Here is a 55,833-nt window from a genome sequence, read left to right as displayed (position 1 = left end):
AATCGTCCCATGCGGCGCACCGCCGATCATCGATCCGGCGTACCCTCCAACCGGGACCGACACAGGCCGCCCCCCGTCGAGGAAGGTCACGCCGATGACCGTTCTGCACGAGAGCGCCACCCACTCCGCACTCACCGGCTGGCACGTCGCCCTAGAGCTGACCGGCCGCTGCCAGCTCGCCTGCGTTCACTGCTACGCCGACTCGGGGCCGACCGTCTCCCACGGCTCCATGACCGGCGACGATTGGTGTCACCTGATCAGCGACGCCGCGGCGCTGGGTGCCCGCGTCCAGTTCATCGGCGGCGAACCCACCCTGCACCCCGAGTTCGCACGGATCCTCGCCCACACCGTCGAGGTCGGCGTGCCCGTCGAGGTGTTCACGAACCTGTACCGGATCCGCGAGCCCTGGTGGGACGTGCTTGCGCGGCCGGGTGTATCCCTGGCCACCAGCTACTACTCAGACGACGCCAGCGAGCATGCGCGGATCACCGGCCGGGCCGACGGCTACGCGCGGACCCGCGCCAACATCATCAGGGCGGTCGGGCTCGGCATTCCCGTACGGGCATCTGTCGTGCACGTTCTACCGGGCCAGCGGGTCGAGCAGGCGCGGGCCGAGCTCGACGCGCTCGGTGTGACCGGGATCCGCGTCGACCAGCTGCGCGGCATCGGGCGCGGACGTCCGGGAGGTCGGGCGGACCCGTCGCAGCTGTGCGGACGGTGCGGCGACCACCGCGTGGCGGTTTCCCCGACGGGCCAGATCACCCCATGCGTGATGGCCCACTGGATGGTCGCCGGCGACGTCCGGGCCGAACCGCTGAGCCGCATCGTGGCCGGACTGACGTGGCGTGAATGGCTGGCCCACGTCCCCGCCCAAGCCAGGGTATGCGGCCCGGAATGTGCCCCCGCCAGCGATGGCAACGACTGCGCCCCTGCCCAGCAGGTCGACGGAGAATAGGGCCCATGGACTGGGCATCGCACGCGCAACGCCTCGCAGAGCAGGTCACCCACCCCCGCTCCCGATGGCGCGAACCCGTCGCCTCGACGCCCCGTCACCTTCTCGTGCCCCGCTGGTGGGCACCCGGGCCGGGCGGCCGCACCGTCCAGGACGGCCCGGCTGACCCGGGCTCGTGGGTGCGCGCCGCCTACTCCGATCGAACATTGGTGACCCAGATCGGCACCCTGCACGCCGACCACGCCACGCCCGAGGACCGCGCCCGTGGCTACCCGACTTCGTCCTCGACCTTGCCGTCCCTGGTCCTGACCATGTTCGGGCACGCCAACATCCATCCAGGACTGGACGTGCTCGATGTCGGCACCGGTTCCGGGTACGGCGCCGGGCTGCTGGCCCGCCTGCTCGGCGCCGAGCGGGTCACGAGCGTGGACGTCGACCCCTACCTGTTCAAGGCGGCCGGCGAACGGCTCGCCGCAGTCGGCCTGCTTCCCGCCCTCATGGCCGTGGACGCGACAGGGCCTCTCCCAGGGGAGCACGACCGGATCGTGGCCACCGTGTCCGTGAAGCCCATCCCTGCCTCCTGGCTGGATGCGCTGCGCCCCGGCGGGCGGTTCGTCACCACCATCGCCGGCACGTCGCTGATCGTCGTGGCCGACAAGACCGAAGACGGTGGGGCAGCCGGGCAAGTCGCCCGGGACTGGGCGATGTTCATGTCCAGCCGCGAGGGCGCCGACTACCCGCCCGGACTCGACGATCTGGTGTCCACCGCACAGACCGCCGAGGGCGACAGCGTGGAGCCGTCCCGGTTCCCGGTGCTGGACATGGTCAACGGCGACACCTGGGAAATCCGCTCGATGCTGGAGATCGCAGCGCCGGGCATCGAGCACTCCTACGAGGAGAACGGCGACGCCCGTACGGCCGTCATGGTCCACGAGGACGGGTCATGGGCCCGCGCCGAGTCGACCGGGGAAGACCTGCCGACCGTCCACCAGGGCGGTCCACGCCGCCTCTGGGACGAACTGGACCGGGTTCGGGACTACTGGCTACAGCACGGCGCGCTGCCGCTGTACGGCGCCCGGGTCCGGGTCTCGCCCGATGGGTCGATCCGCCTGCAGCGTGGACGCTGGTCGGCCACCATCGACTGACCATAGCGGAGTGGACGGCAACAACGGGCCGCGAAGGCTACCGATTGGGGGCCGCCGGTCGCGCTGGGCCGTCTGTGGGCCGTCAGATAGCCACCATTGGCCACCGACGGCAACCGGCGGCCACTGACGCCTTTACAGGTCAACGGCCTGACACTCCGTAGAGCGGCAGGCCGAAATGTCCCAGTTTGGGGCTAGATGCGGAAGAAGAGGTTGAGGAAGCGGTTGGCGGTGTCGAGGTTGCCGCGGACGGTGCCGAAGTTGCCGCGGCCGAAGGTGGTGAGGACCATGCTGGCGGCGTCGAACTCGATGACGGCGGGGAGGTCGCCGACGTCGCCGGGGGCGTACGCCATGCCTTCGGGGGTGACGTCGACGCGGAAGTCGCCGCCGTTGCGGCCGCCGATGCGGAGGCCCACGGAGAAGGGGGTGAGGTCGGCGCCCGCCTTGATGGTGTACTGCCAGAGGACCAGCATGAACGGGACCAGGAGGTCGGCGGCGTCGCCGGACATGGCGTGGTTGCGGCCGGTGCCCTCGCGGATGTCCCAGGAGTGCACGCCGAAGTCCATGAGCTGGCCGGCGGCGTAGAAGTACGCGGGGACGGGGCCCATGTAGGGGTGGGTGACCAGGAAGCCGGTCCATTCCTCGGGGGTGAGGTCGGTCAGGATGCCCTGCATCTTCTCGAAGTCGGCGCGGGCCCGGTCCAGGAGTTCCTTCTGGGTGGTGTCGCGGAAGGAGATGGCCTGTTCGTTGACGCGGGCGCCCATGGCGGGCAGGCCGTACGGGTCGGCGGCCTGGGAGCCGGCGCGGGCCACGTCGAAGGCGGCGAAGTAGCCCTCGGTGGTGTCGACGATGTGCGCGACGACGTCTCGGACGTGCCAGCCCGCGCAGGCGGTGGGGGCCTCCCAGGCGTCCTCGGGTTCCGCGAGGGCGAAGAAGCGCTCGGCCTCCTCGCGTACCACCCGCAGGATGGTGTCTTTGCCTTCGACGCTGGTGGCGTCCCATTCGCTCATGTCAGGTCTCCTTGCTGATCGCCGCGCCTCCGGTGCCGCGCGCAAATTGAAGATTCAACCAGATGGCGGAGCCTGTCAAGGATCATCTGGAGTGCGCGGGACGGGCGTCCTGGTCGCCGCCGACGGTCTCGGTGGCGAGGCGGGTGAGCAGGTCGGTGAGCTCGGGATTGGCGGCCGGGTCCCAGCCGTCGAGGTGGCGGGCGAGGGCGGCTCGCCGGATCCGGATGATGCGCTGGGCCGCCTGGAGGCCGGCGCCGGTGATGGCCAGCTGGGAGCCGTCGCGTTCGATCAGGCCGCGTCTGACCAGCGGGTCCACGTAGGGGGTGTCCTCCTCGGCGGTGTAGCCGGCGCGTTCGGCCAGGGCGGCGCGGCCGATCCTGCCCTCGCGGGCGACGCGGCAGAGCACCCAGGTGGTGCCGGCGGAGAAGGAGTATCCGGCGCGGCGGGCCAGGTCGGTGTAGAGGGAGACGGCGGCCGGGTCCTTGCGCATCAGGTTGCTGAGGCAGCGTTCGATCTCGGCCTGGGAGGAGTCGGCGCGGGGCCTGCCGTACCCGTCGCCGAGGTCGCAGGCGGCGGTGCCGATGGTGGTGCGGAGCGGGACCTGGCGCAGGAGCCAGGCGAGGGCGAAGCCGAGCAGGGTGATGGGCGCCGCGTAGAGGAAGATCGTGGTGAGCGACTCGGAGAAGGCGTGCAGGAGACGGGCGGCGAGCTCCGGCGGCAGCTGGTCGAGGACTTTGGGGTCGCCCTGGATGCGCGTGGGGTCGAAGGCGACCGGCGGGTCCTGGCCGCGCAGGGCGGCCGTGACGTTGTCGGCCAGCCGGCTCGCGAAGATCGAGCCGAAGACGGAGACGCCGAAGGAGCCGCCGATGGAGCGGAAGAAGACGACGGAGGAGGTCGCCACGCCCAGGTTGCGGTAGTCGACCACGTTCTGGACGGCGATCACCAGGACCTGCATGACCAGGCCGAGGCCCGCGCCGAGCACGAAGAAGTAGACGCCGCAGAGCGCCAGCGGGGTGTGCTCGTCCACGGTGTGCAGCAGCAGCATGCCGGCGGTGGCGACGGCCATGCCGAGGATGGGGAAGCCGCGGTAGTAGCCGGTCCTGCTGATCAGCTGGCCGGTGGTGATGGACATGCCGAGCATGCCGACCATGAGGGGCAGCAGGTAGAGGCCCGAGATGGTGGCCGAGACGCCGTGCGCGACCTGGAGGAAGAGCGGCAGGTAGGCCAGCGACCCCATCATGGCGAACCCGGCGATGAAACCGAGCAGGGCGCAGACGGTGAAGACGCCGTCGCGGAACAGGTGCGGCGGCAGCACCGGCTCGGCGGCCCGGTGCTCGACCTGGACGAACAGGGCCACCAGCCCGGCCGCGACGGCCGCCAGCACGACGATCACCGGCGAGTCCCAGGCGTGTACGGCGCCGCCCCAGGCGGTGAGCATCACGACGCAGGTGACCGCGGCGGTGAGCACGGCGGCGCCGCGGTAGTCGATCCGGTGCGAGGTCCGCTCGGTACGGCCCGGCAGGGCCGAAGTGATCGCCACCAGCGCGACCAGCCCGATGGGCAGGTTGACGTAGAACACCCAGCGCCAGCTGAGATGGTCCACGAACAGGCCGCCGATGAGCGGGCCGACCACGCTGGCGAAGGCGAAGACCCCGCCGAAGAAGCCCTGGTAGCGGCCGCGGTCGCGGGGCGAGACCACGTCGCCGATGATGGCCATGGCCAGCGCCATGAGGCCGCCGCCGCCCAGGCCCTGGAGCGCCCTGAAGAAGATCAGCTGCGGCAGGCCGAGGGCCAGCCCGCAGAGCGCGGAGGCGACCAGGAAGACCGTGATGGCGAGCTGGAAGAGGCGCTTGCGGCCGTACTGGTCGCCGAGTTTGCCCCAGAGGGGGGCGGAGACGGTGGAGGCGAGCAGGTAGGCGGTGACCACCCAGGAGAGGTGGTTGAGGCCGCCGAAGTCGCTGACGATGGTGGGCAGGGCGGTGGAGACGATGGTCTGGTCGAGCGCGGCGAGCAGGAGGGCGAGCATGAGCGCCCCGATGATCACCCAGATACCGCGATCAGCCCTTTCCTCCATAGATCACAATGTCCCCCCACGACCTTGTTTCATACTCGATGTCCACTTTATCTGGATACTGGCAGCGAAGGCCGCCAGGCCGGTCAGGAACAGGATCGAGATCAGCAGTAACGCCAGCCACACCAGCACGAATACCGTCGCCAGTGATAACAGCGTCCCCGCGAGCTCGGCCATCCGCCCTCCAAGATCTAGTTCCTAGGAGCGCTTGCCCGCTGTCACCGGATAAATGCCTTACCTACCGGCCAGGTCACCAGGTGCCTCCAGCGTGGATACCCCGTTCTCCAGGGAAACGCGGAACAGCGCCGCACTGTGGTCTCCGAGTTCTGTCAGTGGCGGCCGGTAAAACTTTGTCCGTGTCCCGCTACCGGCTTGCTCCGACTCCCGCCCAGGAGGCGGTGTTGCTGGAGCATTGCCGGCATGCGCGGTATGTGTGGAATCTCGCCGTCGAACAGCACGGCTTCTGGAAGCCGGGCAGGAAATCCGCGCCCGGATTCGCTGAACAATGCCGTCAGCTGACCGAGGCGCGCGCTGAATTCGCGTGGCTGCGGGCGGGCTCCATCGTCGTCCAGCAGCAGGCGCTCAAGGACTTCGCGCAAGCCATGGCGAACTTCTACAGCGGGAGCCACCGCAAGCCGGTGTGGCGGAAACGCGGGCGGGGTGAAGGGTTCCGCGTCGTCGCGGTCGGGGCGGGCGATGTGCGCCGCCTGTCGCGCAACCTCGGCGAGGTGAGGGTCCCCAAGGTCGGCTGGGTGCGCTTCCGCTGGTCCCGTGCCGTACCGGAGGGGGTGAAGTCGTTCCGCGTCACCCGTGACCGGGCCGGACGCTGGCATGTCGCGTTCGCGGTGATCCCCGAACCGGTTCCCGCGCCGGGAACCGGCGAAGTGGCCGGCGTGGACCGGGGTGTCGCGGTGTCGGCTGCCGTCTCGACCGGCGAACTGCTGAACGCGCCTGCCTTGCGGGACGCCGAGAAGGTCCGCCTGCTGCGGCTTGCCCGCAAACTCGCCCGCGCCAAGCGCGGATCGAACCGGCGCGGCAAGGTGAAGGCTGCCATGGCGAAACTGAAAGCCCGCGAGGCCGACCGGCGCAACGACTGGGTCGAGAAGACCAGCACCGATCTTGCTCGCCGTTTCGATGTGATCGCCGTCGAAGACCTGAAGATCGGGAACATGACCCGATCGGCGAGAGGCATCGTGGCGGCGCCCGGAACGAACGTCCGCGCCAAGGCCGGGCTCAACCGCTCCATCCTGTCTGCCGGTTGGGGCCGGCTCGTGGAGCGTCTGGAGCACAAGGCGCCGGGCCGGATCGTCAAAGTCAATCCCGCGTTCACGTCGCAGACCTGCAACGCCTGCGGGCATCGCGCATCGGGGTCGAGACAGAGCCAATCTCGATTCCGCTGCGTCGCCTGCGGGCATCAGGAGAACGCGGACGTGAACGCGGCGCGCAACATCCGGGATATCGCCGCAGGGCATGCGGTGAACGCGCGTGGAGGCGACCGGGATGCCGGGCCTGCGAAACGCGAACCTCAACGAGTCCTCCCTTCAGGATGAGACGAGTTGGAATCCCCCACATCCAAGCGGGGGAGGATGTCAAAGCCTTACCCCCGATCCGGACGGGAGTACGTCCAGGCGGCGCAGGATGACGCCCTCGCGCAGCGCCCAGGGGCAGAGCTCTAAGGCGGGCAGCTCGAACAGGTCCATGGTGGCGTCGGCCACCAGGGCGCCCGCCAGGAGCTGCGGGGCGCGGCCGATGGAGACGCCGGGGAGGGTGTTGCGCTGGGCGGCGCTCATCTCGGCCAGGCGGGTGGTCCAGCCGGTGACGGCCTCGTGGGTGAGGGAGCGCTTGGCGTACGCGCCTTCGCTGGAGGGGGCGGCGCCGGCGATCCTGGCCAGCTGGCGGAAGGTCTTGGAGGTGGCCACGGTGTGGTCGGGCCTGCCGTACCGGACGACGCCGCCGACGGTGCGGCCGATCTCGGTGCGGATGTGGCGGCGCAGGGCGCGTACCTCCTCGGCGGGAGGCGGGTCGGCGGTGAACCAGTCGCGGGTGAGGCGGCCCGCGCCGAGCGGGAGCGAGACGGCCGTGTCGGGCTGCTCGTCGATGCCGGAGGCGATCTCCAGGGAGCCGCCGCCGATGTCGAGCACCAGCAGGCGGCCGGAGGACCAGCCGAACCAGCGGCGTACGGCCAGGAAGGTCAGGCGGGCCTCGTCGGCGCCGGACAGGACCTGGATGTCCACCCGGGTGTCGTCCTTGATCCGGTCGAGCACCTCCACGCCGTTGACCGCGTCCCTGACGGCGGAGGTGGCGAAGGCGACGAGGTCCTCCACGCCCTTGTCCTCGGCGATGCGCAGCGCCTCCCGGACGAAGTTGTGCAGCTGCTCGGCGCCGTGCTCCGACATGCGGTCGCCGTCGAGGTGCTCGGCCAGCCGCAGCTCCACCTTGTGGGAGTACGCGGGCAGCGGCCGGGCCCCCTGGTGCGCGTCCATCACCAGCAGGTGCACCGTGTTGGAACCGACATCGAGGACACCAAGTCGCATGACTGCGACGCTACCGCCTGCGCATAACCGTTCATCCCGCTGTTATCGCTCCTTGACAGGGGCGCGATCTCACCCGCGGGCCCGGAAGGCGGCGCTCTTCACCCGGTTCTGGCACGCGGTGGAGCAGAACCGGCGCGTTCCGTTGCGGGAGACGTCCACGTAGACGCGGTCGCAGCGGTCCGCCGTGCAGACGCCGAGGCGGTCGTGCAGGTCGCCGCCGACCACGATGGCCAGGGCGGTCGCGCAGGAGGCTGCCCAGTCGCCGCCGTAGGTGCCGTCCGTGCCGTGGAAGTGCACGTGCCAGGGTTCGCCGTCGTGCCGGGACAGGTGCGGCCTGGCCCCGGTCTCGGCGAGCAGCCGGTTGAGCGTGCCCGCGGCGTGATCCAAATCACCCCGGGCCACCGCCTCGAAGACCGCGCGCAGCTCTGCCGCGCACCCCACGAGCTCGCCGGCCTCGGCGTCGGTGACCTCCCGCCGCGCCCGCACCGCCTCGGCGACGGCCGCGCGCCGCTCCTCCCCCGCCGGCACCGGGTACGGCCTGCCGCGCCGTTCGCCGGGGGTGAGCGCGTTCACCAGGGCCACGGCGATGGCCACCACCGTGTCCGAGTGACTGTTGAAGTTCACTTGACCAGTTACATCCTTTCCGTCTAGCTTGGTGACTGCCGAAATGATAGACGACAGTGACGAACGAGGGGTCGCCCGATGTTGAGCCATGACCACGCCCACGCCTGGATCGAACGCTGGGACCGCCAGCAGGAGGGCTACCTGCCCGACCGGGAGGAGCGTTTCACCGCTCTCGTCGACGCCGTCGAGACCGGCCGCCCCGACCCCGTCGTGATCGACCTCGGCTGCGGCCCCGGCTCGCTCAGCGCCCGCCTGCTCCGCCGCCTGCCCGCGGCCACCGTGATCGCCGTGGACACCGATCCGCTGCTGCTGGCGCTGGGCCGGGCCGAGTACGGGAGCCTCCCCGGCCTCCGCTTCGTGGACCGGGACCTGCGCGAGCCCGGCTGGACGGAGGCGCTCGACCTGCCCCGCCCGGCCGACGTGGCCGTGAGCACCACCGCCCTGCACTGGCTCCCCGAACCTGTGCTGAAGAACGTCTACGCAGAGCTGGCGGGGGCGCTGGGCCCGGGCGGCATGTACCTCAACGGCGACCATTTCGCGGTGCCCGACACCGCGCCTCGGCTGGACGCGCTGGAGGCGGCCCTCGGCGCCCGGGCCGCGGAGCGGCTGTTCGCCGGCGGCCGGCCGGAGGACTGGCAGTCCTGGTGGGCCGCCGCGTCCGCCGACCCCGAGCTGGAGGCCCTCAACCTGGACCGGGAGCGGCGCAGGGCCTCGGCCGCGCACCACGGCTCGGAGTCCGGCCGCCTCTCCACCCACGTGGACGCCCTTCGGGCCGCCGGTTTCACCGAGATCGGCACGCTCTGGCAGCGCGGCAACGACCGCATCCTGTGCGCGCTCCTGCCGGAGAAGCCCGAATAGCCCGAATAGCCCGAGTAGCCCGAGTAGTCAGCGCACGCCGGCGTAGTTCTCGGCCAGTTCCGCGGCGGCGTGCCGCGAGTCCGCGATCCGGTGCAGCTGGGAGAGCTGGAGCCGGGTGTCGAACGGCGTCTGGCCGGGGGCGCGGTGCAGCAGGGTGGTCATGAAGTAGGAGAAGTGCTCCGCCCGCCACACCCGGCGCAGGCACGTGTCCGAGTACGCGTCGAGCAGCTCCGCCGACCCCGTCTGGAACCAGCTCGTCAGCGCCTCCGCCAGCACGACCACGTCGGAGATGGCCAGGTTGAGCCCTTTGGCGCCGGTGGGCGGCACGATGTGGGCCGCGTCCCCGGCCAGGAACAGCCGCCCGTGCCGCATGGGCTCGGTGACGAAGCTCCGCATGGGCGTCACCGCCTTCTGGAAGATCGGGCCGCGCATGAGCTTCCAGTCGGCGTCCACGGCGAAACGCGCGTCCAGCTCGTCCCAGATGCGGTCGTCGGGCCAGTCGTCGGTGTCGGTGTCGTTGGGCACCTGGAGGTAGAGGCGGCTGACCGTCGGCGACCGCATGCTGTGCAGGGCGAAACCGCGCTCGGAGTGGGCGTAGATGAGCTCCTCGCAGGAGGGCGCCACGTCGGCGAGGATGCCCAGCCAGGAGTAGGGGTACTCCCGCTCGTACGTGCGGGCGTCGGGGATGGCGGCGCGGGAGATGCCGTGGAAGCCGTCGCAGCCGACCACGAAGTCGAAGCCCAGCTTCTCCTCGACGCCGTCCTTGACGAAGGTGACCACGCCGGGCTCGATGCCGACGGCCTGCGCCTCGAAGATCAGCGGCCCGCCCTCGGCCAGCTGGAGCTCGACCAGGTCCTTCACGATCTCGGTCTGCGCGTAGATCATCACGCTGCGCCCGCCGGTCAGGTCCGGGAAGTCCAGGTGGTGGCTCCGGCGGTCGAAGCGGAGCTCGATGCCGTGGTGGACCAGGCCCTCCCGGTCCAGCCGCGCCCCGGCCCCGCAGGCGCGCAGCGCGTCGACCGTGCCCTGCTCCAGCATGCCGGCGCGCTGCCGGTGCTCCACGTACGCGCGGTCGCGGTGTTCCAGCACGACCGAGTCGATCCCGGCGTTGTGCAGCATTCTGGCCAGCAGCAGCCCGGCGGGGCCGGCTCCGATGATGGCGACGGTGGCGAACATCAGGTCCTCCCAAGGGTGCGCTGCGCGACGGCGAAGGCGGCGTTGGCGGCGGGCACCCCGCAGTAGACGGCGGTCTGCAGCAGCACTTCCTTGATCTCGTCCGGGGTGAGGCCGTTGCGGACGGCGGCCCGTACGTGCATGGCCAGCTCCTCCAGGTGGCCGCCCGCGACGAGCGCGGTGAGGGTGATGCAGCTGCGGGTACGGCGGTCCAGGCCCGGCCGGGTCCAGATCTCGCCCCAGGCGTAGCGGGTGATGAAGTCCTGGAAGTCGGCGGTGAAGCCGGTGGTGGCGGCGACGGCCCGGTCCACGTGCTCGTCGCCGAGCACGGCCCGCCGTACGGTCATGCCGTCCGGGACGGGCAGGTGCCCGCGCAGGGCGGCCAGCACGGCCTCGGGGCGTTCCACGTTGGCCAGGTGGGCGGCGCGCGGGATCTCCGCCAGGGCCGCGCCGGGGATGCCGTCGGCGAGTTCGCGGGCGACGGCGGGCGGGGTGGCGGGGTCGTCCCGGCCGGCGACGACGAGGGTGGGCGCGGTGATGCGGGCGAGGTGGCCGCGCAGGTCGTAGCCGGCCAGGGCGTCGCAGCAGTCCGCGTACCCGTCGGGGTCGGCGGCGGCCAGGTCGGCGGCCAGCCGCTGGGCCGCGGGCGTACGGGCGCCCTCCTCGGTGAACCAGCGGCCGAGCGCCGCCGAGGCGAGCGGTCCGGTGCCCTCGGCGCGGACCAGGGCGGCCCGGTCCCGCCAGGCTTCCGGCTCGCCGAATCGCGCGGCCGAGCAGAGCAGGGCGAGGGACTCGATCCGGCCGGGGTGGTGGGCGGCCAGCCAGGCGCCGATCGCGCCGCCGAGGGAGATCCCGGCGTAGTGGAAGCGCTCGACGCCCAGCGCGCCGGCCAGGTCGAGCACGCGCCCGGCCAGGTCGCCCATGGAGGAGAGCGGCACGGCGGCGGACCCCCCGTGCCCGGGCAGGTCGAACCGGACGACCCGGAAATGGCGGGCCAGCGCGGCCGCCTGCGGCTCCCAGACGGCCAGCGACGTGCCGAGCGAGGGCCCGAGGATCAGCGCGGGAGCGCCGGCGGGGCCGTCGGCGACGTGGTGGAGCAGCCGTACTCCCTCAGGCATCGTGATCGCCTGCCGGTCGGCGGGTGAGCGCCTGGTCGGTCAGGGCCGCGGCGGAGCCCAGGTAGGTGGCGGGGTCGCAGAGCTCGTCCAGGTCGGTGAGGTCGAGGTCGCCGGGGCCGGTCTCCCTGAGCACGGCCTGCCGGAGGGAGATCCCGTCGGCGGCGACCCGCAGGGAGGCGCGTTCCATCAGGTGGCGGGCCTCGCGGCGGCCGATCGCCGGGGTCAGCACGGCGGTCAGCCGTTCGGCCACGATCAGGCCCCCGGTCAGGTCCAGGTTGGCGCGCATGCGCCCGGCGTCCACCCGCAGCCCTTCGGCGAGGACGGCGGCGTGGGCGGCCGAGCCGCCGGCGTGGCGGAGCAGGTCGCGCAGCGGCGACCACTCGGCGTGCCACGCGCCCGACGGGCGCTCGTCCTCGGCGGCGAGCGAGCCGAACAGGACCGCCGCCAGCGCGGGCGCGGACCTGGCGGAGGCGGCGATCAGGGTCGCGCCGACGGGGTTGCGCTTGTGCGGCAGCGCCGACGACCCGCCGCCCGTGCCCTCGGCCACTTCGGCGATCTCGGTACGGGACAGCACCAGCACGTCGGCGGCCATCTTGCCGAGCGCCCCGGTGACGAAGGCGAGCGCCGCCGCGAGGTCGGCGACGGGGGTGCGCAGGGTGTGCCAGGGCAGCCGGGGCTCGGCCAGCCCGAGCTGCGCGGCGAACCCGGCGAGCAGCCGCCGCTCGTCCACCCGCGGGACGAGGGCCTCGAACGCGGCCATGGTCCCGGCGGCCCCGCCCAGCTGGACGGGGAGGACGACCGCGTTCAGCCGGTCGCGGGCGTCCAGGACCAGCTCCCGCCAGCCCGCCGCCTTCAGCCCGAAGGTGGTCGGCACCGCGTGCTGCGTGAGGGTACGGCCCGCCATGGGCGTGTCCCGGTGGGCGGCCGCCAGCCGGGCCAGCGCGACGGCCGTACGGTCCAGGTCGGCGGTGACGACGGCCCGGGTGCGCGCGGCCACGAGCATGAACGCGGTGTCCATGATGTCCTGGCTCGTCGCGCCCAGGTGGACCTCGGGAGCGTGCTTGGTCAGGGCTTTGACCAGCGGGATCACCGGGTTGCCGCCGGACCTGGCCAGGAGCGCGAGGGTCCGGGTGCCCTCCCGGGCCAGCGCGTCGGCGGCCGTCGTGACGTCCTTGACCGCGCCGGCGGAGATCAGCCCTTCGGCCGCCTGGGCCCGCGCCAGGGCCACCTCCGCGTCGAGCATCGCGCGCAGGAACGCGAGGTCGCCGGTGGCGGCCTCGGCCGGGCTGCCCGCCCAGATCGGCGCGAGCAGCCCGGTGTCGAACGTCAGGTCATCGGAATTCAAGGAAGACCGTCTCCCGATCCCCTTGCAGGCGGATGTCGAAGCGGCGCGCGCCGCCGGGCTCGGCCCCGGCCACCAGGGTGGCGCGCCTGGCCGGGTCGAGCGACGCCAGCAGCGGGTCCGCCGCGCCGTCCTCGAAGTAGACGCGCGTGTACAGGTGCTGGAGCAGCCCGCGCGCGAACACGCACACCGCGATGTACGGCGCCCGCCCCGGCCCGGTGGCCCCCGGCGGCAGCGTACGGATCGCCCAGTGGCCGTCGGCGTCGGTCGCGACCCGGGCGAAACCGGTGAACCGTACGCCGTCCCGGCCGGGGAACGAGCCGTCCACGTGGTCGCGGCGCATCGAGCCCGGCAGCCCGTCCAGCCCGCCGTCCGGGTCGGCCTGCCAGAACTCCAGCAGCGCGTCCGGGACGGGGTCGCCGGCGCCGTCGTACACGTGGCCGTGGACGACCACGGTGTCCGGGTGCCCGGCGGGGGCGAGGTCTCCCCCGCCCGCGTACGGCAGCGCGTACCCGAAGAAGGGACCGACCGTCTGCGAGGGTGTGGGCTTCACCGGCCTTCCTCCATCCAGGTCGCCGCGGGGCCGTCCAGCACGATGTCCCACCGGTAGCCGAGCGACCACTCCGGGCTGGACTGGTCGTGGTCGTACTGGGCGATCATGCGCTGCCTGGCGGCCTCGCCGGTCACCGAGTTGAAGATCGGGTCGTACCGGAAGAGCGGATCCCCGGGGAAGTACATCTGGGTGACCAGCCGCTGGGTGAAGGCGGTGCCGAAGACGGAGAAGTGGATGTGGGCGGGCCGCCAGGCGTTGGTGTGGTTGCGCCAAGGGTACGCGCCGGGCTTGATGGTGGTGAAGGAGTAGCGGCCCTCGCCGTCGGTGAGGCAGCGCCCGGTGCCGGTGAAGTTGGGGTCCAGCGGGGCGGGGTGCTGGTCGCGGTGGTGGGCGTACCGGCCGGCGGCGTTGGCCTGCCAGACCTCGACCAGCTGGCCGCGCACCGGCCTGCCGTCCCTGTCCAGCACCCGGCCGCTCACGGTGATCCGCTCGCCGAGGGGTTCGCCCAGGTGGTGGCGGGTGAGGTCGCGGTCGAGCTCGGTCACGTCGGTGACGCCGAAGACGGGGCCGCGCAGCTCGGTGTCGGCCTCCGCGGTGAGGATCAGCGGGTGGTGCGGGTGGCGGAGCACGCTGCTGCGGTAGGGCCGGTAGTCGCGCGAGACGTGCTCGGGCTCCGGCTCTCCCCCGGCGACCGCCTTCGCCACGGCGGTGGCGATGTCGGCGATCTCGCGGTCTATGTCGGCCTGGCTGTCAGGCATCTGCGGCTCCTCGATCGGATAGTTCGCGTAGGGCGGCGAGTTCGGCGGGGGCGGGCGGCCGGGTCACGCCGGGGTCGGGGGCGACCCGGAGTTTCCAGCCGGTGGCCTCGCGGGCCTGCTCCGCCGTCACGCCAGGGTGCAGCTCGGTGAGGACGAGTTCGGCCGTCTCGGGGTCCGGGCGGAGCACGCCGAGGTCGGTGATGACGGCGACCGGCCCCGCGCCGGGCAGGCCGAGCCTGGCCCGGTCCCCGGGTCCCGAGCCGTGGCCGACGGTGGTGACGAAGTCGAGGCGCTCGACCAGGTTGCGGCGGGAGTGGCGGAGCACCATGAGGACCTTGCCGCAGCTGGCCGCGATCTCGGGGGCTCCCCCGGCGCCGGGCAGCCGTCCCTCGGGGCGGCCGGGGCCGCGGTCGATCACGGTGGTGTTGATGTTGCCGTACCGGTCGACCTGGGCGGCGCCGAGGAAGCCGACGTCGATGCGCCCGGCCTGGAGCCAGTAGTTGAAGATCTCCGGGACCGAGACGACCGCGTCGGCGGTGTCGGCCAGCTCGCCGTCGCCGATGGACAGCGGCAGCCGGGCCGGCTTGGAGCCGAGCGTGCCGGACTCGTAGATCAGCACGAGCCCGGGCTCGATGGTGCGGCGGGCCAGGTTGGCGGCGGCGCTGGGCAGGCCGATCCCGACGAAGCAGGTGCGCGCCCCGGCCAGGGCCCGCGCCGCGTTGACGGTCATCAGCTCGTCGGACGTCCAGGTCACGCCGCCTCCAGCACGTGGGCGCGCATCCACGCCAGGAAGGTGTCCCGGTCCCTGGAGATGGGGTCCCAGGCTTGGTAGAAGTCGTTGTCGCGCACGCTGTACCCGGCCGTGTACGACGGGTGGGCGCCGTCGGGGGCGACCGCGACCGCGTGCACCGACCAGGACGGCAGCACGATCGCGCCCGGCCGGGGGTCGAGCTCGTCCACGACCTCCTCGACCGTCACCAGCACCCGCTCGGCGGCCAGGGCGGCCTCCTTCTGCACCCCGACCAGGCCCCACAGCTGCACGTTCCCGGCCCGGTCGGCCCGCTGGGCGTGGATCACGGTCACGTCGGGGTTGACCGCGGCCACGGCGGCCAGCTCCTCGCCGGTGAACGGGCAGCGCACGGTCGAGATCGTGTCCGAACGGGACGGCAGGTCGCTGCCCCGGTAGCCGCGCAGCACCGCGAACGGCAGCCGGGACGCCCCGGCCACGTAGCGGTTGGCCATGCCGGCGTGACTGTGCTCGTCGAGTTCGAGCGGGCGCGGCCAGCCGTTCTCGACCGCGTCGCGGAACCGGTGCAGCGAGCCGACCCCCGGGTTGCCGCCCCAGGAGAAGACCAGCTTGCGGGCCGCGCCCATCCCGATCAGCTGGTCGTAGATCACGTCGGGGGTCATCCGGACCAGGGTCAGGTCGGTCAGGCCCTGCCGGATCACCTCGTGCGCGGCGGCGAACGGGATCAGATGCGTGAACCCCTCCATCGCCACCGTGTCCCCGGGGCGGACGAGGGCGGCGACCGCCTCCCGCAGGCTCAGGATTTCCGCCATGTCCCCTCAACCCTGTTCGCCTGATGAACTTATGTTCATAATTGATGACGCACAGGAGTCTCCCCCCGGGACAGGACGGATGTCAATGACGCAGGAGGGCCGAGTCGGACCGCTGGAACGCGGCCTGGCGGTCCTGCGCGCCATGGCGGAGATGGCCGACGCCGCCGACGCGCACGACATCCGGCCCAGCGACCTGACCCGCCGTACCGGGCTGGCCCGCTCGACGGTGGACCGGGTGCTGGCCACCCTGGTCCGGCTCGGCTACGTCCGCGAGCGGGACCGGTCGGTACGGCTCGCGCCCCGCCTGATGGAGCTCGGCAACGCGTACCTGGCCGGGAGCGGCATCCCGGAGGCCCTGGGGCCGGTGGCCCGGCGCCTGGCCGACGAGTTCGACGAGTCCGTCTCGGTGGCCGTGCCGGACGGTCCCGGCGTGCGCTTCGTCACCCAGATCACCCGGCGGCGGACCATGTCCCTGGCCTTCCGCATCGGCGACCTGCTCCCGGCGGAGCGCTGCGCCCCCGGCGCCCTGTTCGCCGCGGACTGGACGGCCGGGGACTGGGCGCGCTGGCGGAACGCGAACGGCCTGGCCACCGCCGTGCCGCGGGATCCGGCGGCGGAGCAGGGCTTCCGGCGGCGGGCGCGCCTGGCGGGCGGCGGCTGGGCGGAGGACGACCAGCTCATCGAGCCCGGCCTGATCGCGGTCGCGGTCCCGGTGCCGGACGCGCGCGGGCGGCCGGTCTGCGCGGTCAGCGTGGTCAGCCACACCAGCAGGCACACGGTCGCCTCCCTCGCCGCGCGGGTGCTGCCGCGGCTGCGCGCGGAGGCGCTCGTGCTCGACGACACCCCGGAGGCGGCGTGCCCGCGCGCCGCCGCGGCCGACCCCTCCCGGCGGGTGAAGGACGAGGTGGGGGCGGAGTACCTGCAGTCGCTGGCGCGCGGGCTCGCGGTGCTGGCGAGCCTGGGGCGGGCGCGCGGCGGCCTGACCCTGTCGGAGGCGGCCGAGGCCACCGGGCTGCCCCGGGCCACCGCCCGCCGCGCCCTGCTCACCCTGGCCGACCTCGGGTACGCCGGGCAGGAGGGCAGGCGGTTCGCGGCCCGGCCCCGGGTGCTGGAGCTGGGCTACGCGCGGCTGTCGTCGATGGGCTTCGGCGAGGTGGTGCAGCCGCATCTGGCCGGGTTGATGGAGGAGATCCGGGAATCGGTGTCCATGGCCGTCCTGGACGGGACCGACATCCGGTACGTCGCCCGGGTCCCGGCGTACCGGATCATGAGCGTGGACATCACGGTGGGGAGCCGCCTGCCGGCGTACGCGACGTCGATGGGGCGGGTGCTGCTCGCCGATCTCGGCCCGGCCGAGCAGTCCGGCCTGCTCGCCCGCACGCCGCCCCGGCCGCTCACCCGGCGGACCCGTACGGACCTGGACGCGGTCCTGGCCGAGGTCGCCGCCGCCGGGTACGCGCTGGTGGACGAGGAGCTGGAGGAGGGGCTGCGCTCGATCGCGGTGCCCGTACGGGACGCGGCCGGCCGGGCGATCGCGGCGATCAACGTGGCCACCCACGTGGCCCGGCGCTCCGCGGAGGCGACCTGCGCGGTGCTGCTCCCCGCGCTGAGCGCGACGGCCGCCAGGATCGAGGCCGACCTGGCCGTCATGACGGAACGGGCGGCGCTGCGCATGCCCTGACGCGGCCGGGGTAATGAGCGGCCACCTGATCGGAGGTCGTATGGGCGTGTGGGCGAGGCTGCGGGCGGCGCGGCGGCTGCGGAAGGCGGCCAGGGAGCGGTTCGGCTGGCGGGAGCTGCGGCCCGGCCAGCGGGAGGCGATGGAGCACCTGCTGGCCGGGCGGGACGTGCTGCTGGTGATGCCCACCGGGGGCGGCAAGTCGGCCGTCTACCAGCTGCCGGCGCTGCTGCTGGACGGGCCCGCGATCGTGATCTCGCCGCTCATCGCGCTCCAGCGGGACCAGGTCGCGAGCCTGCTGAAGGCGGACGCGGGCGGGGCGGTGGCGGTCAACTCGGCCGCGCCCGCCTCCGACGGTCTGGACCGGATCACGGACGGGCGGGCCCAGTTCGTGTTCCTCTCCCCCGAGCAGCTGGACAAGCCCGAGGTGGTGGCCCGGCTGGCGGCGGCGAGACCGTCGCTCATCGCGGTGGACGAGGCGCACTGCGTCTCCTCCTGGGGTCACGACTTCCGGCCCGCCTATCTGCGCCTGGGCAAGGCCATCGAGCGGCTCGGGCACCCGCCCGTGGCGGCGCTCACGGCCACGGCGGCGCCGAACGTGCGCGAGGAGATCGTCGCGTCGCTGGGGCTGCGGCGGCCGGAGGAGATCGTCCGGGGGTTCGACCGGCCCGGCATCCACCTGGCGGTCCGCCGCTTCGCGCAGGACGCCGACAAACGCCGCGCGCTGGTCGAGGACGCCGCCACGCGGGAGGGCCTGGGGCTGGTGTACGTGGCCAGCCGCCGGGACGCCGAGGAGTACGCCGCCGCGATCGCCGGGCGGGGGCGGCGGGCGGAGCCGTACCACGCGGGGATGCGGCGGGCCGAGCGCACGCGCGTGCACGAGCTGTTCTCGGCGGGCGAGGTGGACACGGTGGTGGCCACCTCGGCGTTCGGCATGGGGATCGACCGCCACGACGTGCGCTACGTGCTGCACGCCGCCCCGCCGGAGTCGCCCGACGCCTACTACCAGGAGATCGGCCGGGCGGGCCGGGACGGCGCTCTCGCGTCGGCCGTGCTGTTCTACCGCGCGGAGGACCTCGGGCTGCGCCGGTTCCTTACCGGCGGGCGCGCCGACGCCGACCTGCTGCTGCGCGTCGCCACCCTGGTGTACGAGCACGGCGGCGCGGTCCCCGCCGGGGAGCTCCGCGCCCTGCTCGGCGTCGGCGCCTCCCGCCTGGCGGCCCTGGTCAACCTGCTCGAACGGGCAGGCGCCGTCACGCTCACCCCCTCCGGCGACCTCCGCCGTGTGCCGGGCGGGCCGCCGCCGGAGCGCGCCTGCGCCGAGGCGGTCCGGCTCGACGAGGTACGGCACCGCGTGGACGACTCCAGGATCGACATGATGCGCGGCTACGCGGAGACGACCGGCTGCCGCCGCCGCTTCCTGCTGGGCTACTTCGGCGAGCCGTATCCGGGGGCCTGCGGGCGCTGCGACACCTGCCGGGACGAACCCCGTCCCGCGCCGCACAGCGCTCGTCCCGGCGGCCCGTTCCCGGTGCACTCCGAGGTCAGGCATACGAGCTGGGGCCGCGGCGTGGTGCTGAGCCGCGAGCACGACCGGATCGTGGTGCTCTTCGACTCGGTCGGGTACAAGACGCTCGCGCTGGCCGCCGTGGACGGCGTCCTGACCCCGATTTAGAGAGTCGCTCCAAACCACCTCGCGCTCTTCCTCCTCAACCACCTGCTGGAGGACGTCCTCGGCCGCGTCGCCCAGGTCAGCGCCGGCCTGCACGCCAAGGGCAGGGCCGACCTGGCCGAGGCCGCCCGGCTGCTGCCCGACCCCATCTGGCGTTCGCTGCGGGCCGGTTATTGACGACGAAACGGCGGGCGGGTTACGTTCGCTGCAATTAAAAGGAAAGCTTCCTATTAGTTTCCTCGGATACCGCAGCTAGGAACCACGCGTCATGTCGCGATCTCCGCCTGCCCAACATGCGATCCACCCGATGCACCCCGGAGTGCCCGCCCGAGCCCGGTCGGCCGTGCACACGCGTCCCGCGACATTCCCATCCCCCCATGGACGTGGAGCAGCACACAGATGAGACTCAGGACCGTTCACACCCTGTTACTGGCAGTGGGGGCACTGCTTCTTCCTCTTCTCCTCTCCCAGAACGCCGCGTACGGCGCGGTCACCGTGCCGGTCCGGGCCAACGCCAACGGCCCGGCCCTCACCGACGGCGGCGGCAACGCGTGGCTCGCCGACAAGGCGTACACCAGCGGCACCTGGGGCTATGAGACCTCGTACGGCGCCGGCTCGACCGGCAGCGCCATCGGGGGCACCACCGACGACGCCCTCTACCAGAACTACCAGCTGTTCAGCGGCTGGGGCGGCTACAAGTTCGACGTCGCCAACGGCACGTACACGGTGACCCTGAAGATGATGGAGGACTGGGCGAACGCCGCCGGGCAGCGCCGGTTCGACATCCGGATCGAGAACACCGTGGTGGCCACGGCCTTCGACGTGTTCGCCTCCTGCGGCGCGCTCAACGCGTGTGACCGCACGTACACGGCGACGGTGAGCGACGGCCAGCTGAACGTGCAGTTCAACATGAACGGCGGGGCCAACTACGCCACGGTGTCGGCGATCGCGGTGACCGGCGGGGGTGGCGGCGGCGACACGACCGCGCCCTCCGTGCCCGGCAACCTGCAGTCCACCGGCGTGACCAGCAACAGCGTCTCGCTCTCCTGGAACGCCTCCACCGACAACGTCGGCGTCACCGGCTACCTCGTCTACCGCGGCGGCACCCTCGTCACCACCGTGACCGGCACCACGTACACCGACACCGGCCGAGCCGCCAACACCAGCTACACCTACCAGGTACGCGCCCGCGACGCCGCCAACAACCAGTCCGGCCTCAGCAACTCGGTCACCGCCACCACGACCGGCGGCGGCGGGGGCGGCGGCAAGAAGCTCCTCGGCTACTTCGTGCAGTGGGGCGTCTACCAGCGCGGCTACCACGTCAAGAACATCGTCACCAGCGGCTCCGCGGCCAAGCTGACGCACATCAACTACGCCTTCGGCAACGTGCAGAACGGCCAGTGCGTCATCGGCGACTCCTACGCCGACTACGAGAAGGCCTACACGGCGGCCGAGAGCGTGGACGGCGTCGCCGACACCTGGGACCAGCCGCTGCGCGGCAGCTTCAACCAGCTGCGCAAGCTGAAGGCGCAGTTCCCCAACATCAAGATCCTGTTCTCGTTCGGCGGCTGGACCTGGTCCGGCGGCTTCGGCCAGGCCGCGCAGAACCCGACCGCCTTCGCCAACTCCTGCTACAACCTGGTGGAGGACCCGCGCTGGGCCGACGTCTTCGACGGCATCGACATCGACTGGGAGTACCCGAACGCCTGCGGGCTGTCCTGCGACGCCAGCGGCTTCGCCTCCTTCCGCACGCTGATGCAGGCGCTGCGCAACAGGTTCGGCGCGAACAACCTGGTCACCGCCGCGATCACCGCCGACGGCACGAACGGCGGCAAGATCGACGCGGCCGACTACGGCGGCGCCGCCCAGTACCTCGACTGGTACAACGTCATGACCTACGACTACTTCGGCGCCTTCGCCCCGCAGGGCCCGACCGCGCCGCACTCGCCGCTGCACTCCTACACCGGCATCCCGCAGGCGGGCTTCTACTCCGACGCGGCCATCCAGAAGCTGAAGAGCAAGGGCATCCCGGCCAGCAAGCTGCTGCTCGGCATCGGCTTCTACGGGCGCGGCTGGACCGGCGTGACCCAGGCCACGCCGGGCGGCACGGCCACCGGACCGGCGGCCGGCACGTGGGAGGCCGGCAACGAGGACTACAAGGTCCTCAAGAACACCTGCCCGCCCACCGGGACCATCGCCGGCACCGCGTACGCCAAGTGCGGCAGCAACTGGTGGAGCTACGACACCCCCAGCACGATCACCGGGAAGATGACGTACTCCAAGGACCAGGGGCTGGGCGGGGCGTTCTTCTGGGAGCTCACCGGAGACACCTCCAACGGCGAGCTCATCACGTCCATGAAGAACGGTCTGGCATAACCGGAAACCCGGGCGGATCCCTGTGATCCGCCCGGGTCGGGCCCGCCGGAGCGCCCCCTCTCCGGCGGGCCTTTCCCGTCGCCGGGGGCCGGCGCGGGCCCGCGGTCGGGCAGAATAGCCGGGTGACGACTTCGATCAACCAGCGGATCGCCGAGGAGCTCGGTGTGCGGGAGCGGCAGGTGGCCGCGGCCGTGGAGCTGCTCGACGGCGGGGCCACGGTGCCGTTCATCGCGCGGTATCGCAAGGAAGCGACCGAGATGCTCGACGACGCGCAGCTGCGGTCGCTGGAGGAGCGGCTGCGCTACCTGCGCGAGCTGGAGGAGCGCCGGAGCGCGATCCTGGAGTCGATCGAGTCGCAGGGCAAGCTGGACGACGCGCTGCGGGCGCAGATCATGGCGGCCGACTCGAAGGCGCGGCTGGAGGACATCTACCTGCCGTACAAGCCGAAGCGGCGGACCAAGGCGCAGATCGCCCGGGAGGCCGGGCTGGAGCCGCTGGCCGACCAGCTGCTCGGCGACCCGACGCTGGACCCGGCGGCCACCGCGGCCGGTTACGTCGGCGAGGGAGTGGCCGACGCGGCGGCGGCCCTGGAGGGCGCGCGGGCGATCCTGATCGAGCGCTTCGGCGAGGACGCCGACCTGATCGGCGAGCTGCGCGAGAGCATGTGGACGCGCGGCCGGCTGCTGGCCCAGGTCAAGGAGGGCAAGGAGGAGGCCGGGGCCAAGTTCTCCGACTACTTCTCCTTCGGCGAGCCGTTCGCCAAGCTGCCCTCCCACCGCATCCTGGCCATGTTCCGGGGCGAGAAGGAGGAGATCCTCTCGCTGACCCTGGAGCCGGAGGAGCCGCAGGAGGGGCCGAGCACGTTCGAGCAGCGCATCGCCCGCCGGTTCGGCGTCGCGGACCAGGGCCGGGCGGGCGATCGCTGGCTGCTGGACACGGTGCGCTGGGCGTGGCGGACCCGGGTGCTCGTGCACCTGGGCATCGACCTGCGGACGCGCCTGTGGCAGGCGGCCGAGGACGAGGCCGTCCGGGTGTTCGCGGCCAACCTGCGCGACCTGCTGCTGGCCGCCCCCGCCGGGACCCGCCCGACGATGGGCCTCGACCCCGGCTTGCGTACGGGCGTGAAGGTGGCCGTGGTCGACGCGACCGGCAAGGTCGTCGAGACCGCCACGATCTACCCGCACGAGCCGCGGCGGCAGTGGGACCAGTCGATCGCCGTACTCGGGGCGCTGGCGCAGAAGCACGGCGTCGAGCTGATCGCCATCGGCAACGGCACCGCGTCCAGGGAGACCGACAAGCTCGCCGGCGACCTGCTGAAGCTGATGCCGGGCCTGACCAAGATCGTCGTGTCGGAGGCGGGGGCGTCGGTCTACTCCGCCTCCTCGTACGCCTCGCAGGAGCTGCCCGGGCTGGACGTGTCGCTGCGCGGCGCGGTGTCGATCGCCCGGCGGCTCCAGGATCCGCTGGCCGAGCTGGTCAAGATCGATCCCAAGTCCATCGGGGTCGGGCAGTACCAGCACGACCTGTCGGAGCTGAAGCTGTCGCGGTCGCTGGACGCGGTGGTGGAGGACTGCGTGAACGCGGTCGGCGTGGACGTGAACACGGCCTCCGCGCCGCTGCTGACCCGGGTGTCCGGGATCGGCTCCGGGCTGGCCGAGAACATCGTTCTGCACCGGGACGCGAACGGTCCCTTCCGGTCCCGGCGGGCGCTGAAGGACGTGGCGCGGCTCGGGCCGAAGGCGTTCGAGCAGTGCGCCGGGTTCCTGCGCATCCCGGGCGGGGACGATCCGCTGGACGCGTCCAGCGTGCACCCGGAGGCGTACCCGGTGGTGCGGCGGATCCTGGCGGGCGGGGACCTGAAGTCGCTGATCGGCGACACTGCGAAGCTGCGCAAGCTGAACCCGTCGGACTTCGTGGACGACACCTTCGGCCTGCCGACCGTGTCCGACATCCTCAAGGAGCTGGAGAAGCCCGGCCGTGACCCCCGGCCGGCGTTCAAGACGGCCACCTTCAAGGACGGCATCGACAAGATCAGCGACCTGAAGCCGGGGCTGATCCTGGAGGGCGTGGTCACCAACGTGGCCGCGTTCGGGGCGTTCGTGGACGTCGGCGTACACCAGGACGGGCTCGTGCACGTGTCGGCCATGTCCTCGAATTTCGTGAAGGATCCCCGGGATGTGGTGAAGCCGGGCGACATCGTCCGGGTGAAGGTGCTCGACGTGGACATCCCGCGCAAGCGCATCTCGCTGACCCTGCGCCTGGAGGACGAGGCGGCGAAGGCCGTGCCGTCCCCGCGCGGCGAGTCCCGGCAGCCCAGGCAGGGCGGCAGGCAGCAGAACCCCCGCCAGAACCGGGGCTCGGGCCGCGACTCCGCCCCGCCGCCCGGCGGGGCCATGGCCGAAGCCCTCCGCCGCGCGGGCCTCAACAACCAGGGCAAACGCGACCGCTGACCCATCCTGTGCGTTCGCCCGCCGGCCTGGCCCGATGGCCTTGGCCGGCGGATTTCGCGCATGCCGCGCCCGGCCGACCCTGCGTCGCCGCGCCAGCATCCGGCGCCGCGGAGCCGGTGCACCGTGAGGCCCTGTCAGTCGCGGTCGGTGCCCGCGATCAGGCGGCCCGCTCGTCCGCGCAGGCTTGGGCCAGGACGTCGAGCGAGATGCCCAGGGCTTGGCCGAGGGCGGCGACGGTGAAGAAGGCGGGCGTGGGCACGCGGCCGGTCTCGATCTTGCGGAGGGTCTCCGCGGAGAGCCCGGCGGCGGCGGCCACCTCCGGCATGCTGCGATCCCCCCGGGCCTGGCGGAGGAGGCGGCCGAGCCGGTGGCCGCGTTCGTGATCCAGTTCGGAGAGCGAAGGTCGCACCATGCGGAACATCGTAGCAACTGTGATAACAATACCGGTATAACTATTGGGTAGCCCGGTGGAGGAGTCATGGTCGAAATCAAGACGAGCGGCGAGCTGGACGCCATGCGGGAGGCGGGCCGCGTGGTCGGCCGCGCCCTGGCCGCCATGAAGGACGCGGTCGCCCCCGGCGTACGGCTGACCGAGCTGAACGAGATCGCGGCCACGATCCTCAAGGAGAGCAAGGCCACGTCGGCGTTCCTGAACTACCAGCCCGCCTTCGCGCCGACGCCCTTCCCCGCCGTGATCTGCGCCTCGGTGAACGACGTGATCGTCCACGGCATCCCGGACCGCTACCAGGTGCGGGACGGGGACCTGCTGACCATCGATTTCGGGGCGTACCTGGACGGATGGGCGGGTGACGCGGCGTTCAGCACGATCGTCGGCACCGGATCGGCCGAGGACCTGCGGATGATCGACGTGGCCGGGGAGGCGCTGGAGGCGGCGATCAAGGCGGCCGTGCCCGGCAACCGGCTGGGCGACGTCGAGCACGCCGTCGGCCAGGTGGGCCGCGCCGCCGGATACGGCATCATGGACGACTTCGGCGGCCACGGCATCGGCCGCCACATGCACGAGCCCCCGTTCGTCCGCAACGAGGGCCGCCCGGGCCGGGGCCTGGTGCTGCGCCCGGGTCTCACCCTGGCCATCGAGCCCATGTTCGTGTCCGGCGGCTCCGGCTCGTACTACGCGGCGGCCGACGGCTGGGGCCTGCGCAGCTCCGACGGCACCCGCGCCGTGCACGTCGAGCACACGGTCGCGATCACCGACGACGGCCCCCGGATCCTCACCCTCCCCTGACCCGTGCGGGGCGTGCGGACCCCTCCTCACCAGGTACGCTCCGTGCCGTGGGGGAGCGATCCCCCGGCCGCCGTAATCGACCTGGGGAGTAAGCCTGTCCACCCACCTGGAGACCCGGCCCGCCACCACGCGGGCCGTCCGATCGGCGCGCGAGGGCGGCCGCGATGCGTGAGCCCGTCGTCGAGGTGACCCCCGCGCGGGGCGAGGTGAAGGGTGTCGCCCTGGTCCTGCACGGCGGCCAGGAGGTCGGGCACGGCCCGACCAGCGGCAGGCAGCTCGCGGTGCTCCGCATGCTCCCGTTCGCCTGGGCGCTCACCCGGGCGGGCGCGCACCGGGGCCTGGCCGTCTGGCGGGTGCGCTACCGGGTGCGCGGCTGGAACGGCTCGGAGGCCTCGCCGGTGGCCGACGTCAACGAGATCCTGGCCCGGCTGCGGAACACGTACGACGTGCCGGTGATCCTGGTCGGGCACTCCATGGGCGGCCGTACGGCGCTGCGGGTGGCCGGGAACCCGAACGTGGCCGGGGTCGCGGCCCTCGCGCCCTGGGTCCCCGCGGGGGAACCCGTCGCCCAGCTGGCCGGGCGGCATGTGCTCTTCGTGCACGGCACCGCCGACCGGACCACGACCCTGGCCGCCACCCGCGCGTACGCGGAGCGTGCCCGCCAGGTCGCCGCCGACGTCCGCATGATCGACATCCCGGGCGAGGGCCACGCGATGCTCCGCCATCCCGGCCTCTGGCACCGCCTGACCACCGAGTTCGCCCTGTCACTGATCTAGAGGGTCGCTGATCTAGAGGGTCGCTGATCTGGAGGCGAGGAGCCGCTCGTACTGGTCGGGGCTGGTGGTCTCGCAGCCGAGGCGGTGGCCGGTCAGGCTGCCGTGGTCGTCGCTCGACCCGGTGACGATCAGGTCCAGGTCGGCCGCGAGGGCGCGGATTTCGGCGCGGGCCTCGGAGGTGTGGTCGGGGTGGTCGGCCTCGACGCCGGCGAGCCCGGCGGCGGCCATCTCGGCGATCCACGCGTCGGGCACGGTCCGGCCGCGTCTGGCGGCGCGCGGGTGCGCCAGGACGGCCGTGCCGCCGGCGGCACGGGTGAGGAGGACCGCGCGGACGGGATCCAGCGCGTAGCGGGAGACGTGGGCCCGGCCGCCGGTGCCGATCCACTCGGGCGTGAAGGCGTCCTCGACGGTCGGGACGGCGCCGGCCGCCACCACGGCGCGAGCGATGTGCGGGCGGCCGATCACGCCGCCTCCGGCGATGGCCGTGACCATGTCCAGCGTGATCGGCACGCCCAGCTCGGCGATCCTGGCCACCATCGCGGCCGCCCGGTCGTCACGGGCGGCCCTGATCAGCTCAAGCTCGGCCGCCAGCTCGGCGTTCCCCTCGTCGAACAAGTACGCCAGCAGGTGCACGCTCATCCCGTCCCTGCGGCACGACAGCTCCATGCCGGGAACCAGCGTCAGCCCTTCGGGGAGCGCCTCGATCGCCTCCCGGTGCCCTCCGACGCCGTCGTGGTCGGTGAGCGCCAGCACGTCCAGCCCGGCCGCCCGCGCCCGCCGCACCACCTCGGCGGGACGCTCGGTCCCGTCCGAGGCGGTGCTGTGGCTGTGCAGGTCGATCCGCACCGGTCAGGACTCTCCCGGCAGCGCGGCGAGGAACTTGTCGATCACCTCGTCCGGCAGCTTGCCCCGGGCGGGCACCTCGATGCCCTGCTCCCGGGCCCACTCCCGGACGTCGGTGTTGGTGTGCCCCTGGAGCCGCGTCGCCTCGGGCGCCTTGCGCGCCCTGGTCGCCTGCTTGACCTCGCGGCCCCGCTCCACCGCCAGTTCGATCAGGCCGACCGCCTCGGCCAGCCGCGCGTTGTTCGCCTCCGACAGGTCGATCGCGAACGTACGCTGCAGGAGCTGGAACTCCCGCCGGACCACGTCTTCGCCCTCGGACTGATCGAGATCATCAATCAGGATGACCTTCTCCGCCACTAAGCTCTCCCCCTACCGGACGTCATGTGCCCGGCAATCGTACTGGGGTTCTAGGCGTCCCGGGGTTCAGGCGATGGACTGCCACCATCCGTCGACCAGTGGCGGCTGGTCCACGGCGACCCGCTCCCCCGGTTTCGGCACGGCCAGCCGTACGCCCCGGGCCTTGGCCTCGCGCCACAGGCGGTCGACGGGCTCGCCCCACGGGTGGAAGGACAGGACGAAGGTGCACCAGTGCACCGGGACGAGCAGCCCGGCCCGCAGGTCGAGGTGGGCGGCGACGGCCTCCTCCGGGGTCATGTGGATGTCCGGCCAGCTCGGGCTGTACGCGCCAATCTGGATGAGGGCCAGGTCGAAGGGGCCGTGGCGTTCGCCGATGGTCGCGTAGCCGGGGAAGTAGCCGGAGTCGCCGGTGTAGAAGACGCGGCGGGAGGTGCCCGTCACCACCCAGGAGCCCCAGAGGGTGCCGTTGCGGCGCAGGCCGCGGCCGGAGAAATGGCGGGCCTCGGTGACGGTCAGGCGCAGGCCGGCGACGGTGACCGACTCGTCCCAGTCGAGCTCCACGATGCGGAACGCCGGCACGCCCCATTTCTCCAGGTGGGCGCCGACGCCGAGGGGGACCAGGAAGGGCGCGGACTGGAGGCCGACCAGGGCGCGGACGGTGGGCATGTCCAGGTGGTCGTAGTGGTCGTGGGAGATCACGATCGCGTCGACCTGGGGCAGGGTGTCGAGCGGGGCCGGGGGCTGGTGCAGGCGGCGGGGCCCGAGGTGGGCCGCCGGGGAGCAGCGGTCGCTCCACATCGGGTCGAACAGGACACGGCGGCCCTCGATCTCGACCAGGGTGGAGGCGTGGCCGTACCAGACGACGTCCAGACTGCTCAGGGGTTTGGCGGAGGGGGTCACGACGGGGATCTGGCCGTGCGGTTTACGGTGTTCGCGGCTCTCGATGAGGTCGCGCATGATGGGTTTCTTCTCGCCCGCGGGCGGGACCGTGGTGGGGTCGATGTTGCGGAACGCCGTACCGTCGAACTGGGGGGAGCGGCGGACGCGCTCGGCGCGTTTCCCGGCCGGGGCCGCGCCCAGCGCGGCCGGAATGTCCCGCATCAGCCAGGCGGCCCCCGCCGCTGCCAGACCCGCCGCCAGCCACCCCGATTTGCGCATAGAACGATGGTGTCACAAGGCGAGAGTGACGGTGATGGGGGCATGGTCCGAATCAGGCGTGTCGCGCCGCACGGCGGGGAGGTCGCCGACGGAGGGCAGGCCGTGGTCGATGACCGAGCGGACCGCCTGGACGCGGCCGAGCAGGGCACGGCTGATCAGGATGTGGTCGATCAGCTCGCGGCGGCCGTGGTAGACCCGGGAGAACCGTTCGTCCTCGGGGATGCGCGGGGCGAGATTCCACAGCCGCCAGCCGTCGCCCTTGTCGGGCACCCGCTCGCCCGGCGTGCCGATCTCGGAGCCGGGCGGGCCCACCAGGAGCTGGGTGGTGGCCGCCGCGACCTCGTCGTTCAGGTCGCCGAGCACGATCAGCGCGCGGCTCGCGCCCTGGCCGTCCAGGATGTCGTCGGCCAGGCCGCGTAACGTGACGGCCTCCGCGGTGCGCCGCATCAGCGCGTACGCGCCGACGCGGGCGCGCTCGCCCTCGTCGCGGGGGCCGAACCGGCCGCCGGGGTAGGAGAGCAGCTTGGACTTGAGGTGCGCGACGGCCACGACCAGGTCGGGGCCGGCCTGGACGGCGAGCATGCCCCGGCTGGTGCGGTCCACGGTGTCACCGCCGTCGGCGGTCTGGACGGCGGCGAGCGGGCGCGGGAACGCGCTCACGTCGTGCAGGACGGTCAGTGGGAGCCTGCTGAGGAAGCCGACGCGGATGCCGCGCGCGTCCGGGTAGCGGGAGAGCGCCAGATGCCACTCCCCTTCCAGGAGCCCGGCCAGGTCCTCCAGCGCCTCCGGCTCGCCGACCTCCTGCACGCCCAGCACGTCCGGCCCGATCTGCGTGATCGTCCCGGCCAGCGCCTTCAGTTTCGCCTCGTACGCGGCCTCGTCCCGAGGCCCGAACTCCCCACCCGCCCGGTAGAGGTTCTCCAGATTCCACGTGCCGACGACGACCACGATCGCCCCACCCCCAGAGCAAATCCGGAATTTCCCGAGTTTCGTGGTCCCACTATGACGGCGTTCTTCCGGCCTGGCGACAGATACAGTTCAAACCGATGACGAACCATCGAATAACCGCCCAGTGGCTTCCCCGTACGGCTCCGCGGTCCGGTCCCGATGATGGCATGCCCCCGCATACGCCGGGCCCCGCCGCGCCGCCGGCCTCCACTGACGCCCCCGATTATTACGATATTTCCGAGTATTCCGGCATTGTTCCGAACGACGATGACTCGGTCATTCCGGCCCGGACCTTCAGCTGCGCGTGCGACCTCGCCCTGCCCGACCAGACCGCCGCCGAACTCCACGCCATGGAGCTCAACCTCTGCACCACCTGCTTCGGCAGCACCCGCCAGGAGCCCTTCCCCGGCTACACCCGCCCCTGCACGTCCTGCGCCGCCACCGGCCGGCGCGGCCGCCAGCTCGTCTGGCAGCTGGCCCACGCCGAAGCCGAACGCACCATCACCCTCCCCCTGATCCGCCTTCTCCTCCCCCACCGCCCGTTCCGCCTCTCCGAACTCTCCGACAAAGTCCGCTCCCACCTCTCCCTCCCCCCAGGCCGCCTCCCCGTCGGCCCCCGCGTCCGCGACCTCCTCCTCCACCTCCAAGCCCAAGGCGAGGTCGCCCTCCTCTCCGCCCCCGACCGCCTCCTCGACGGCCCCGACGTCGTCCTCTACAACGACCCCCACTGGGTCCGCACCACCTGACGCTGCGGGCGACGTTCGCGCCGGGAAGTGTCGGTGGGCGTGGCTACGATCGCGGGCATGGTGACTGTGGAGGTGATCCGGGGGATCGCGATGGGGCTGCCTCGGACGACGGAGCATCTGATCAGGGATCGGGTGAAGTTCCGGGTGGGGCGGATCGTTTATCTGGCGATATCGCCGGATGAGACGGCGATGGGGTTCGGGTTTCCGAAGGAGGAGCGGGCCGATCTGATCCGGGCCGAGCCGGAGAAGTTCTTCATGCCTCGGCCGTCGGATGAGCGTTATCACTGGGTGCGGGCATGGTTGGCGGCTCTGGACGAGGAGGAGACGCGGGAGCTGGTGACCGAGGCCTGGCGGATGTGCGTGCCGAAGAAGATATCGGCGCTGGTGCCGTGAAGGTGCTGCTGCCCAGGTGCTGGCTAGCGCCAGCAGGAGGAACGTCCAAGCGCCTTGCTCAGTTGTCGTCCTGCGCAGGATCCATGAGGCTCGGCTTGCCGGAATCCGTCGGCGGATGAGACGGTGCCGATCTGAGATAGCGTGCCACGGCTGAATAGAGGATCCGCGGCAGTTCCCGCTGAAAGGCTGCCAGCGAGGTGACGTGCGTGGCGGCCGGCGCGCCGGGCAGTTCCGGAATGGCCTCACGGAGCCGCGCGCTCAGTTCGTTCTCGGCTCTGCCCAACAGCGCGTCGTTCGTATTCCACACCACAACAGGCAGCGGACGTGAAGCCGTTTCGCAGAGGCGGCGCAGGCTCTGCCACAATCTGGCGTCCTGCACCGCCCACGGGTCCACGACGACGACACTGGGCGTATCGGGCTTTTTATCGCGAGTCAGATATTCGACCTGATCGTCCAATGAACCGACTTCAAGGGCATATCCGTGCTGTAACGCCGCGTCCACAGCGTAGGAGGCCAATGGCCGGCCCTCGGGAAATGGGTGCCACTCCAGCGGAGTCCGGCCGTAGGGACGCGACTGCTGTCCGCTGGACAGTCGGGACAGGTCCAGGGCGACTATGGTCATGCTGATCCGGGGAACACTGGATCTGAGCGCCGCCCCTGTATCGGGGTCGTGAAAAGCGCTGGGCAGGTTCACGAAGTCGGCTGGTTCACCAAGGGGAGCGGGATCCCGCTCGGCCACCTGGATGATCCGCTTGGCGAGGACGTCGACGGCTCTCTGGTAGTGGAGGCGCCTCGACCTGGCCTTCATCAGCCCGTAGAAGCCCTCCTCGCGATATCGAGGCCCGAGCGTCTCGTGATCGAACTGTATCTCTCTGGCCACCCTGGGGATAGAGTCCAGCTCAGGGAGCGGTGCCCACAAGGCGGGGATGATGGCGCCCATGCGGTTTTCTTCGTCGGCGGGCACGGGCAACCGTCGCGCGAAAGCCGACCATTCCTTACCGCACGCCTCACTGCTGAAGTAGCGCGGGGAGTACAGCGGGACAAAGACGCGGCAGGTGGCAAGAGCCTCGCTCAGCTGATCCGCCCAGCGCACTCCGGATCGAAGCTCGTAGTCCATGAACCCCGCCTGCTCCGGCCCGCGGACAGTGGTCAGTTGGAGAATCTCGTCCACGAGATCACGGAAGAGTTTCGCCACCCACCTGTTCGGATCAGTCCTTCCGTCCTCGGCCAGACCGGGGATGTGCGCGTAGCTGAGAAAGAAGTAGGGAGCTTGTGCGTCGTTTCTGCGGGAGAACCTGCGCCGCTCAGACCGGGAATAGGATTCCTCGATACCCTCATTCGCCATTTGATCGGCCGGGCCGCCGACTTCTGCCGGTGAGGTGTCTGGAACGTCCGGCAGACCGAGGCGAGTGGTCACCTCTGCGGGCACCGGCGCGAGTTCTCCCCCGGCGACAGCAGCGGGCTCGCCCTCCGCCGCTGCGATGATTCCGGCGAAGGTCTGCCCTCGTCTCCCCGCGTTGTCCTCGATGTAACCGGACACGGCCGCCCGCACGGCGATCTCCTCCGACCGCCGCAGCTCACCGCGCAAACCTTCCCGCACGCCGGGAAGGAACTCGTAGGAGTCCTGCCCTGTCCTGACCAGCAGTCCTCCGAGCAGCACTTCGGCCAGGGCGGAGGTCGTCGACGCAGGTACCGCCGCGTGCCGGACCAACCGCATGACCGGCAGCGTGAGCGGCACCGCCGACAGGCACACGGCCAGCTGGTACGCCTCCGGGGAGGCGCTGGCCCGGAAGCGGCCCAGTTCGTCACCAGCCTGCACCCAGGCGGCCGGTGTCTCCTGCCCGGCTGTCGGAACCCGGTCGGCGGCGATCGCCAGGGGCACCCCGGTCGCGGTTCCCGCCAGCAGGCGGGCCAGGGATCCGAGAGCGGTGGGTTCGACGCCCAGCACCGGGATGGGCACCTCGGGCGTGCGGCGGGGACGGCGGCGGGGGAACGTGGTGCGCAGGCGCGTGTTGGGGAGGCCGGCCGCGGCGGCGTGGAGCCGGGCTCCGAGAACCGGGAGCCCGGTGCGGGACCACATCTGCTCGGGGAGCGTCTGGAGGACCGCGGCCGGGCACCGGTGCGCCCATCCGGTGAGTGTGCGGAGGCAGGTGCCGTCGTGCCAGCCCCGCGCGCCGCCGTCGGTGAGCACGAGGAAGAGCCGCCGCCCGGCTCCGTCGACGAGTTCCCTCGGGTCACGCCCCGGGCCGGACGGTGTCGCCGCGACGCCGCCTTTCGCCGGGTCGAGGTACCAGGTGCGTACGTCCCGGAAAGCGCCGGTCCCGCTGAGCAGGGTGTGGAGTTCGGCCGCCGCCACCCGCCAGAGCGCCATCGACGGCGACGTGTCGACGACGAGGGCCACCTCGAACCACCGTTCGGGCGCGGGACGCTGGACGGGCAGCCAGAGTCCGGTGCTCGCGATGAAGGCCACGGTGGCGTTCTCGTCGAAGGTCAGGCGCCGGTGGGAGGGGACCCTGCGGCGGAGCGGCCGTACCGCGTGCTGGAGGTCGCGGCCGCCGGTCAGGCCGGGCGCCTCCGGGAGGCGGACGGGACGCCCGGTCATGCGGGACCCCGCCGGCGAGGAGCCGGGCACGCCGAGCGGCGCGCCCGCCGCGTGCGCGGCCGAAAGGTCGTCCGTCTCGGTGTCCGCGCCGCCGTCGGAGTCCTGGTCCGGCCCGCCAACCGGTGCCGCCGCCTCCGCGCCGAGGACGGAGGCAGGGGCGTACCGCGCGAGCCAGATCGCCTCGGCCAGTTCACGGGCCGTCGGTGTGAGGTTCGCGCGGTGCAAAGCGCTGATGACCGAGATGAGGGACATGGCCGTCAGTACGCCGCGCTCAGGTGTTTGAGCACCAGTTCGGCCAGCTCACGCCGGTCCGCGACGCCGGTCTGGTCCGGGTGCATGGTCAGGAAGATGGCGTTGAGCAGCTGGTCGGTGGCGAGTTCGCCGGTGCTGCGCCGCTGGAGGAACTGCTGGAGGATGTCGCCGCTGGCGGCCAGCGCCTCCTCGCCCAGGTGGGCGCTGACGATGGCTTCGAGCCTGCGGCTGTCGGGCTCGGCGATGTCGAGCCGGAGGCAGCGGCGCAGGAACGCGGGCGGGAACTCGCGTTCCCCGTTGCTGGTCATCACCACGATGGGGAAGGCGTGGCACCGTACCGTGCCGCGCCTGACGGGGGCCGGGGCGGCGGCGCGTTCCATGCCCACTTCGACGCTTTCGTGGCTGTCGGCGATGCGGACGAGTTCGGGGATGAGGAACTCGCCTTCCTCCAGCACGTTGAGCAGGTCGTTGGGCAGGTCGACGTCGCTTTTGTCGACCTCGTCGATGAGCACCACGCGGGGGCGTTCGGTCGGCAGCAGGGCGGTGCCGAGCGGTCCGAGCTGCACGTATCTGCCGATGTCGGCGTCCGGCCGCTGCTGGTGCCTGGCGAGGTTGGCGTCCTGGAGCCGGGCGATGGCGTCGTAGCGGTAGAGCCCGTCCTGCAGCGTCGTACGGCTGGTGATCGGCCAGCGAAGGACGGGACCGAGCCCCAGTTCGTGGGCGATCGCGTACGCGAGGGTGGACTTGCCGGTCCCGGGACGGCCGGTGAGGAGCAGGGGACGGCGCAGGAGGATCGCGATGTTGACGAGTTCGACCTCGCGGGCGTCCGAGCGGTAGGTGAGCGCCCGTTCCAGGTCGGTGGGCCGGCCGTCCGTCTCCTCGTCGAAGACAGGGGTGATCAGCGGGCCGCCGCCGAACCGGCGCCAGGGCGGCGCCGGGGGCATGTCCCAGTCGTGGGGCGTCCCGTCACCTCTGAAGATCGTCATGCCCTAGGACCCTCTCGTATCGTCGTAGCGGGGCTCCACCACGGGCGCCAGGAGCTGGGCGGACTGCTCGGGGTCGTCCCACAGCAGGACGGTGCCGCGGCAGTCGTGGTCGGCGGGGTTGCGATCCCGCGCGACGGCCCGGTTGCGCAGCAGCCGTACCGTCTCGGGAAGGTCGCGGATGGGTGTCTTCTGGAGCTTGTCGCCGAACGCGGTACGGAACCTCCGCCCGGAGCACGTCTCCTCCGGGACGTCGCCGGCGTCGTGCTCGGGGCAGGTGTCCCGCCGCCAGATCGCGACCGGGACGCCCGAGTCCAGCGCCACCCGCAGCATGTCGCCGTACGAGCCGGACGAGCTGGGCCGCCGGGTCAGCGCGATGACGGTGACGTCGGGACGCCCCTCCAGTTCGGCGGAGAACTCCTCGGCCGACAGGTCCTCGGTGCAGATGATCCACCGGGTGCCGCTGTCGGTCTCGCGCAGGCGTTTCCAGCGTCGCTGCCAGTCGTGGTGGACCGACGGATCGATCAGGCGGTCGTAGTCGCGCAGGACGACCCGGTACTTGCGGCCGATGTTGGTGTACGGCTTGGTCGCCACCAGTTCGTCGAAGGGTTCGTCGAACAGGTCGAACGGCACGATGAACTCCACGAGGGCGTTGCCCTGCAGCCAGCACAGCGCCTCCCGGATCTTCTCGCAGGCGATCTTCTTGGCCTCGCCGAGGGTGTGCCGGGGCTCCTCGTCGCAGTACAGCAGGCCGGTTTTGCCCGGTTCGCCGCGTACGCGGACGGTCAGCTGGTATCGGTCCACCTTGGCCCAGCCGGGCATGATCTGGACCGAGACCACGCCGCCCCGCGGGACGGCCGCCCGCGCCGCGCCGGATCGCCAGTCCTTCAGCTCCCGCGTTCTGCCGAGCCGGGCGGCGAAGCCGGTCACCCAGTCCCGCAGGCCGGGATCGGCACGGGGTCCGGCGAGCTGGTGGACCATCCGCAGCAGCGGCAGCGCCCGGTCCGGGCCGGTCACGTCCATCAGGGCGAGAGCGACGTCGCGGTAGGCCTTCAGCGGTTTGGCCGGTGGCCGGTTGTGCTCGCAGCTGGCGGTGTACAGGCGGAGCAGGGCCGCGTGGTCCGGAGGCGGCAGTTCGGCCAGGAACCCGAGCAGCTCCGCCTCCTCGGCGGCTCGCAGCGGGACGCCGGGGAAGGGCCCGTGCCCGCCCTGCAGCTCCGTCCAGCGCCGGTGGCCGGCGTGGAACCGATCGTGGGCGTTCATGACGGCGCGCCAGCGGTCCGGCCCGAGCCGGCGCAGCGCCGAGACCGGGACGAGGTAGCCGCCCCGGTCGCCGACGCCGAGCGAGGTCGCGGTGACGGCGCAGACCATGCCGGACGCGAGGTCCAGCACCGGTCCCCCGGACATGCCCTCGACCAGCTCGTTCTCCTTGAACTGCCACATCCGGCCGTCGCCGAAGGCGTGCCACCCGCTCATCCGGCCCTCCACGGCGGTGGGGCGCAGCCCTTCGTCGAGGGTCGCGGAGTGGCCGAACGCGACTAGCCGCGCGCGGTCCACCGGCACCGCCTCCGACAGGCGTACGCACGGGTGGTCCGGCGCGTCCGCCACGGCCACGACGGCGAGGTCGGGGAAGGGCCACAGCCCGCCGTCGCTCGGGCCGCCGGGCAGCTGGTCCGTGACCGTCCCGGTCAGGGCGCGCCCGCTCCACGCGACCTGAATCGCGCTCCCCACCCCGGCCGGTACGACATGCGCGCACGTGAGCACGATGCCGGGAGCGATCCAAACACCGGAGCCGCCGCTGCCCGGGGCAGCCCCCAGATCGGCCCCGAGCCGCACCAGGCACTCTTCCGCCAGCTCGTTCAGCTGCACCTGCGGGTCCGCCAACGCCTACTCATCCTCGTCGCCGGCCGGCTCCGCGCTCGCCGGCTCGATCGTCGCACTGGCCCCCGATGTGCTCCACGTCAGGCTTACCTTGATACTCGCCTTACCGCCAGCCTCCGCCAGCATGCTGGTGAGTTTCCCCGACTTGAGCGTCAGTTCCAGCCCGAACTCCACCTGCACCTGGTCCGGCCTGAGGTCGTCCACGGCGGCACGGAGACTCGCCGACACCCCGCGGACGGTGTCGCGCAACTCCTCGACGTTCAGGCGGGGCAACGCGCCGGCGGCGACGTTGGCAGGCCCGTCCACCGCGACCTGAGCCCAGATCACTTCACCGCTCGGCAGCATTATCTGCATGGCCTTGCTCGTCATGACGCCTCAAACCGGTTCGTACGGGCTGACTGTCGAAACCGCGCAAACAGGCGATCACGCTATCGCTCGCCTGAAAGCGGGGGAACCCAAACGCCAAGTTCCATCTACGCCGCAGGGGTGACAGGCAGGCGGATAGGGTGCGGTGTGTGCGTGATCTAGGTGAAGATCCCCGGCCGGTGCGGGGAGCGGTTCGTGAGGTTCACCGGGTGGACCGGATGGCCTCGCTGGAGTACTCGCCGGACCTGGACGGGATGGCGGATCCCGGGGAGATCGTCTGGGCGTGGGTGCCCTACGAGGAGGATCCGCGGCGTGGGAAGGATCGGCCGCTCCTGGTCGTGGGGCGGCACGGGCGGCGGCTGCTCGGGATGATGCTGTCCAGCAAGGGTGGCGGCGGGGACGAGTGGCTGCCGCTGGGGGCGGGGACGTGGGACCGCGAGGTGCGGCCGTCGTACCTGCGGCTGGACCGGGTCTTCGAGCTGGACGAGGACGACATCCGCCGTGAGGGCGCGGTTCTCGACAAGGAACGGTTCGTACGGGTGGCCGCGGTGCTGATGCGTACGCACGGGTGGGCGGCCGACGGGTAGGCCGCAGCTTCAGGAGGGCTTCAGGGGGTCAGTGCCCGGCGCCTTGGCGTTTCGGTGATCTGGGTGTCGGCGGCTGCCGCCGCGCGGGCCTTGCGGCGGTGGCGGCCGGTGGAGACGGCGAAGCGGCGGACGTGGATGCCGGTGGCCACCAGGGAGGCGGCCAGGGCTAAGGCGAGGACGGTGGTCGCCACGGCCGCCGTCGGGTCGAGGCCGGGGGACGGGTTGGCGACCGCGGTGACCGCGTCAGGGCGGAGTTCGACGGTGGTCGGGGACGTCGTGAGGGTTTCGCGGACTTTGCGGGGAAGGCCGTAGCCGACGATTTTGGATTCGTCGCGGACCTTGCGCTTCAGCCACACCTTGTCGACATTCGCCTCGATTGTGTGGATTTTTCCGTTTTCGACTTTTTCCACGATTCCGACGTGGTCGATGCCGGGGATGCCGTTGCCGCCGGCCCAGTCGAAGAAGACCAGGGCGCCGGGTTCCGGCTGGTCGGTCCAGGCGTCGTGCTGTTCGAACCAGCGCGCGTGCGAAGGGGTCCAGGCGAACTCGCCGACGTAGTCGGTGACACCGGCCTTGTCGGCCGCCCACGCGATGAACATGTCGCACCAGGGAGCGTTGCGGTACTGGGGATCCTTGGTGAGGTCCGCGTACCAGGCGCCGAACTTGGTGTGCTGGCCGGCCTTCTCCCGGTAACCCAGTTCCCTGGTGACGACGGCTAACAGGTCCTGCGTGATCGTGTCGTCCTGGGAACGTTCCAGCAACACTGCCTCCATTACCACCCGATAACAATCGACTGTAGTTCGGAAATGTCGGACTCGTGGAGCTTTTTCGAGAAAGGTGGGTAGTCAGGTTGGGGCAAAGTACGAAACGCCAGCGTGATGGCCTAATGGTGTGATCGTTTTCCCGTATGATCAGGTCCCCGGGTCGGTTCGTGTGGGGGAGAGAGTTCGTGGATCATCGTTTCCTGCTGGCGGCGGCGGGGATCGTTGCCACCGGGGTGGTCGGCGCCCTGCTGGCGGGCCCGGACAGACCGGGACCCGGAGGAGCCACGCCGCCGGTCCTCACCAAGCTCGCGATCCCCGCGATCCCCGCCCCGGCGGTGCCCCCGCCCGTGTCCCCCGCGCCCGTCGCCAAGGCGGAGAAGCCCCTGGTCGTCAACGGCCGGGTCCAGCCCCGCAAGGTGAAGGTCCCGTACCGGGCCGACGGCCGTTACTCGGTCGCGCCGGGCACCGGCAAGGCGCGCAAGGGCGGCGGCGAGGAGATCCGGTACATGGTCGAGGTCGAGCGCGGCCTGCCGTTCGAGGCCCGGGAGTTCGCCGAGGAGGTGCACCGCATCCTCAACGACGAGCGCGGCTGGGGCCGGTTCAAGCGGGTGACCTCGGGGCCGGTGCGGTTCAGCGTGGCGCTGTCCAGCCCGCGTACGACCAATGTGCAGTGCCTGCCGTTGCAGACCGGCGGCGAGCTGTCCTGCTGGAACGGCAGGCGCGCGGTGATCAACGCGGTGCGCTGGGCGGAGGGGTCGCCGAACTACGGCCGCGACCTCGCCTCCTACCGGGAGTACGTGATCAGCCACGAGGTCGGCCACGGCCTCGGGCACGGCCACGTCGGCTGCCCCGGCAAGGGCAAGCCCGCCCCCGTCATGATGCAGCAGACGAAGTCGCTCGCCTCCTGCAAGCCCAACCCCTGGCCCCACCCCCGACGGCTAAGGTCTGGTCTATGAACGTGGATCGACTACAGGTCCTCGCCTACCGCGTCGCGGCCCAGCAGCTCGACCGGCCCGATCTCCCGCCCGCGAGCCTGGCCGTCCTCGACCTCGGCGTGCAGGACACTCCGTACGGGTCGGCCCGGCTGGCGGTGGCGGCGCGGACCTCCGCGGACCCGGACGACGACGCGCTCACCCTGGTCTGGTCGACCCGCGGTGCCCCCCACCTGCACAGAACGGCCGACCTGACCGCGCTGGCGGCGGCCCTGTGGCCGGTCAGCGACGCCGACGCGACGGCGCGCATCGCCACCACGCAGATCCGCGAGGGCGCCAAGCTGGGCCTGACCGCGTTCCGGGCGGCGGCCAAGGCCATGCACGAGGTGGTCCGGGGCCCGATGACCAAGGGCGAGGTCAGCACGGCCGTGAGCGCCCTGGTCCCGGAGGGCGTCACCTACTGGTGCCGCAGCTGCAACGCCCAGCACATCTCGGGCGCCCTCTTCCAGCAGGTGGGCCTGGCCGCCGGCGTACGGCTCGCGCCCAGAGGCTCGGCCACCACGCTGGCGCCGATCGGGAACCGCCGGGGCGTGCCCGGCCAGTCGGTGGCCGCCGACTCGGTCATCACCGCCTACCTGCGGCTGCTCGGCCCGGCCACGCCCGCGGAGGCCGCCAAGTTCATGGGCACCACGCCGACCGAGATCAAGCGCATGTGGCCGAAGGACTTAGCGGAGGTCAAGGTGGACGGCCGCCGCGCCTGGCTGCCCGCCGACCGCGTCGACCTGCTCCTGGACGCCACCCGCCGCCCCCGGCTGCTGCGCCTGCTCCCCCCGTCCGACCCCTACCTCCAGGCGCGCGACCGCGCCCTGCTCGTCCCGGACAAGTCCCGGCACGCGGAGATCTGGCGCATGCTCGGCAATCCGGGCGCGATTCTGATGGACGGCGAGATCGCCGGCGTCTGGCGGGCCAAGACGGCGGGCAGGAACACCCTGGATGTCACCGTGACCGCGTTCGACCCGCTCCCCCGGGACGCCGTGGCGGCCCTGGAGGAGGAGGCGTCGCGGATCGCCGCGCTCCGGGGGGCGCAGAACGTCCGCGTGGTGCACGCGAAGACCTGAGCGGCGTCAGGAGCCGGTGGGATGGGCCGATTCGCTTCGCATCCGCGGCGGCTCCGTGAAGAAGACGCTGGTCTCGCCGGTGAATCCGGCCCCGGCCGGTGGCGGGCAGGTCGCGCCCGGGCGGACTCCGGACCGTCAGGCGGACTGCCGTACGACCAGGTCGGGTTCGAAGATGACCGAGGTCACGCGGCGGCCGGGTTCCTGGATGTGGGCCAGCAGGAGGCGGGCCATCTCGGCGGACATGTCCTCGACCGGGTGGCGGACGGTGGTCAGGGGCGGGCGGCAGGCGAGGGCGGCGCTGCTGTCGTCGAAGCCGACCACGGCGATGTCCTCGGGGATGCGGCGGCCGTGGGACTGGGCGACGATGAGCGCGCCCTGGGCCATCAGGTCGTTGCCGGCGAACAGGCCGTCGATGTCGGGGTGCTCGGCCAGCAGGCGCTCCATGGCGCGCTCCCCGGACTCCTGGGTGAAGTTGCCCTCCACGCTGGGGACGAACGCGTGACCGTGCCGGGCCATGGCCTCGCGGAAGCCGGAGAGGCGTTCCAGGCTGGCGGGCACGTCGAGCGGCCCCGAGATGGTGGCGACGCGTTCGCGGCCGAGCCCGATCAGGTGGTCGGCGGCGAGGCGGGCCCCGGCGCTGTGCGCGACGTCGACGTAGCTGATCCTGATGGGCTGGGCGGGGCGGGCGAACAGCACGACGGGCGGGCCCAGCTCGACCAGCTGGGCGGGGAGCGGGTCCTCGGCGTGGGTGGAGACAAGGATGGCGCCGTCCACGTGGCCCTGGCGCAGGTAGTCGACGACCTGCGCGCGGGCGTCGGCGGCCTCGGCGAGCATGAGCACCAGGTGTACGCCGAGCGGGCGCAGGTGGCCGGAGATGCCGGTGACGACGCGGCCGAAGAAGGGGTCGGTGAAGACGCGGGCGAAGAACTGGCCCGCGCCGGAGACGACCAGGGCGATCGAGCCGGTCTTGCCGGTGACCAGGGAGCGCGCCGCCCGGTTGGGCACGTAGCCGACGGCGGCGACCGCCTGCCGGACCGTTTCCTGGATCTCCGGGTCCACGTTCCGGATGCCGTTGATCACGCGGGACACGGTCGCCCGGGAGACGCCCGCGGCCCTGGCGACGTCCTCAAGGGTGGGCGAAGCCAGGCGATCTTCCCTCATGTGATGAAACTCTAGCGCATCCCCGGAGAGCGCTCTCCAATCAAGGGAAGGCGCTCCCGGGCAGGAGCCGTACGGCGTCCAGGGCCAGGGCGAGGTCCACGATGTCGCGGGGGCGGGACAGGGAGCGGCCGGTCAGGTTCTCGATGCGGCGGATCCGGTTGATGATCGTGTTGCGGTGGCAGTAGAGGCGCCCGGCGGCGCGGGCGGCCGAGCCCTCGCAGCGCAGCCAGGTCTCCAGGGTGGTGAGCAGCACGTCCCGGTCGGCGGGGTCCAGCGCGAGCAGCTGCCCCAGCACCCCATTCACCAGATATTCGGAAATGTCGGGCTGGCAGATGACGAGGGCGGCGGGCAGGCGCTGGTCCAGGCGGGCGACCTCCGGCCCGGCGTCGCCGCAGGTCCGCATGGCCAGCTCGGCCAGCCGGTGCGCCTCCCCCAGGTCGACCAGGCCGTCCACCACCGGGCTGACTCCGGCCACTCCGCTCACCGCCGCGCTCAGCGCGGTCGCCAGGTCCTCCAGCGTCGACTCGCCCATGGCGACCACGGCGACCTCGTGCCCGGTGCGCATCCGCCACAGCAGCCGCATGCCGCCGAGCTTGTCCGGCAGCCGGCCGCCGTCGTGCCGGACCGGGAAGCGCACGGTTACCACCGCGTACCGGCCGCGTTCCGGCAGGTCGAGGCCGGCGGCGGCGGAGCGCACCACGCCGGAGTCGGCGGCGCCGTCCAGCAGCGCGTCCAGCAGCGCGCTGACCCGTTCGTGGTTGCGCCCCGCCAGCTCGCTCTCCCGCCGCCGGTACGTGTCCCCCGCGACCAGCGCCTGCCGGTCGATGGCGTGCCAGACGTGGCAGGCCGTACGGACCAGCGCGCCGAGCTGGTCGGGGTGCTCCTTCTCCATGTAGTCGACGATGCCCGCCCAGGTGACCTGCGCGGCCAGCCGGTACATGCGCATCATCGAGTCCAGCGGCAGCCCCTGGTCGGCGCGGCGCCGGGCCATCGCCTCGGTGAACTGCAGATCCCGCCGCGCGCCCCGCTCCTGCAGGATGGCGGTGATCCCGAGCCGCATGCCCTCCAGCGTGCTGGCCCAGTGGTCGTCGTACGGCACCAGCGCGCAGTAGTCCTCGTCGCCCATCCTGACCCGGTTCACCAGCTCGTCGGTGAGCTCGGGAAGGCGTTCCAGCATCGCCCGGGCAGCCGTGCGCAACATCTCCCGGACTTCCTCGTCCGCGTGCGGTTGGGGACGCATCCTCCCGAGGGTGCCATCCGGCCAACTCCGGAACAAGGTTCGGTTTCGTTTCGTGACACGCCGTTGTGCGGCTGCACAACCACCCCCGTACGGCGGTGGGCAGCGGTCCCGATTTCACCGCCGCATCTGGACGTTCACGCACGCCCGGGATTGGGTGTGCCCGTGACCAGATTGACCGACCTGACGGTCGGCGACTTAGCGGTGAGCTACGGTCCGGTCCGCGCGCTGGGCGGCCTGTCCCTGCGCGTTCCGGCCGGATCGATCGTCGCCGTACTCGGCGCCAACGGCGCCGGGAAGACCACCCTGCTGCGGGCGGTTTCGGGCACCCTGCGCTTCCATCGCGGCGTCTCCCGTGGCGTGATCGAGTTCGGCGGGGCGCGGCTGTCGGGGCTGAGCGCCTCCGCCGTGGTGGCCAGGGGCATCGTGCAGGTGCCGGAGGGCCGCCGGGTGTTCGCCCGGATGACCGTGGAGGAGAACCTGCGCGCGGGCGGGCTCGGCCGGCCGCGCAAGGCCGCCCGGCTGGCCCGGGACCGGGTGCACGAACTGTTCCCGGTGCTGCGGGAGCGGGCCGGGCAGCGCGCGGGGCTGCTGTCGGGCGGCGAGCAGCAGATGCTCGCCATCGGCAGGGCGCTGATGGCCGAACCGGCGGCGCTGCTGCTGGACGAGCCCACGCTGGGGCTCGCCCCGCTGGTCGCGGCCAAGATCGCCGAGACGATCCGGGAGATCAACGCGCTGGGCACCTCGGTGCTGCTGGTGGAGCAGAACGTGGCGATGGCGCTGTCGCTGGCGTCGTACGCGTACGTGCTGGAGGTGGGCGAGGTCGCGCTGGAGGGCCCGGCCGGTGAACTGGCCGCCAGCGACGAGGTCCGGCGGCGGTATCTGGGCGTCGCGGACGCCGTCGAAGGGCGGCTCGCCACGCGTACTCTCCCGAGGTGGTCCGCATGAGCACGGCATACCAACCGGACGGTATGGAGCCGCTGGAGGTGCGCGGGGTGACCGTGCGGTTCGCCGGGCTCGTCGCGCTCGACGAGGTCAGCTTCACCGTCGCGCCGGGGTCCGTGCACGCGGTGATCGGGCCCAACGGCGCGGGCAAGTCCACCTGTTTCAACGTGCTCTCGGGGGTCTACAAGGCCACCGCGGGCAGCGTGCGGTTCGGCGGCACCGAGCTCACCACCCGCAAACCCCATCAGGTGGCCGCGCTCGGTGTCGCCCGCACGTTCCAGAACATCGCGCTCTCCCCGCACCTGCCGGTCCGCGACAACCTGATGCTCGGCCGCCACCGGCTCACCCGCGCCGGTTTCGTCTCGGCCGGGCTCCGTCTCCCGCACGCCCGCCGGGAGGAGCGCCGCCACGCGGCCAGGGTCGCCGAGATCGCGGAGTTCGTCGGGCTCGCCCCCCGGCTCGCCACGCCGGTCGGGCTGCTCCCGTACGGCGTGCAGAAACGGGTCGAACTGGCCCGCGCCCTCTGCATGGAGCCCCGGCTGCTCCTGCTCGACGAGCCGGTCGCCGGCATGAACGGCGGCGAACGCCAGGAGATGGCCGAACTCATCGTCTCGGTACGGCGGAGCCTCGGCATCTCGATCCTGCTGGTCGAGCACGACATGGGCATGGTGATGCGGCTCGCCGACCGGGTCACGGTCCTCGACTTCGGCAGGCGCATCGCCGACGGCACCCCGGCCGAGGTGCAGAACGATCCCCGCGTCATCGGCGCATATCTCGGCAAGGAGGGTACGTGACCACGTTCCTGGAGCTTCTCGTCAACGGAATCTCCATCGGGGCCGTCTACGCGCTGATCGCGCTCGGGTTCGTCGTCATCTTCAAGGCGACCGAGGTGGTGAACTTCGCGCACGCCTCGCTGCTGCTCGCGGGCGGCTACCTGGTGGCGCGGCTCCACCCGCTCGTCGGGTTCTGGCCGGCGCTGCTGCTCGGCGTCTCGGCCGCCGCGGTGGTCGCGGCGCTGATCGAATTCCTGATCATCCGGCGGGCGAATGTGGGCTCGCACAGTGTGCTGGCCATCGTCACCATCGGCGTGGACATCGTGCTCACCACCGAGCTGACCCGGCAGATCGGCACGGAGGTGCTGGCCGTGGGCGACCCCTGGGCCGACTCCGTGGTGCGCGTCGGCGGGATCACCGTGGCCGAGACCAGGATCGTCGCCCTGGTCACGGCCTCGCTCCTGATCGGGGCGTTCCTGCTGGCGTTCAAGTACACGGGCTGGGGCGTGGCCATGCGGGCCACCGCGGAGGACGCGGAGACGGCCGCGCTGATGGGCATCCGGCTGGGCAGGGTCTCGCTCGGCGCGTGGGCGGTGGCGGGGGGCCTGGCCGCGGTCGCCGCCGTGTTCCTGTGCGTGTTCCCGACGCCCGGCCTGGACCGCAGCACCAGCCTGGCCGCGATCAAGGCCTTCCCGGCCGCGATCCTGGGCGGGCTGGACTCCACCACGGGCGCGCTGGTGGGCGGCCTGATCGTGGGCGTCACCGAGGCGCTGATGAGCGGCTACCAGAACGATCTGGCGTTCCTGGGCCGGGGCATCGGCGACGTGGCCCCCTTCCTGGTGATGATCGTCATCTTGCTGATCAGGCCCGCCGGGCTGTTCGGGACCAAGGAGCCGGCCCGTGTCTAGGATCCTGTTCTGGGTCGCGGTGGCGGCGCTGACCGTCGCGGTGCCGTTCTATCTGGACGGGTTCTGGCTGCAGACCGGGCTGTTCGCGATGTCGGCGGCCATCGGCGCGATCGGGCTCAACCTGCTCACCGGGGCGACCGGGCAGCTGTCCATGGGGCACGCCTTCTTCCTGGCGGTCGGGGCGTACGCGTACGTGTTCCTCGCCGCGGAGCCCACCAGGACGCTCGGCGGGCTGGGGCTGCCGCCGGCGCTGGCGGCGGTGCTGGCGGTGCTCGCGGCCGGAGTGGCGGGCGGGCTGTTCAGCCCCATCGCGAGCCGGTTGAAGGGCGCCTACCTGGGCATCGCCACCCTCGCGCTGATCTTCGGCGGGCAGCACGCGCTGTTCAACGCCGAACCGGTGACCGGCGGGTTCAACGGCCGGGCCGTGCCGCCGATGGAGCTGTTCGGGTTCGTGTTCGCCGACTCCCCCGAACTGGTCCTGCTCCAGGTGCCGTTCGGCTCGCTGGAGCGGCTCTGGTTCCTCGGCGCGCTGCTGCTCGCGGGCGCGGCCTTCTTCGCCAGGGGCGTGCTGCGCGGGCGGCCGGGCCGGGCGATGAACACCATCCGCGACCACGAGATCGCGGCCGGCGTGATCGGCGTCCCCGTCACCCGTTACCGGGCGGGCGTCTTCGTCCTCTCCTCCATGTACGGCGGCCTGGCCGGCGTGCTCCTCGCCCTGGTCTTCCAGCGCACGGTGCCGGAGTACTTCGGCGTGCTGCTCTCGCTGGACTACCTGGCCATGATCGTCATCGGCGGCCTCGGCTCGGTCACCGGCGCGGTGATCGGCGCGGTCTTCGTCTCGATGCTGCCGCAGCTGCTCACCCGCTACAGCGACGCGATCCCGCTGATCGCCGCCCCCGGTTCCGGCGGGGTCTCCCCCGCCGAGGCGGCCCGCATCCTGTACGGCGCCGCCGTCGTCTCGGTCGTGCTCTTCCTCCCCGGAGGCCTGTACGGCCTGCTGCGCAAGATCCGCCCGCATCTGACCGGCCTCAGGCTCCGCCTGGCCCCGTCCAAAATTTCCTCAGGCCCCCAAACCAGGAGTTCCCATGTTCCCTAACCGAACAGCCTTAGCGGTCCTGGCGGCGCTCGCCCTGGCCGTGTCCGCCTGCGCGAGCGAGAAGGCCACCGGCGGGGCCGCGCCCGCCACCGCCACCGGGGGCGACGGCGTGAAGACCGGCCCCGGCGTCACCGCCGACTCCGTCACGCTCAGCCTGCTCACCGACCTGACCGGCCCGTACGCGTCGCTGGGCAAGAGCCTCACCCAGGCGCAGCAGCTCTACTTCGAGCAGGTCAACGCGGCCGGGGGCGTCTGCGGCCGGAAGGTCGAGCTGGTGGTCCGCGACCACGGGTACGACGCGCAGAAGGCCATGGCCGCCTACACCGAGGTGGCGCCGCGCTCGGCGGCCATCCCGCAGTTCATCGGCTCCCCGATGGTGATCGCGCTCAAGGACAAGATCACCACGGACAAGCTGCTGACCATCCCGATGGCGTGGGCCACCGGGCTGCTGGGCAGCGAGGCCATCCAGGTCACGGGCACCACGTACGACGTGGACATGATCAACGGGGTGGACTTCCTGACGAAGGAGAAGGGCATCAAGGCCGGCGACAAGATCGGCCACCTGTACTTCGAGGGCGACTACGGCGAGAGCTCCCTGGACGGCTCCAAGTACGCCACCGAGAAGCTCGGCCTGACCCTGGTGGAGCAGAAGATCAAGGCCACCGACCAGGACATGACCGCGCAGGCCACCGCGTTCAAGAAGGCCGGGGTGAAGGCCGTCCTGGTCTCGGTCGGCCCCCGTCAGGCCGCCTCGCTGGTGGGCGTCGCGCTGGCGTCCGGCATGGACGTGCCGTTCGTCGGCAGCAACTCGGCCTACAGCCCGCTGCTGCTGGCCACGCCCGCCGCGCCCGCCCTGCTCAAGGACTACTACTACGTGACGGCCGGCGCGCCCATCAGCGCCCCGCTGCCCGTCTACGAGAAGCTGATCAAGGACTACGAGGCGCGTTTCGCCGGTCAGCCGCTCGACAGCGGCGTCTCCGCCGGCTGGACCGCCGCGATGATCATCGGAGACGCGCTGGCGAAGGCGTGCGACGCCAAGGACCTCAGCCGGGAGGGCATCATCCGCGCCCACCGCTCCCAGAACGCCTGGGAGGGCGGCCTGGGCGGCACCCCGATGGACTTCACCGGCTTCGACCAGCCGGCGTCGCGCGCGTCGTACGTGGTCAAGCCGGACAAGGACGCCGTCGGCGGGGCGGTCATCTTCAAGGAGGCCGCCGTGTCCGACCTCGCCAAGGACTACCAGGTCCCCCCGGCGAGCTGACGCGCGACGGCGGCCGCTCCCCCGGCGGCCGCCGGCCCTTCTCCCTCCCGGAGGCCGCCGTGCTCCGCGGCAGAACCCCCCACCAGACCGCCCTCACCCACCTCCTCGACGCCGCCATCAGAGGCTCAGGCGGCGCCCTCCTCTTCCACGGCGCTCCAGGAACAGGCAAATCCGCCCTCGTGGAGTACGCGGCAGCGCTCTCGGACAGACCTGATTCCACGCCCACGCCCGGCGCGGCCGGGCTCCCGGACCAGCTGGAGGGACCTGGTCCCGTGCCGATCGCGGCAGCAGGTCCGGGCTCGCCTGCGGAACCTGCTTCTCCACCGGGGTGCGATGCGGCGGAGCTCTCGGACCGGGCCGTGCCGCCGCTCGTCGCGGAGCGACCTGGTTCCGGAGCGGGCGGGAGCGGGCGCGTCATGGTTCTTCGCGTTCAGGGTGTCCGGGGTGAAAGCGAGGTGCCGTACGCGGGGGTGTACTCGCTGCTGCGGCCGTTAAGGCGGTCGGTGCCCGCGCTGCCGGGGACGAAGCTGGTGGATGGGCTGGTGGACGGGCTGGAGCGCGGGGTGGAGCCGGGGGAGATCGTCGTCTCGGCGGCGGTGCTGAATCTGCTCTGTTCGGTGGGGCGGCCGGTGCTGGTGTGCGTGGATGACCTGGATCTGCTGGACGCGCCGAGCCGGGAGGCGTTGCTGTTCGCGGCCAGGCGGCTGGCCGGGGAGCGGGTCGCGATGGTGTTCGCGGCCGGGGCGGACGTGCCGGACATTCCGTCGGTACGGCTGGAGCGCCTGGATGAGCGGGCCCGCCGGGAACTGGTGGACGACCTGGCTCCGGGCCTGGGTGAACCGCTGCGGGCGGCGATCGACCGGATCGCCCGCGGCAACCCCCTGGCGGTGACCGAGGTGGTCGCCGCCCTCTCCCCGGACCAGCTGGCCGGGCACGCGCCGCCGCCGGAGGCGTTGCCGAGGGACGGGCGGCTGGCAGGCGCGTACGCCGCGCAGATCGGGCGTCTGCCGATGTGGACCCGGGATCTGCTGCTTCTGCTGGCCGCCGATCCCGGGCTCGAACTGTCGGCGCTCGTGCGGGCCGCCGAGCCGGAGTGCGCGTCCGCCGGGCTGGAACCGGCCGAACTGGCGGGGGTGGTACGGCTCGCCGGTGACCGTTTCCGGTTCGTGGAGCCGAATGTGGGGGTGGTGGTCTATCAGAGGGCTTCGTCGTTGCGCAGGCGGGGTGCGCATCGGCGGCTCGGGGCCGTACTCGATGGGGAGGGGCAGGAGTTGCGCCGGGCCTGGCATCGGGCGGTGGCGCTGGACGGGCCCGGTGAAAGGCTCGGTGAAGAGTTGGCCGCCGCCGCGGGTGGTTCGAGGCCGGGGACCGGGCACCTGTCGTTGTCCGTCGCGTTCGAGCGGGCCGCTGATCTGAGCGCGTACGGCGAGGTGCGGGCCGCGCGGCTGGCTTCCGCCGCCCAGCATGCCTGGCTGGAGGGGCGTCCGCATCGGGCCAGAGTTCTGCTCGGCCGGTTGCGGTCGGGGGCGATGCCGGAGGAGCTGCGGCAGAAGGCCGAGCTGATCAGGGCCCGGCTGGAGCTGCGCGGCGGGGCCACGACGAACGCCAGGGACGAGTTGCTCGCGGTGGCGGAGTCACTGCTCGGACGGGATCGTGACCTGGCGGTCCGGGCGTTGATCCGCGCCGGCGAGGCCAGCTATCTGGCCGGGGACCACCGGCGGTTCGTCGCGATCGCGCGGGACGCGGCACGCCTGCGCCGCCCGGACGACCGGCCCGCGGCCCAGCTGATGTTCGACTACCTGACCGGTCTGGCCGCATCCTTCCTGGGCCGCCACACGGAAGCCGCCACACCCCTCCGCCGAGTAGTGGAACTCGCCCTGTCGGCTCCCGGCTTCTCCGCACCCGGCCTGTCCTCATCCAGCCTGTCGATGCCGGGCGCGTCGTCATTCGGACGATCGTCATCTGGCCCGGGGACGCGGGGTCTGTCCTTGTCCGGCCCGTCGATGTCGGACATGTCGTCGCCGGATCTGTCGGTGCCCAGCCCGTCGGTGCTGGTGTGGGCGGCGTGTGCGAGCTTGATGCTCGGCGATGATGTGCCGGCGTTGCAGCTGTCCACGCGGGCGGTCGAGACGGCCAGGGCGCTGGGGGCGTTGACGGCCGTGCCGCAGGTGCTGGAGTTCGCGGTGAACAGCCAGTTCTGGATGGGACGGTACGCGGCGGTGACCGCTGACGCCGCCGAAGGGCTGCGGCTGGCCCAGGAGACCGGGCAGCGGAACAGCGCCGGGCAGCATCTCGCCTGGCTGGCCATGATGGCGGCCGTACAAGGCGACGAGGAGTCGTGCCGGATCCGGGCGGACGCGGCGATCGACCTGGCGGGGACCCACGGCGTGAGCATCGCGGGGGCGTTGAGCACGTGGGCGCTCGCTCAGCTCGACCTGTCCCGGGGGCGCGCGTCGGACGTCCTCCAGCGGCTCAAACCGTCCCGGACCGGCCATCTCGTGGTACGGGTGATCGCTACCCCCACGCTGGTGGAGGCGGCCGTACGAACCGGGGAACGGGATCGGGCCGAGGCGGCGCTGGCCGTGTTCGAACGGTGGGCGGACAGCACCCGCAGCCCCGACCGGCGGGCGCTCGCCGTGCGGTGCCGGGCCCTGCTGGCGGGCCCCGGCGCGGCCGGGGAACTGTTCCGGGAAGCACTGGACCTGCACCGGCAGGGCTTCTCGGAGTTCGAGACCGCGAGGACCGAGCTGCTGTTCGGCAGCGCCCTGCGCCGGGAGCGCCGCCCCGGGGCCGCCCGCGAGCACCTCCGCGGCGCGCGGGACACCTTCGAACGCCTGGGCGCGCGAATCTGGGCGGAACAGGCGGGCAGCGAACTACGCGCGACCGGCGAAACGGTCCGCCAAACCCGGCCGGCGGCCACCCACGACCTCACCGCCCAGCAACTCCAGATCGCCCGCCTCGTAGCCGACGGCGCCACCAACCGTGAAGTCGCGGCCCGCCTCTACCTCAGCCCGCGAACGATCGAACACCACCTCAGAAACATCTTCACCAAACTCGACATCCGTTCCCGCGTCGAGCTGGTCCGCCTCCTCGGCTGACCGCCCAGACTCCTCACACGCCGGGCATTAAATGGACCGGACGCCGGGTTCTCGCCGCTATCCGGCACCGTTAACGCGGGCGACACCGCTCACCCACCGGCGCCAAGACGAGCCGGTCCATTCCGTTAGTGGCTTATGCCGCACAAACCACGCCGCGCTCCACATGTCGGGCTCCAGGCGACGGACCTCATACGCGGGACTCCGCGCCAGGTTCCCTACGCTGGCTTCACGCCCGGGACTTCACGCCCGGGACTTCATGTGCCGGGCGAGGCCGCGCCGTGAATTCGGGCGGCCTCGCCCGGCTTGGATGATGCCGTGCGAGATCGCCCGGTCAGCGCATCATCCCCTGGCGGCGGGTGGGCGTTCCCATGGTCTTGCCGATGGTTCTGCCCATCGTCTTGCCCATGCTGTGGCCCATGGACGAGGCCATCGTCTTGCCCATGGTCCGGCCGATCGGAGCACCGGCACGGCCCATGCGACGGCCCATGCCACGACCCATCGTGCGGCCCATGCCACGACCCATCGTGCGGCCCATCGTGCGGCCCATGCCACGGCTCATGCTCCGGCCCATCATCGAGCGGCCCATGCCACGACCCATGGGCCTGCCGGGGCGTCCCATGAACATGGACATCAGGCGGTCCAGCATGGTCATGCCGCGGCGGCGCCGGCCGACCAGGCCCATGGACTCGGCCAGGTTCATCAGCATGGGACGGCGTCCGCGTCTGGAGAACATCGTGTGGCGCGTCTGCCTGCGCCGCATCAGCGTCCGTACCAGCGCGCCCATCAGGAGGGCGACGGTCCCGTAGGCGGCGGGGTGGCGGCCGGCCTGGTCGGCGACCTGGTGGGCCCCGGACCTGGCCGTCGTCCTGGCGGTCACGGCCTTGGACCTCATGCTCTCCTTGGCCCGCGCCTTGACGTCGGTCTTGGCGGCCAGGGCGGCCACCGTGCGGCCGAGTTCCTCCCGGGTCCTCTCCGCGTCCTCGGCGATGGCCGCGACGTCTTCGGACCCCGTCCGGTGGTGCGGGCGGGTCATCGATGCGCCCTCCCCTCGGTGACGCCGGAGCGGACCGCGTCGATGTCGTTCCTGACACCGTTCACCGCCTGGGTCGGCTTGGGCGGCATGGCCCCCTTGACCCGGCTCCTGCCCACGGCGCCCATGATGCCCGCGAGGATCATCAGGGCGGCGCCGACGACCAGGGCGGCCAGCCAGGCCGGCCACGGGATGGACAGGGCGATGATCACGCAGGCGACCAGCGCGCCGGCCCCGAGCAGCGCCGTGACACCGGTGGCGCCGAACAGGGCGGCGCCGGTCCTCGCCTGGCGCCCCTTGCCCACCACTTCGGCCCTGGCCAGGCGCATCTCATCCTTGATGAGGCGGGATACCTGGTCGGAGGCCTGCTGTACTAGCTCGGCGGTGGACTGTGACTCCTTCTGGTTGACATACATGGTCCCTCCTTCCCCCATTTACTTCGCCTACCCGATTTATCCCGTTGAAACCATATTTGCGAGTTTTCGTCATCAATGCCGCGTTCTAGTCAGCCGCCGTAGTACGGCGTCAGGAACGGCATCGGAACGGGGGTGGCCACCGGAATGCACGCGGGCTGCCGCAGGTTCATCAGCCGGTACATCAGCCGCCGGAGGTTGCGGTGGAACCGTCCCGGAGCAGAGGTGAGCATGTTCGTCACCCGCCGCCGCTGTTCGGGCCCGCGCGCGGCGGCGGCCCTGGCGAGCTGGACCGCCAGCGGCTGGTGCCGGTTGATCCGGGACGCGATCTCCGCCAGCTCGCCGAGCGGGGTGCCCGGGACCGCGTGCTCCGGCGGCGATCCGGCCAGGAGGACCGGGAGGCCGAGGGCGGCGCCGTACAGGGCGGCGGGGCCGTGGTCGCCGACCACGAAGTCGGCCGCGACGAGCACGCCGAGCCAGTCGTCCTTGGGCTGCACGACCTGGAGCCCCCGGCGCTGGCTGTCGGCCAGCCAGGCCCGCACCCGCCACGACCCGTACGCGGACCAGACTCCCGGGTGCAGCAGGGCGACCACCCGGTACTCGCTGGCGGGCAGCTGGCGTACCAGGCGGCTCATCAGGTCGGCGGCGGCCGACAGGGACTCGGGCCCGGGGGCGCAGCCGACCGCGACCAGCTTCTGGCGGGGCCGTACGTCCAGGGCCCGGCGATAGAGCTCGCGGTCGGGGACGCTGATAGCCAGGCGGTCGTAGACCGGGTCGCCGGCCACCTCGGCCACCGGCAGGGCCTGCGGGCACTCGCGCGCCAGCCGGCCCAGGTCGGCCCGGTGCGGCAGCACGATGGCGTCCGGGACGACGGCGCCGTCCCGGAGCAGGCGCTGCGCGTCCGGCCCGTACGCGCCGTGCCCGCAGGCCACGCGGCGGCCCGGCGCGCGCGGGGCGAACCTGCCGGATCCGTCGCCGTGGGTGCCGTAGGTCCCGTGAGCTCCGTGAGCTCCGTGAGCTCCGTGAGCTCCGTGAGCTCCGTGAGCTCCGTGAGCTCCGTGAGCTCCGTGACCCAGCACGAGCAGCGGCGCGCGCAGCTCGTGCACCGGTCCGTGACCGTCCGCGACGGCCAGGTCGAAGGGCTCGCCCACCGCCCGCCGCCAGGGCAGCGGCACCCCGCCGAGCCCCGCCATGAACTCGGCCTCCCCGTCGCCGTACGCGTCCTCCGCGAGCGTGAACAGCACCTGGACCCGCGGGTCCGGCTGGACCAGCTGGACCGCCTCCAGCAGGCGCCGGCCGGACGCGGCGGTGTGCACGACCACCAGGACGGTCTTGCGGTTCCCTCGTGTGACCCGCCCGCGGGCCTCGGGCCCCAGCGGGGCCCGGCTCGGTTCCTGACTCCGCATCCTGTTTCTGCAGCCCCCTCGGTCCAGCGTCCGGACGCGGGCGCTCCCCCCGGACGCGCCCTCTCCCGCCAGCGTCCGCGCCGAACCTTGCGGAAACCCTTGCGGCTTCCTTACTTACCTTGTCAGCACCCCGCACCCGGCCAGGTCAACCCCGCGCGCCCATTTACGAAAATCGTTCCCAATATGCGACATTCACAGCAATGCCGTTTATTTTGCTGCAAATATGGTTAGCGAATTCGAATGGGAACTCGAATTTGACACCAGAATGATCGACGACCATTATTGGACCGGACCGGAGACGTAATGGGCGAACTAAAGACGGGTAATGCCCGGCAAAATCCTCGACGCCCATTGTGATCACTGAATTCGACCACGGAAGACCATCGGCCGCTGAGAGCAGGACCCGGAGGTGAAATCCACCGGGATGGGAAGAAAAGGGCCCCGGAATCACGGGCCACCCCGCTGCGCGACCTGAGGAGTGCTGTGACCGTTCAGAACGATCAGCTGAGCCTGGGCACCACCGCCGCCCGCCAACTCGCCACCACCACCAAGACCGTCCCGCAGATGCAGGGCATCTCGTCGCGGTGGCTGCTGAAGGTGTTGCCGTGGGTGGAGGTGCGGGGCGGCGCCTACCGGGTCAACCGGCGGCTCACGTACACCGTCGGCGACGGGCGGGTGACCTTCACCAACGTGGGGGCCTCCATCCGGGTGGTCCCGCAGGAGTTGTGCGAGCTGCCGCTGCTGCGCGGCTACGACGACGTGGACGCGCTGGAGGCGCTGGCGAGCCGGTTCGTGCAGCACGACTTCCAGGCCGGCGACGTGATCGTCACCTCGGGCTCCCCCGCCGAGGACGTGGTGCTGATCGCGCACGGCAGACTCGACAAACTCGGCGTGGGTCCTTACGGGGACGAGTCCGTGCTGGGCACCCTGGCGGACGGCGACCATTTCGGCGACCAGTCCCTGCTCGGGCCGGGCACGTGGCCGTTCACGGTCAAGGCCACCACCTCGGGAACCGTGCTGACGCTGCCCCGGCAGGCGTTCGAGGAGTTGCTGGCCCAGTCCGACACGCTGCGCGCCCAGGTGGACGCCTACCAGTCGACGGCCGACCGCCCGCAGGACCGGCACGGCCAGGCCGCCATCGCGGTCGCCGCCGGCCACCACGGCGAGGCGTCCCTGCCGGGCACCTTCGTCGACTACGAGGTCTCCCCCCGGGAGTATGAGCTGAGCGTCGCCCAGACCGTGCTCCGGGTGCACACCCGGGTCGCCGACCTCTACAACGACCCGATGAACCAGACCCAGCAGCAGTTGCGCCTCACCATCGAGGCGCTGCGCGAGCGGCAGGAGCACGAGCTCGTCAACAACCGCGAGTTCGGCCTGCTGCACAACGCCGACCTGAAGCAGCGCATCCACACCCGCAGCGGCCCGCCCACCCCCGACGACCTGGACGAGCTGCTCAGCCGCCGCCGCAAGACCCAGGTCTTCCTGGCCCACCCGCACGCCATCGCCGCCTTCGGCCGCGAGTGCACCAAGCGCGGGATCTACCCGGACCCCGTGGATCTCAACGGGAACCACGTCCCGGCCTGGCGGGGCGTGCCGATCCTGCCGTGCAACAAGATCCCGATCAGCGAGTCCAGGACCACCTCGATCCTGGCCATGCGCACCGGGGAGGACGATCAGGGCGTGGTCGGCCTGCACCAGACCGGCCTGCCCGACGAGGTCGAGCCCGGCCTGAACGTGCGGTTCATGGGGATCAACGACCAGGCGGTCATCTCGTATCTGGTCAGCGCGTACTACTCGGCGGCCGTGCTGATCCCGGACGCGCTCGGCGTGCTGGAGAACGTGGAGCTCGGGCACTGATGACCACGACCGGGGAGTCGATCGAACGGCGCCCGGCCCACGCGGTGCCGGACTCCCGCGCGGTGCTGGACTGGGGGCGGGCGCTGCTGCGCCCGGCCCTGGGCCCGGCGGTGGACCGGCTGCCGCCGTTCATGCGCCACATCACCGGATACCACCTCGGCTGGTGGGACGCGCACGGCGTCCCGGCCGAGGCCGGTGGCGGCAAGGCCGTGCGGCCGACGCTGACCCTGCTGGCGGCCGAGGCGGTGAACGGCGACGCCGAGGTCGCCGTGCCCGCCGCGGTCGCGGTGGAGCTGGTGCACAACTGGTCGCTGCTCCACGACGACGTGATGGACGGCGACGCCACCCGGCGGCACCGGCCCACGGCGTGGAGCGCGTTCGGGGTCAGCCAGGCCATCCTGGCCGGAGACTCCGTGCTGGCGCTGGCCTTCGACGTGCTGGCCACCAGCGGGCACCCGCTCGCGCACGAGGCGGTGTCGGAGCTCAACACGGCCGTGCAGGAGCTGCTGGGCGGGCAGAGCTCGGACGTGGAGTTCGAGGGCAGGGCCGAGGTGGAACTGCCCGAGTGCCTGGCCATGGCGAGCGGCAAGACCGGCGCGCTGATCGCGTGCGCGTGCGCGCTCGGCGGTCTGTTCGGCGGCGGCACGGCGGCCCAGATCGAGCATCTGCGCGCGTTCGGCGACCGCCTGGGCCTGGCGTTCCAGCTGGCCGACGACCTGCTCGGCATCTGGGGCGACCCGAAGGTCACCGGCAAGCCCGTCCACTCCGACCTGGCCAACCGCAAGAAGTCGCTCCCCGTCGTGTCGGCGCTCAGTTCCGGCACGG

Annotated in this window: 50 protein-coding genes and 1 pseudogene; 24 read left to right on the top strand and 27 right to left on the bottom strand. The window is 72.0% G+C overall.

Translation table 11 applies throughout. From position 1 onward, the window contains the following. Window positions 1–94 precede the first annotated feature (94 nt). The gene (locus Aph01nite_RS16895; protein ID WP_204041843.1) at window positions 95–955 is read left to right on the top strand and encodes a radical SAM protein; all 861 of its coding nucleotides are present in this window, start codon (window positions 95–97) and stop codon (window positions 953–955) included. A gap of 5 nt (window positions 956–960) precedes the next feature. Then, window positions 961–2,097 (top strand): 50S ribosomal protein L11 methyltransferase, encoded by a 1,137-nt coding sequence (locus Aph01nite_RS16890; protein ID WP_204041842.1) that lies wholly within the window; start codon window positions 961–963, stop codon window positions 2,095–2,097. Between the two features lie 191 nt (window positions 2,098–2,288). Here the strand turns inward: Aph01nite_RS16890 and Aph01nite_RS16885 are convergent, their stop codons facing one another. The 3 genes from Aph01nite_RS16885 to Aph01nite_RS16875 all read right to left on the bottom strand — a co-directional run bounded on the left by Aph01nite_RS16885 (window position 2,289) and on the right by Aph01nite_RS16875 (window position 5,352). After that, on the bottom strand, window positions 2,289–3,104 hold the full coding sequence (locus tag Aph01nite_RS16885; protein ID WP_204041841.1) for a maleylpyruvate isomerase family mycothiol-dependent enzyme: 816 nt from the start codon (window positions 3,102–3,104) through the stop codon (window positions 2,289–2,291). Between the two features lie 82 nt (window positions 3,105–3,186). Beyond that, complete coding sequence (locus tag Aph01nite_RS16880) at window positions 3,187–5,178, bottom strand: MFS transporter (protein ID WP_204041840.1); 1,992 nt, start codon at window positions 5,176–5,178, stop codon at window positions 3,187–3,189. Between the two features lie 3 nt (window positions 5,179–5,181). After that, the gene (locus Aph01nite_RS16875) at window positions 5,182–5,352 is read right to left on the bottom strand and encodes a hypothetical protein (RefSeq protein WP_204041839.1); all 171 of its coding nucleotides are present in this window, start codon (window positions 5,350–5,352) and stop codon (window positions 5,182–5,184) included. 179 nt (window positions 5,353–5,531) lie between these two features. On the opposite strand from Aph01nite_RS16875, the gene Aph01nite_RS16870 reads away from it, so the two are divergent. Continuing rightward, window positions 5,532–6,725, top strand: coding sequence for an RNA-guided endonuclease InsQ/TnpB family protein (locus Aph01nite_RS16870; protein WP_204041838.1), 1,194 nt, complete (start codon window positions 5,532–5,534; stop codon window positions 6,723–6,725). Between the two features lie 39 nt (window positions 6,726–6,764). Here the strand turns inward: Aph01nite_RS16870 and Aph01nite_RS16865 are convergent, their stop codons facing one another. After that, window positions 6,765–7,709: a Ppx/GppA family phosphatase gene (locus Aph01nite_RS16865; RefSeq protein ID WP_204041837.1), complete on the bottom strand. Its 945-nt coding sequence runs from the start codon at window positions 7,707–7,709 to the stop codon at window positions 6,765–6,767. Between the two features lie 69 nt (window positions 7,710–7,778). Further along, window positions 7,779–8,333 (bottom strand): CGNR zinc finger domain-containing protein, encoded by a 555-nt coding sequence (locus Aph01nite_RS16860; protein WP_204041836.1) that lies wholly within the window; start codon window positions 8,331–8,333, stop codon window positions 7,779–7,781. A gap of 78 nt (window positions 8,334–8,411) precedes the next feature. Between Aph01nite_RS16860 and Aph01nite_RS16855 the strand changes: the two genes are divergently transcribed. Continuing rightward, a complete protein-coding gene (locus tag Aph01nite_RS16855) occupies window positions 8,412–9,191 on the top strand; it encodes a class I SAM-dependent methyltransferase (RefSeq protein WP_204041835.1) in 780 nt (259 codons plus the stop codon). A gap of 27 nt (window positions 9,192–9,218) precedes the next feature. On the opposite strand, the gene Aph01nite_RS16850 is transcribed toward Aph01nite_RS16855, so the two are convergent. Genes Aph01nite_RS16850 through Aph01nite_RS16820 form a run of 7 tightly spaced genes read right to left on the bottom strand, consistent with a single transcriptional unit; the run spans window position 9,219 to window position 15,695 of the window. Next, window positions 9,219–10,367, bottom strand: a complete 1,149-nt coding sequence (locus tag Aph01nite_RS16850) for a 4-hydroxybenzoate 3-monooxygenase (protein ID WP_204041834.1) — start codon at window positions 10,365–10,367, stop codon at window positions 9,219–9,221. Then, complete coding sequence (pcaDC, locus tag Aph01nite_RS16845) at window positions 10,367–11,482, bottom strand: bifunctional 3-oxoadipate enol-lactonase/4-carboxymuconolactone decarboxylase PcaDC (RefSeq protein ID WP_204041833.1); 1,116 nt, start codon at window positions 11,480–11,482, stop codon at window positions 10,367–10,369. Before pcaDC ends, Aph01nite_RS16850 begins: the two co-directional genes overlap by 1 nt. Next, a complete protein-coding gene (gene pcaB / locus Aph01nite_RS16840; protein ID WP_239161755.1) occupies window positions 11,475–12,827 on the bottom strand; it encodes a 3-carboxy-cis,cis-muconate cycloisomerase in 1,353 nt (450 codons plus the stop codon). Before pcaB ends, pcaDC begins: the two co-directional genes overlap by 8 nt. Further along, the gene (gene pcaG, locus Aph01nite_RS16835; RefSeq protein WP_204041832.1) at window positions 12,814–13,377 is read right to left on the bottom strand and encodes a protocatechuate 3,4-dioxygenase subunit alpha; all 564 of its coding nucleotides are present in this window, start codon (window positions 13,375–13,377) and stop codon (window positions 12,814–12,816) included. The genes pcaB and pcaG overlap by 14 nt, the downstream gene beginning before the upstream one ends. Further along, a complete protein-coding gene (gene pcaH / locus Aph01nite_RS16830) occupies window positions 13,374–14,135 on the bottom strand; it encodes a protocatechuate 3,4-dioxygenase subunit beta (RefSeq protein WP_204041831.1) in 762 nt (253 codons plus the stop codon). Before pcaH ends, pcaG begins: the two co-directional genes overlap by 4 nt. Continuing rightward, window positions 14,128–14,865 (bottom strand): CoA-transferase subunit beta, encoded by a 738-nt coding sequence (locus tag Aph01nite_RS16825; protein ID WP_204041904.1) that lies wholly within the window; start codon window positions 14,863–14,865, stop codon window positions 14,128–14,130. The genes pcaH and Aph01nite_RS16825 overlap by 8 nt, the downstream gene beginning before the upstream one ends. Before the next feature lie 20 nt (window positions 14,866–14,885). Continuing rightward, window positions 14,886–15,695, bottom strand: a complete 810-nt coding sequence (locus Aph01nite_RS16820) for a CoA transferase subunit A (protein ID WP_204041830.1) — start codon at window positions 15,693–15,695, stop codon at window positions 14,886–14,888. Window positions 15,696–15,780: 85 nt separating this feature from the next. Here Aph01nite_RS16820 and Aph01nite_RS42455 point away from each other — a divergent pair, with 85 nt between their 5' ends. The 4 genes from Aph01nite_RS42455 (at window position 15,781) to Aph01nite_RS16800 (ending at window position 23,871) form a co-directional block, all read left to right on the top strand. Next, a complete protein-coding gene (locus Aph01nite_RS42455) occupies window positions 15,781–17,376 on the top strand; it encodes an IclR family transcriptional regulator domain-containing protein (protein ID WP_204041829.1) in 1,596 nt (531 codons plus the stop codon). A 40-nt stretch (window positions 17,377–17,416) separates the two neighbouring features. Next, window positions 17,417–19,048 carry a RecQ family ATP-dependent DNA helicase gene (locus tag Aph01nite_RS16810; RefSeq protein WP_204041828.1) on the top strand — a complete coding sequence of 544 codons (1,632 nt, stop codon included), beginning with the start codon at window positions 17,417–17,419 and terminating at the stop codon, window positions 19,046–19,048. Between the two features lie 432 nt (window positions 19,049–19,480). Further along, the gene (locus Aph01nite_RS16805; RefSeq protein ID WP_239161754.1) at window positions 19,481–21,421 is read left to right on the top strand and encodes a glycosyl hydrolase family 18 protein; all 1,941 of its coding nucleotides are present in this window, start codon (window positions 19,481–19,483) and stop codon (window positions 21,419–21,421) included. A 122-nt stretch (window positions 21,422–21,543) separates the two neighbouring features. Continuing rightward, window positions 21,544–23,871: a Tex family protein gene (locus Aph01nite_RS16800; protein WP_204041826.1), complete on the top strand. Its 2,328-nt coding sequence runs from the start codon at window positions 21,544–21,546 to the stop codon at window positions 23,869–23,871. Window positions 23,872–24,028: 157 nt separating this feature from the next. On the opposite strand, the gene Aph01nite_RS16795 is transcribed toward Aph01nite_RS16800, so the two are convergent. Continuing rightward, the gene (locus tag Aph01nite_RS16795) at window positions 24,029–24,283 is read right to left on the bottom strand and encodes a helix-turn-helix domain-containing protein (protein ID WP_204041825.1); all 255 of its coding nucleotides are present in this window, start codon (window positions 24,281–24,283) and stop codon (window positions 24,029–24,031) included. Window positions 24,284–24,349: 66 nt separating this feature from the next. On the opposite strand from Aph01nite_RS16795, the gene map reads away from it, so the two are divergent. Both map and Aph01nite_RS16785 read left to right on the top strand, forming a co-directional pair. Beyond that, window positions 24,350–25,117 carry a type I methionyl aminopeptidase gene (gene map / locus Aph01nite_RS16790; RefSeq protein ID WP_204041824.1) on the top strand — a complete coding sequence of 256 codons (768 nt, stop codon included), beginning with the start codon at window positions 24,350–24,352 and terminating at the stop codon, window positions 25,115–25,117. A 164-nt stretch (window positions 25,118–25,281) separates the two neighbouring features. After that, window positions 25,282–25,893 carry an alpha/beta hydrolase gene (locus Aph01nite_RS16785; protein WP_204041823.1) on the top strand — a complete coding sequence of 204 codons (612 nt, stop codon included), beginning with the start codon at window positions 25,282–25,284 and terminating at the stop codon, window positions 25,891–25,893. A gap of 12 nt (window positions 25,894–25,905) precedes the next feature. Here Aph01nite_RS16785 and Aph01nite_RS16780 read toward each other — a convergent pair whose 3' ends face one another. The 4 genes from Aph01nite_RS16780 to Aph01nite_RS16765 form a co-directional block, all read right to left on the bottom strand. Further along, window positions 25,906–26,739: a PHP domain-containing protein gene (locus Aph01nite_RS16780; RefSeq protein ID WP_204041822.1), complete on the bottom strand. Its 834-nt coding sequence runs from the start codon at window positions 26,737–26,739 to the stop codon at window positions 25,906–25,908. Window positions 26,740–26,742: 3 nt separating this feature from the next. Next, entirely contained in the window at window positions 26,743–27,093 is a 351-nt protein-coding gene (locus tag Aph01nite_RS16775; RefSeq protein ID WP_204041821.1) for a histone-like nucleoid-structuring protein Lsr2, read from the bottom strand. Window positions 27,094–27,159: 66 nt separating this feature from the next. Then, window positions 27,160–28,251 (bottom strand): MBL fold metallo-hydrolase, encoded by a 1,092-nt coding sequence (locus Aph01nite_RS16770; protein ID WP_204041820.1) that lies wholly within the window; start codon window positions 28,249–28,251, stop codon window positions 27,160–27,162. Window positions 28,252–28,263: 12 nt separating this feature from the next. Further along, window positions 28,264–29,199, bottom strand: a complete 936-nt coding sequence (locus Aph01nite_RS16765; RefSeq protein WP_204041819.1) for an endonuclease/exonuclease/phosphatase family protein — start codon at window positions 29,197–29,199, stop codon at window positions 28,264–28,266. Window positions 29,200–29,366: 167 nt separating this feature from the next. On the opposite strand from Aph01nite_RS16765, the gene Aph01nite_RS16760 reads away from it, so the two are divergent. Together Aph01nite_RS16760 and Aph01nite_RS16755 are read left to right on the top strand one after the other, a co-directional pair. Further along, entirely contained in the window at window positions 29,367–29,945 is a 579-nt protein-coding gene (locus tag Aph01nite_RS16760; protein WP_239161753.1) for a hypothetical protein, read from the top strand. A 27-nt stretch (window positions 29,946–29,972) separates the two neighbouring features. Continuing rightward, window positions 29,973–30,338 carry an MmcQ/YjbR family DNA-binding protein gene (locus tag Aph01nite_RS16755; protein WP_239161752.1) on the top strand — a complete coding sequence of 122 codons (366 nt, stop codon included), beginning with the start codon at window positions 29,973–29,975 and terminating at the stop codon, window positions 30,336–30,338. Window positions 30,339–30,396: 58 nt separating this feature from the next. Here Aph01nite_RS16755 and Aph01nite_RS16750 read toward each other — a convergent pair whose 3' ends face one another. The 4 genes from Aph01nite_RS16750 to Aph01nite_RS16735 are packed head-to-tail and all read right to left on the bottom strand — an operon-like array spanning window position 30,397 to window position 36,425. Next, the gene (locus Aph01nite_RS16750) at window positions 30,397–33,192 is read right to left on the bottom strand and encodes a TIR-like protein FxsC (protein WP_204041818.1); all 2,796 of its coding nucleotides are present in this window, start codon (window positions 33,190–33,192) and stop codon (window positions 30,397–30,399) included. Window positions 33,193–33,197: 5 nt separating this feature from the next. Next, complete coding sequence (locus Aph01nite_RS16745; RefSeq protein ID WP_204041817.1) at window positions 33,198–34,178, bottom strand: AAA family ATPase; 981 nt, start codon at window positions 34,176–34,178, stop codon at window positions 33,198–33,200. A 3-nt stretch (window positions 34,179–34,181) separates the two neighbouring features. Further along, on the bottom strand, window positions 34,182–36,059 hold the full coding sequence (locus Aph01nite_RS16740) for a VMAP-C domain-containing protein (RefSeq protein WP_204041816.1): 1,878 nt from the start codon (window positions 36,057–36,059) through the stop codon (window positions 34,182–34,184). Window positions 36,060–36,062: 3 nt separating this feature from the next. After that, window positions 36,063–36,425 (bottom strand): CU044_2847 family protein, encoded by a 363-nt coding sequence (locus Aph01nite_RS16735; RefSeq protein ID WP_204041815.1) that lies wholly within the window; start codon window positions 36,423–36,425, stop codon window positions 36,063–36,065. Between the two features lie 146 nt (window positions 36,426–36,571). Between Aph01nite_RS16735 and Aph01nite_RS16730 the strand changes: the two genes are divergently transcribed. After that, window positions 36,572–37,009 (top strand): type II toxin-antitoxin system PemK/MazF family toxin, encoded by a 438-nt coding sequence (locus Aph01nite_RS16730; protein WP_239161751.1) that lies wholly within the window; start codon window positions 36,572–36,574, stop codon window positions 37,007–37,009. A 20-nt stretch (window positions 37,010–37,029) separates the two neighbouring features. Here the strand turns inward: Aph01nite_RS16730 and Aph01nite_RS16725 are convergent, their stop codons facing one another. Further along, window positions 37,030–37,770, bottom strand: a complete 741-nt coding sequence (locus Aph01nite_RS16725; protein ID WP_239161750.1) for a CHAP domain-containing protein — start codon at window positions 37,768–37,770, stop codon at window positions 37,030–37,032. 188 nt (window positions 37,771–37,958) lie between these two features. Between Aph01nite_RS16725 and Aph01nite_RS16720 the strand changes: the two genes are divergently transcribed. Both Aph01nite_RS16720 and Aph01nite_RS16715 read left to right on the top strand, forming a co-directional pair. Then, window positions 37,959–38,729, top strand: coding sequence for a DUF3152 domain-containing protein (locus tag Aph01nite_RS16720; protein ID WP_239161749.1), 771 nt, complete (start codon window positions 37,959–37,961; stop codon window positions 38,727–38,729). After that, window positions 38,726–39,823 (top strand): DNA glycosylase AlkZ-like family protein, encoded by a 1,098-nt coding sequence (locus Aph01nite_RS16715; protein ID WP_204041812.1) that lies wholly within the window; start codon window positions 38,726–38,728, stop codon window positions 39,821–39,823. The genes Aph01nite_RS16720 and Aph01nite_RS16715 overlap by 4 nt, the downstream gene beginning before the upstream one ends. A 135-nt stretch (window positions 39,824–39,958) precedes the next feature. Here the strand turns inward: Aph01nite_RS16715 and Aph01nite_RS16710 are convergent, their stop codons facing one another. Next, window positions 39,959–40,984 carry a LacI family DNA-binding transcriptional regulator gene (locus Aph01nite_RS16710; protein ID WP_204041811.1) on the bottom strand — a complete coding sequence of 342 codons (1,026 nt, stop codon included), beginning with the start codon at window positions 40,982–40,984 and terminating at the stop codon, window positions 39,959–39,961. A gap of 40 nt (window positions 40,985–41,024) precedes the next feature. Next, window positions 41,025–42,224 (bottom strand): PucR family transcriptional regulator, encoded by a 1,200-nt coding sequence (locus tag Aph01nite_RS16705; RefSeq protein WP_204041810.1) that lies wholly within the window; start codon window positions 42,222–42,224, stop codon window positions 41,025–41,027. A gap of 171 nt (window positions 42,225–42,395) precedes the next feature. Between Aph01nite_RS16705 and Aph01nite_RS16700 the strand changes: the two genes are divergently transcribed. The 7 genes and pseudogenes from Aph01nite_RS16700 to Aph01nite_RS16675 all read left to right on the top strand — a co-directional run bounded on the left by Aph01nite_RS16700 (window position 42,396) and on the right by Aph01nite_RS16675 (window position 50,302). Next, the gene (locus Aph01nite_RS16700) at window positions 42,396–43,169 is read left to right on the top strand and encodes an ABC transporter ATP-binding protein (protein WP_204041900.1); all 774 of its coding nucleotides are present in this window, start codon (window positions 42,396–42,398) and stop codon (window positions 43,167–43,169) included. Next, entirely contained in the window at window positions 43,166–43,960 is a 795-nt protein-coding gene (locus Aph01nite_RS16695; protein WP_239161748.1) for an ABC transporter ATP-binding protein, read from the top strand. The genes Aph01nite_RS16700 and Aph01nite_RS16695 overlap by 4 nt, the downstream gene beginning before the upstream one ends. Continuing rightward, the gene (locus Aph01nite_RS16690) at window positions 43,957–44,847 is read left to right on the top strand and encodes a branched-chain amino acid ABC transporter permease (protein WP_204041809.1); all 891 of its coding nucleotides are present in this window, start codon (window positions 43,957–43,959) and stop codon (window positions 44,845–44,847) included. Before Aph01nite_RS16695 ends, Aph01nite_RS16690 begins: the two co-directional genes overlap by 4 nt. Next, window positions 44,840–45,943 (top strand): branched-chain amino acid ABC transporter permease, encoded by a 1,104-nt coding sequence (locus tag Aph01nite_RS16685; protein ID WP_239161747.1) that lies wholly within the window; start codon window positions 44,840–44,842, stop codon window positions 45,941–45,943. The genes Aph01nite_RS16690 and Aph01nite_RS16685 overlap by 8 nt, the downstream gene beginning before the upstream one ends. Continuing rightward, complete coding sequence (locus Aph01nite_RS16680; RefSeq protein ID WP_204041808.1) at window positions 45,933–47,204, top strand: ABC transporter substrate-binding protein; 1,272 nt, start codon at window positions 45,933–45,935, stop codon at window positions 47,202–47,204. Before Aph01nite_RS16685 ends, Aph01nite_RS16680 begins: the two co-directional genes overlap by 11 nt. Window positions 47,205–47,263: 59 nt before the next feature. Then, a pseudogene (locus tag Aph01nite_RS42635) lies at window positions 47,264–47,401 on the top strand (ATP-binding protein); the annotation flags it as partial. A gap of 219 nt (window positions 47,402–47,620) precedes the next feature. After that, window positions 47,621–50,302, top strand: coding sequence for a helix-turn-helix transcriptional regulator (locus tag Aph01nite_RS16675; RefSeq protein ID WP_373872301.1), 2,682 nt, complete (start codon window positions 47,621–47,623; stop codon window positions 50,300–50,302). Between the two features lie 331 nt (window positions 50,303–50,633). Here Aph01nite_RS16675 and Aph01nite_RS16670 read toward each other — a convergent pair whose 3' ends face one another. From Aph01nite_RS16670 to Aph01nite_RS16660, 3 genes are all read right to left on the bottom strand, one after another. Beyond that, window positions 50,634–51,335, bottom strand: coding sequence for a DUF3618 domain-containing protein (locus Aph01nite_RS16670; protein ID WP_204041806.1), 702 nt, complete (start codon window positions 51,333–51,335; stop codon window positions 50,634–50,636). Continuing rightward, entirely contained in the window at window positions 51,332–51,748 is a 417-nt protein-coding gene (locus Aph01nite_RS16665) for a phage holin family protein (RefSeq protein WP_204041805.1), read from the bottom strand. Before Aph01nite_RS16665 ends, Aph01nite_RS16670 begins: the two co-directional genes overlap by 4 nt. An 89-nt stretch (window positions 51,749–51,837) precedes the next feature. Beyond that, window positions 51,838–53,151, bottom strand: coding sequence for a hypothetical protein (locus Aph01nite_RS16660; protein WP_204041804.1), 1,314 nt, complete (start codon window positions 53,149–53,151; stop codon window positions 51,838–51,840). Between the two features lie 483 nt (window positions 53,152–53,634). Between Aph01nite_RS16660 and Aph01nite_RS16655 the strand changes: the two genes are divergently transcribed. After that, complete coding sequence (locus Aph01nite_RS16655; RefSeq protein WP_239161746.1) at window positions 53,635–55,008, top strand: family 2B encapsulin nanocompartment shell protein; 1,374 nt, start codon at window positions 53,635–53,637, stop codon at window positions 55,006–55,008. After that, window positions 55,008–55,833 (top strand): polyprenyl synthetase family protein (locus Aph01nite_RS16650; RefSeq protein WP_204041803.1); only part of this gene is annotated, 826 nt, incomplete at its 3' end. The genes Aph01nite_RS16655 and Aph01nite_RS16650, both read left to right, overlap by 1 nt.

The sequence above is a fragment of the Acrocarpospora phusangensis genome, assembly GCF_016862995.1.
GTDB lineage: Bacteria > Actinomycetota > Actinomycetes > Streptosporangiales > Streptosporangiaceae > Acrocarpospora > Acrocarpospora phusangensis.
Note: the sequence above shows the minus strand (reverse complement) of the source record. Positions and strands in the feature narration are given on the sequence as shown.

Coding starts and splice junctions, on each gene's coding strand:
- pcaH (WP_204041831.1), bottom strand. CDS start 14,135: ATGCCTGACAGCCAGGCCGACATAGACCGCGAGATCGCCGACATCGCC.
- Aph01nite_RS16695 (WP_239161748.1), top strand. CDS start 43,166: ATGAGCACGGCATACCAACCGGACGGTATGGAGCCGCTGGAGGTGCGC.
- Aph01nite_RS16750 (WP_204041818.1), bottom strand. CDS start 33,192: ATGTCCCTCATCTCGGTCATCAGCGCTTTGCACCGCGCGAACCTCACA.
- Aph01nite_RS16665 (WP_204041805.1), bottom strand. CDS start 51,748: ATGTATGTCAACCAGAAGGAGTCACAGTCCACCGCCGAGCTAGTACAG.
- Aph01nite_RS16760 (WP_239161753.1), top strand. CDS start 29,367: ATGCCCCCGCATACGCCGGGCCCCGCCGCGCCGCCGGCCTCCACTGAC.
- Aph01nite_RS16770 (WP_204041820.1), bottom strand. CDS start 28,251: ATGCGCAAATCGGGGTGGCTGGCGGCGGGTCTGGCAGCGGCGGGGGCC.
- map (WP_204041824.1), top strand. CDS start 24,350: ATGGTCGAAATCAAGACGAGCGGCGAGCTGGACGCCATGCGGGAGGCG.
- Aph01nite_RS16660 (WP_204041804.1), bottom strand. CDS start 53,151: ATGCGGAGTCAGGAACCGAGCCGGGCCCCGCTGGGGCCCGAGGCCCGC.
- Aph01nite_RS16865 (WP_204041837.1), bottom strand. CDS start 7,709: ATGCGACTTGGTGTCCTCGATGTCGGTTCCAACACGGTGCACCTGCTG.
- Aph01nite_RS16795 (WP_204041825.1), bottom strand. CDS start 24,283: ATGGTGCGACCTTCGCTCTCCGAACTGGATCACGAACGCGGCCACCGG.
- Aph01nite_RS16880 (WP_204041840.1), bottom strand. CDS start 5,178: ATGGAGGAAAGGGCTGATCGCGGTATCTGGGTGATCATCGGGGCGCTC.
- Aph01nite_RS16890 (WP_204041842.1), top strand. CDS start 961: ATGGACTGGGCATCGCACGCGCAACGCCTCGCAGAGCAGGTCACCCAC.
- Aph01nite_RS16885 (WP_204041841.1), bottom strand. CDS start 3,104: ATGAGCGAATGGGACGCCACCAGCGTCGAAGGCAAAGACACCATCCTG.
- Aph01nite_RS42455 (WP_204041829.1), top strand. CDS start 15,781: ATGACGCAGGAGGGCCGAGTCGGACCGCTGGAACGCGGCCTGGCGGTC.
- Aph01nite_RS16745 (WP_204041817.1), bottom strand. CDS start 34,178: ATGACGATCTTCAGAGGTGACGGGACGCCCCACGACTGGGACATGCCC.
- Aph01nite_RS16785 (WP_204041823.1), top strand. CDS start 25,282: ATGCGTGAGCCCGTCGTCGAGGTGACCCCCGCGCGGGGCGAGGTGAAG.
- Aph01nite_RS16895 (WP_204041843.1), top strand. CDS start 95: ATGACCGTTCTGCACGAGAGCGCCACCCACTCCGCACTCACCGGCTGG.
- Aph01nite_RS16825 (WP_204041904.1), bottom strand. CDS start 14,865: ATGACCGTCAACGCGGCGCGGGCCCTGGCCGGGGCGCGCACCTGCTTC.
- Aph01nite_RS16735 (WP_204041815.1), bottom strand. CDS start 36,425: ATGACGAGCAAGGCCATGCAGATAATGCTGCCGAGCGGTGAAGTGATC.
- Aph01nite_RS16710 (WP_204041811.1), bottom strand. CDS start 40,984: ATGAGGGAAGATCGCCTGGCTTCGCCCACCCTTGAGGACGTCGCCAGG.
- Aph01nite_RS16855 (WP_204041835.1), top strand. CDS start 8,412: ATGTTGAGCCATGACCACGCCCACGCCTGGATCGAACGCTGGGACCGC.
- Aph01nite_RS16820 (WP_204041830.1), bottom strand. CDS start 15,695: ATGGCGGAAATCCTGAGCCTGCGGGAGGCGGTCGCCGCCCTCGTCCGC.
- Aph01nite_RS16670 (WP_204041806.1), bottom strand. CDS start 51,335: ATGACCCGCCCGCACCACCGGACGGGGTCCGAAGACGTCGCGGCCATC.
- Aph01nite_RS16705 (WP_204041810.1), bottom strand. CDS start 42,224: ATGCGTCCCCAACCGCACGCGGACGAGGAAGTCCGGGAGATGTTGCGC.
- Aph01nite_RS16680 (WP_204041808.1), top strand. CDS start 45,933: ATGTTCCCTAACCGAACAGCCTTAGCGGTCCTGGCGGCGCTCGCCCTG.
- Aph01nite_RS16850 (WP_204041834.1), bottom strand. CDS start 10,367: ATGTTCGCCACCGTCGCCATCATCGGAGCCGGCCCCGCCGGGCTGCTG.
- pcaDC (WP_204041833.1), bottom strand. CDS start 11,482: ATGCCTGAGGGAGTACGGCTGCTCCACCACGTCGCCGACGGCCCCGCC.
- Aph01nite_RS16715 (WP_204041812.1), top strand. CDS start 38,726: ATGAACGTGGATCGACTACAGGTCCTCGCCTACCGCGTCGCGGCCCAG.
- Aph01nite_RS16875 (WP_204041839.1), bottom strand. CDS start 5,352: ATGGCCGAGCTCGCGGGGACGCTGTTATCACTGGCGACGGTATTCGTG.
- Aph01nite_RS16675 (WP_373872301.1), top strand. CDS start 47,621: ATGGTTCTTCGCGTTCAGGGTGTCCGGGGTGAAAGCGAGGTGCCGTAC.
- Aph01nite_RS16810 (WP_204041828.1), top strand. CDS start 17,417: ATGGGCGTGTGGGCGAGGCTGCGGGCGGCGCGGCGGCTGCGGAAGGCG.